The sequence below is a fragment of the Erwinia sp. Leaf53 genome (assembly GCF_001422605.1).
In the GTDB taxonomy this organism is placed as follows: Bacteria; Pseudomonadota; Gammaproteobacteria; order Enterobacterales; family Enterobacteriaceae; genus Erwinia.
The window spans coordinates 1-57,671 of sequence record NZ_LMLK01000012.1 but is presented as its reverse complement, the minus strand read 5'-3'; the positions used below and the strand labels follow the sequence as shown (position 1 = coordinate 57,671).

48 protein-coding genes, 2 rRNA genes and 1 riboswitch (1 of these 51 running past the window's edge) are annotated in these 57,671 nt (G+C 58.8%); of the genes, 17 read left to right on the top strand and 33 right to left on the bottom strand.

Translation table 11 applies throughout. The features are described 5' to 3' along the window. The 3 genes from uvrA to ASF13_RS09065 all read left to right on the top strand — a co-directional run. Positions 1-961, top strand: partial view of an excinuclease ABC subunit UvrA gene (gene uvrA, locus ASF13_RS09075; protein ID WP_056235104.1) — the end only. 1,868 nt of this gene lie to the left of the window's left edge; only the last 961 of its 2,829 coding nucleotides appear in the window; the start codon falls outside the window, past its left edge; the stop codon is at positions 959-961. A 404-nt stretch (positions 962-1,365) separates the two neighbouring features. Next, the gene (locus ASF13_RS09070) at positions 1,366-2,418 is read left to right on the top strand and encodes an NAD(P)-dependent alcohol dehydrogenase (protein ID WP_056235101.1); all 1,053 of its coding nucleotides are present in this window, start codon (positions 1,366-1,368) and stop codon (positions 2,416-2,418) included. Between the two features lie 144 nt (positions 2,419-2,562). Next, positions 2,563-3,561 (top strand): aldo/keto reductase, encoded by a 999-nt coding sequence (locus ASF13_RS09065; RefSeq protein ID WP_056235098.1) that lies wholly within the window; start codon positions 2,563-2,565, stop codon positions 3,559-3,561. Between the two features lie 73 nt (positions 3,562-3,634). On the opposite strand, the gene ASF13_RS09060 is transcribed toward ASF13_RS09065, so the two are convergent. From ASF13_RS09060 to ASF13_RS09030, 7 genes are all read right to left on the bottom strand, one after another. Further along, a complete protein-coding gene (locus ASF13_RS09060; RefSeq protein ID WP_056235094.1) occupies positions 3,635-4,813 on the bottom strand; it encodes an acetyl-CoA C-acetyltransferase in 1,179 nt (392 codons plus the stop codon). 112 nt (positions 4,814-4,925) lie between these two features. Beyond that, positions 4,926-6,134, bottom strand: a complete 1,209-nt coding sequence (locus tag ASF13_RS09055) for an MFS transporter (protein ID WP_056235090.1) — start codon at positions 6,132-6,134, stop codon at positions 4,926-4,928. Positions 6,135-6,158: 24 nt separating this feature from the next. After that, complete coding sequence (locus ASF13_RS09050; RefSeq protein ID WP_056236350.1) at positions 6,159-6,809, bottom strand: HAD family phosphatase; 651 nt, start codon at positions 6,807-6,809, stop codon at positions 6,159-6,161. A 2-nt stretch (positions 6,810-6,811) separates the two neighbouring features. Then, a complete protein-coding gene (locus tag ASF13_RS09045) occupies positions 6,812-7,036 on the bottom strand; it encodes a tautomerase family protein (protein ID WP_056235087.1) in 225 nt (74 codons plus the stop codon). Between the two features lie 9 nt (positions 7,037-7,045). Further along, on the bottom strand, positions 7,046-7,876 hold the full coding sequence (locus ASF13_RS09040) for a hypothetical protein (RefSeq protein ID WP_056235085.1): 831 nt from the start codon (positions 7,874-7,876) through the stop codon (positions 7,046-7,048). Beyond that, entirely contained in the window at positions 7,869-8,639 is a 771-nt protein-coding gene (locus ASF13_RS09035) for an AfsA-related hotdog domain-containing protein (protein WP_056235081.1), read from the bottom strand. Before ASF13_RS09035 ends, ASF13_RS09040 begins: the two co-directional genes overlap by 8 nt. A 15-nt stretch (positions 8,640-8,654) precedes the next feature. Beyond that, positions 8,655-9,263 carry a hypothetical protein gene (locus ASF13_RS09030; protein WP_056235078.1) on the bottom strand — a complete coding sequence of 203 codons (609 nt, stop codon included), beginning with the start codon at positions 9,261-9,263 and terminating at the stop codon, positions 8,655-8,657. A 210-nt stretch (positions 9,264-9,473) separates the two neighbouring features. On the opposite strand from ASF13_RS09030, the gene ASF13_RS09025 reads away from it, so the two are divergent. Beyond that, positions 9,474-10,418, top strand: a complete 945-nt coding sequence (locus ASF13_RS09025; protein WP_056235075.1) for a LysR family transcriptional regulator — start codon at positions 9,474-9,476, stop codon at positions 10,416-10,418. A gap of 83 nt (positions 10,419-10,501) precedes the next feature. Here ASF13_RS09025 and ASF13_RS09020 read toward each other — a convergent pair whose 3' ends face one another. The 4 genes from ASF13_RS09020 to dnaB form a co-directional block, all read right to left on the bottom strand. After that, complete coding sequence (locus ASF13_RS09020) at positions 10,502-11,695, bottom strand: amino acid aminotransferase (protein WP_199177689.1); 1,194 nt, start codon at positions 11,693-11,695, stop codon at positions 10,502-10,504. A 73-nt stretch (positions 11,696-11,768) separates the two neighbouring features. Continuing rightward, entirely contained in the window at positions 11,769-12,386 is a 618-nt protein-coding gene (locus ASF13_RS09015) for a YitT family protein (RefSeq protein ID WP_056235070.1), read from the bottom strand. 280 nt (positions 12,387-12,666) lie between these two features. Next, on the bottom strand, positions 12,667-13,131 hold the full coding sequence (locus ASF13_RS09010) for an Lrp/AsnC family transcriptional regulator (protein ID WP_056235068.1): 465 nt from the start codon (positions 13,129-13,131) through the stop codon (positions 12,667-12,669). Positions 13,132-13,274: 143 nt separating this feature from the next. Then, positions 13,275-14,690 (bottom strand): replicative DNA helicase, encoded by a 1,416-nt coding sequence (gene dnaB / locus ASF13_RS09005; protein WP_056235065.1) that lies wholly within the window; start codon positions 14,688-14,690, stop codon positions 13,275-13,277. A 100-nt stretch (positions 14,691-14,790) separates the two neighbouring features. On the opposite strand from dnaB, the gene ASF13_RS09000 reads away from it, so the two are divergent. After that, positions 14,791-15,771 (top strand): quinone oxidoreductase, encoded by a 981-nt coding sequence (locus ASF13_RS09000; RefSeq protein ID WP_056235062.1) that lies wholly within the window; start codon positions 14,791-14,793, stop codon positions 15,769-15,771. 237 nt (positions 15,772-16,008) lie between these two features. Here ASF13_RS09000 and pspG read toward each other — a convergent pair whose 3' ends face one another. Together pspG and dusA are read right to left on the bottom strand one after the other, a co-directional pair. Then, positions 16,009-16,242 (bottom strand): envelope stress response protein PspG, encoded by a 234-nt coding sequence (gene pspG, locus ASF13_RS08995; protein WP_056235060.1) that lies wholly within the window; start codon positions 16,240-16,242, stop codon positions 16,009-16,011. A 155-nt stretch (positions 16,243-16,397) separates the two neighbouring features. Next, positions 16,398-17,396, bottom strand: a complete 999-nt coding sequence (gene dusA, locus ASF13_RS08990) for a tRNA dihydrouridine(20/20a) synthase DusA (RefSeq protein WP_056235057.1) — start codon at positions 17,394-17,396, stop codon at positions 16,398-16,400. Positions 17,397-17,590: 194 nt separating this feature from the next. Between dusA and zur the strand changes: the two genes are divergently transcribed. Next, a complete protein-coding gene (gene zur, locus ASF13_RS08985) occupies positions 17,591-18,106 on the top strand; it encodes a zinc uptake transcriptional repressor Zur (RefSeq protein WP_056235055.1) in 516 nt (171 codons plus the stop codon). A gap of 237 nt (positions 18,107-18,343) precedes the next feature. On the opposite strand, the gene ASF13_RS08980 is transcribed toward zur, so the two are convergent. From ASF13_RS08980 to ASF13_RS08970, 3 genes are all read right to left on the bottom strand, one after another. Then, complete coding sequence (locus ASF13_RS08980) at positions 18,344-18,553, bottom strand: CsbD family protein (RefSeq protein ID WP_056235052.1); 210 nt, start codon at positions 18,551-18,553, stop codon at positions 18,344-18,346. A gap of 630 nt (positions 18,554-19,183) precedes the next feature. After that, on the bottom strand, positions 19,184-19,792 hold the full coding sequence (gene lexA, locus ASF13_RS08975) for a transcriptional repressor LexA (RefSeq protein WP_056235050.1): 609 nt from the start codon (positions 19,790-19,792) through the stop codon (positions 19,184-19,186). Positions 19,793-19,953: 161 nt separating this feature from the next. Then, positions 19,954-20,322 (bottom strand): diacylglycerol kinase, encoded by a 369-nt coding sequence (locus tag ASF13_RS08970; protein ID WP_056235047.1) that lies wholly within the window; start codon positions 20,320-20,322, stop codon positions 19,954-19,956. A gap of 127 nt (positions 20,323-20,449) precedes the next feature. On the opposite strand from ASF13_RS08970, the gene plsB reads away from it, so the two are divergent. Both plsB and ASF13_RS25170 read left to right on the top strand, forming a co-directional pair. After that, positions 20,450-22,915, top strand: a complete 2,466-nt coding sequence (gene plsB / locus ASF13_RS08965; protein WP_056235045.1) for a glycerol-3-phosphate 1-O-acyltransferase PlsB — start codon at positions 20,450-20,452, stop codon at positions 22,913-22,915. Positions 22,916-22,927: 12 nt separating this feature from the next. Beyond that, on the top strand, positions 22,928-23,059 hold the full coding sequence (locus ASF13_RS25170; protein ID WP_255354427.1) for a hypothetical protein: 132 nt from the start codon (positions 22,928-22,930) through the stop codon (positions 23,057-23,059). Positions 23,060-23,165: 106 nt separating this feature from the next. Here the strand turns inward: ASF13_RS25170 and ubiA are convergent, their stop codons facing one another. The 8 genes from ubiA to pgi form a co-directional block, all read right to left on the bottom strand. Then, a complete protein-coding gene (gene ubiA / locus ASF13_RS08960; protein WP_056235043.1) occupies positions 23,166-24,032 on the bottom strand; it encodes a 4-hydroxybenzoate octaprenyltransferase in 867 nt (288 codons plus the stop codon). A 1-nt stretch (position 24,033) separates the two neighbouring features. Further along, the gene (gene ubiC, locus ASF13_RS08955) at positions 24,034-24,561 is read right to left on the bottom strand and encodes a chorismate lyase (RefSeq protein WP_056235041.1); all 528 of its coding nucleotides are present in this window, start codon (positions 24,559-24,561) and stop codon (positions 24,034-24,036) included. A 45-nt stretch (positions 24,562-24,606) separates the two neighbouring features. Further along, entirely contained in the window at positions 24,607-25,023 is a 417-nt protein-coding gene (psiE, locus tag ASF13_RS08950) for a phosphate-starvation-inducible protein PsiE (RefSeq protein WP_056235038.1), read from the bottom strand. Positions 25,024-25,181: 158 nt separating this feature from the next. Then, positions 25,182-27,275, bottom strand: a complete 2,094-nt coding sequence (locus tag ASF13_RS08945) for a YjbH domain-containing protein (protein WP_056235036.1) — start codon at positions 27,273-27,275, stop codon at positions 25,182-25,184. Beyond that, complete coding sequence (locus ASF13_RS08940) at positions 27,275-28,030, bottom strand: capsule biosynthesis GfcC D2 domain-containing protein (protein ID WP_056235033.1); 756 nt, start codon at positions 28,028-28,030, stop codon at positions 27,275-27,277. The genes ASF13_RS08945 and ASF13_RS08940 overlap by 1 nt, the downstream gene beginning before the upstream one ends. Next, positions 28,027-28,674, bottom strand: coding sequence for a YjbF family lipoprotein (locus ASF13_RS08935; protein ID WP_056235031.1), 648 nt, complete (start codon positions 28,672-28,674; stop codon positions 28,027-28,029). The genes ASF13_RS08940 and ASF13_RS08935 overlap by 4 nt, the downstream gene beginning before the upstream one ends. A gap of 75 nt (positions 28,675-28,749) precedes the next feature. Continuing rightward, the gene (gene yjbE / locus ASF13_RS23430; RefSeq protein ID WP_072166337.1) at positions 28,750-28,989 is read right to left on the bottom strand and encodes an exopolysaccharide production protein YjbE; all 240 of its coding nucleotides are present in this window, start codon (positions 28,987-28,989) and stop codon (positions 28,750-28,752) included. A gap of 526 nt (positions 28,990-29,515) precedes the next feature. Next, on the bottom strand, positions 29,516-31,162 hold the full coding sequence (pgi, locus tag ASF13_RS08930; protein WP_056235028.1) for a glucose-6-phosphate isomerase: 1,647 nt from the start codon (positions 31,160-31,162) through the stop codon (positions 29,516-29,518). A 373-nt stretch (positions 31,163-31,535) separates the two neighbouring features. Then, positions 31,536-31,728: riboswitch (Lysine riboswitch) on the top strand. An 81-nt stretch (positions 31,729-31,809) separates the two neighbouring features. Here pgi and lysC point away from each other — a divergent pair. The 5 genes from lysC to ASF13_RS08910 all read left to right on the top strand — a co-directional run bounded on the left by lysC (position 31,810) and on the right by ASF13_RS08910 (position 36,149). Continuing rightward, positions 31,810-33,162 carry a lysine-sensitive aspartokinase 3 gene (gene lysC / locus ASF13_RS08925; protein ID WP_056235025.1) on the top strand — a complete coding sequence of 451 codons (1,353 nt, stop codon included), beginning with the start codon at positions 31,810-31,812 and terminating at the stop codon, positions 33,160-33,162. A gap of 304 nt (positions 33,163-33,466) precedes the next feature. Then, complete coding sequence (gene panS, locus ASF13_RS08920; RefSeq protein WP_056235022.1) at positions 33,467-34,390, top strand: ketopantoate/pantoate/pantothenate transporter PanS; 924 nt, start codon at positions 33,467-33,469, stop codon at positions 34,388-34,390. Positions 34,391-34,476: 86 nt separating this feature from the next. Continuing rightward, positions 34,477-34,602 carry a hypothetical protein gene (locus tag ASF13_RS25165; protein ID WP_255354426.1) on the top strand — a complete coding sequence of 42 codons (126 nt, stop codon included), beginning with the start codon at positions 34,477-34,479 and terminating at the stop codon, positions 34,600-34,602. A 723-nt stretch (positions 34,603-35,325) separates the two neighbouring features. Beyond that, positions 35,326-35,694: a hypothetical protein gene (locus ASF13_RS08915; protein ID WP_056235019.1), complete on the top strand. Its 369-nt coding sequence runs from the start codon at positions 35,326-35,328 to the stop codon at positions 35,692-35,694. Beyond that, entirely contained in the window at positions 35,694-36,149 is a 456-nt protein-coding gene (locus tag ASF13_RS08910) for a DUF3828 domain-containing protein (RefSeq protein WP_056235017.1), read from the top strand. The genes ASF13_RS08915 and ASF13_RS08910 overlap by 1 nt, the downstream gene beginning before the upstream one ends. 587 nt (positions 36,150-36,736) lie before the next feature. On the opposite strand, the gene ASF13_RS08905 is transcribed toward ASF13_RS08910, so the two are convergent. Both ASF13_RS08905 and metH read right to left on the bottom strand, forming a co-directional pair. After that, positions 36,737-38,371, bottom strand: a complete 1,635-nt coding sequence (locus ASF13_RS08905) for a Na/Pi cotransporter family protein (protein WP_056235014.1) — start codon at positions 38,369-38,371, stop codon at positions 36,737-36,739. A gap of 256 nt (positions 38,372-38,627) precedes the next feature. Further along, a complete protein-coding gene (gene metH / locus ASF13_RS08900) occupies positions 38,628-42,311 on the bottom strand; it encodes a methionine synthase (protein ID WP_056235011.1) in 3,684 nt (1,227 codons plus the stop codon). A gap of 199 nt (positions 42,312-42,510) precedes the next feature. Between metH and iclR the strand changes: the two genes are divergently transcribed. The 4 genes from iclR (at position 42,511) to ASF13_RS08880 (ending at position 45,664) form a co-directional block, all read left to right on the top strand. Continuing rightward, positions 42,511-43,344 (top strand): glyoxylate bypass operon transcriptional repressor IclR, encoded by an 834-nt coding sequence (iclR, locus tag ASF13_RS08895; protein WP_056235008.1) that lies wholly within the window; start codon positions 42,511-42,513, stop codon positions 43,342-43,344. An 82-nt stretch (positions 43,345-43,426) separates the two neighbouring features. Then, positions 43,427-44,092 (top strand): CDP-alcohol phosphatidyltransferase family protein, encoded by a 666-nt coding sequence (locus ASF13_RS08890; RefSeq protein WP_056235004.1) that lies wholly within the window; start codon positions 43,427-43,429, stop codon positions 44,090-44,092. Next, positions 44,085-44,735, top strand: a complete 651-nt coding sequence (locus tag ASF13_RS08885) for a 1-acyl-sn-glycerol-3-phosphate acyltransferase (protein ID WP_056235001.1) — start codon at positions 44,085-44,087, stop codon at positions 44,733-44,735. Before ASF13_RS08890 ends, ASF13_RS08885 begins: the two co-directional genes overlap by 8 nt. Further along, positions 44,732-45,664: a phosphatidate cytidylyltransferase gene (locus tag ASF13_RS08880; RefSeq protein ID WP_056234998.1), complete on the top strand. Its 933-nt coding sequence runs from the start codon at positions 44,732-44,734 to the stop codon at positions 45,662-45,664. The genes ASF13_RS08885 and ASF13_RS08880 overlap by 4 nt, the downstream gene beginning before the upstream one ends. Here the strand turns inward: ASF13_RS08880 and aceK are convergent. The 7 genes from aceK to ASF13_RS08845 form a co-directional block, all read right to left on the bottom strand. After that, positions 45,655-47,394, bottom strand: coding sequence for a bifunctional isocitrate dehydrogenase kinase/phosphatase (aceK, locus tag ASF13_RS08875; protein WP_056234995.1), 1,740 nt, complete (start codon positions 47,392-47,394; stop codon positions 45,655-45,657). The two genes, ASF13_RS08880 and aceK, sit on opposite strands and share 10 nt — an antisense overlap. 246 nt (positions 47,395-47,640) lie before the next feature. Beyond that, complete coding sequence (gene aceA / locus ASF13_RS08870; RefSeq protein ID WP_056234991.1) at positions 47,641-48,948, bottom strand: isocitrate lyase; 1,308 nt, start codon at positions 48,946-48,948, stop codon at positions 47,641-47,643. A gap of 155 nt (positions 48,949-49,103) precedes the next feature. Further along, positions 49,104-50,702 (bottom strand): malate synthase A, encoded by a 1,599-nt coding sequence (aceB, locus tag ASF13_RS08865; protein WP_056234988.1) that lies wholly within the window; start codon positions 50,700-50,702, stop codon positions 49,104-49,106. A 577-nt stretch (positions 50,703-51,279) separates the two neighbouring features. Beyond that, positions 51,280-52,209 carry a homoserine O-succinyltransferase gene (metA, locus tag ASF13_RS08860; protein ID WP_056234985.1) on the bottom strand — a complete coding sequence of 310 codons (930 nt, stop codon included), beginning with the start codon at positions 52,207-52,209 and terminating at the stop codon, positions 51,280-51,282. A gap of 106 nt (positions 52,210-52,315) precedes the next feature. Beyond that, positions 52,316-53,620, bottom strand: coding sequence for an MFS family transporter (locus tag ASF13_RS08855; RefSeq protein ID WP_056234984.1), 1,305 nt, complete (start codon positions 53,618-53,620; stop codon positions 52,316-52,318). 573 nt (positions 53,621-54,193) lie between these two features. Then, positions 54,194-54,288: ribosomal RNA gene (gene rrf, locus ASF13_RS08850) — 5S ribosomal RNA — on the bottom strand. 331 nt (positions 54,289-54,619) lie between these two features. Continuing rightward, positions 54,620-57,527, bottom strand: a 23S ribosomal RNA gene (locus tag ASF13_RS08845). Positions 57,528-57,671 lie beyond the last annotated feature (144 nt).

The following is a 57,671-nucleotide window of genomic DNA, read 5'->3' as shown; positions in this document are numbered from 1 at the left end:
GAAAGACGTCACCTTAACGCTGCCGGTCGGGCTGTTTACCTGCGTTACCGGGGTTTCCGGTTCGGGCAAATCGACGCTGATTAACGATACGCTGTTCCCGATCGCCCAGCGGCAGCTGAACGGTGCGACCATCGCCGAACCGGCCCCCTACCGCGAGGTCAGCGGCATGGAGCATTTCGATAAGGTGATCGACATCGATCAGAGCCCGATTGGCCGCACGCCGCGCTCTAACCCGGCCACCTATACCGGCATCTTTACCCCGGTGCGGGAGCTGTTTGCCGGGGTGCCGGAGTCGCGCACCCGTGGCTATACGCCGGGACGTTTCAGCTTTAACGTGCGCGGCGGCCGCTGTGAGGCCTGTCAGGGCGACGGGGTGATTAAGGTAGAGATGCACTTCCTGCCGGATATCTACGTGCCGTGCGACCAGTGTAAAGGCAAGCGCTATAACCGCGAGACGCTGGAAGTGAAGTACAAGGGCAAGAGCATCCACGAAGTGCTGGAGATGACCATCGAAGAAGCGCGCGAGTTCTTCGATGCCGTACCGGCGCTGGCGCGTAAGCTGCAGACGCTGATCGACGTTGGCCTCTCCTACATCCGCCTTGGCCAGTCGGCCACCACCCTGTCCGGCGGTGAGGCGCAGCGCGTTAAGCTGGCGCGCGAGCTGTCGAAGCGCGGTACCGGCCAGACGCTCTATATCCTCGATGAACCGACCACCGGCCTGCACTTCGCCGATATCCAGCAGCTGCTGGAAGTGCTGCACCAGCTGCGCGACCAGGGCAACACCATCGTGGTGATTGAGCACAACCTTGACGTGATCAAAACCGCCGACTGGATCGTGGACCTGGGGCCGGAAGGCGGCAGCGGCGGCGGAGAGATCCTCGTGTCCGGCACGCCGGAAACCGTGGCAGAGTGCGAGCGTTCGCACACCGCGCGCTTCCTCAAGCCGCTGCTGGCGAAGTAACTCTCTGGCCGGACCGGTTTGCTGACCGGCTGGCCACGGCGGGGCAGATTATTCTGCCCCGCTCACTTCTTATGCGTTCTCGGCCGTCGATTCTGCCCATTTTTCCGCGGGTTCGTCAGGGTTCAGCGACACGCCGGCCCCTTCTTTACCACGCTAACCGGCTTTACCAATGGCCCGCTTGCGCCGCTATCCGCTGGCTTGTTCCTCCTGCGTATTCGCCCACTGGCCGCAGACGAAAATTGCCGGGTTCAGCAGGATCAGGCAAGATTTAGCGACATACTGACATATCCCGGTCACTCTCCGCTGGCTATGCTTACTCCTCAGCTTTAACGGAACGGGTAACGCTTGCCTGCCCGCCTTCCTTCCCTGGCCTCAGCGCCATCTGTGATTAACCGGAGACACCGATGAATATTACGCACGCTTATGCCGCCCAGGACGCGACCTCTCCACTGGCGCCTTTCCAGTATCAGCCGCGTGAACTGCGCGAACATGATGTGCAGATTGACGTGCTGTATTGCGGCGTCTGCCACTCGGACCTGCATCAGGCGCGCAACGAGTGGCGCAACACCGTGTTCCCGGTGGTGCCGGGCCATGAGATCGTCGGCCGCGTCAGCGCGGTGGGCGCGCACGGCCATAAATATCAGGTCGGCGACCTGGTGGGCGTTGGCTGTATGGTCGACTCCTGTCGCACCTGCGACAGCTGTCAGGAAGATCTTGAGCAGTACTGCGAAGAGGGCTTTGTCGGCACCTATAACGGCCAGGATCGCCACAGCGGCGACATCACCTACGGCGGCTATGCCACTTCCGTTGTCGTTCACGAAGATTTCGTGCTGCGCGTGCCGGAGAACCTCGACCCGGCGGCCGCTGCACCGCTGCTGTGCGCCGGCATCACCACCTTCTCACCGCTTAACCACTGGAACGTGGGTCCCGGCAAAAAAGTGGGCATCGTCGGCCTCGGCGGACTCGGCCATATGGGCGTGAAGATTGCCCATGCGATGGGCGCGCACGTGGTGCTGTTTACCACTTCGCCGTCAAAGATTGAGGACGGTAAACGTCTCGGTGCCGATGAAGTGGTGATTTCGAAAGATGCCGACCAGATGGCGCAGCATGCCAACAGCTTCGACTTTATTCTCAATACGGTGGCGGCCCAGCACGATCTCAACCCGTTTATCTCGCTGCTGCGCCGCGACGGCACCCTGACGCTGGTCGGCGCGCCGGAGCACGACCACCCGTCACCGCAGGTGTTTAACCTGATTATGAAACGCCGCAGCGTGGCCGGTTCACTGATCGGCGGCATCAAAGAGACCCAGGAGATGCTGGATTTCTGCGGCAAACACAACATCACCTCAGATATTGAGCTGATTGATATCAAAGAAATTAACAACGCCTACGAGCGCATCCTGAAAAGCGATGTGAAATACCGCTTTGTGATCGATATCGATTCACTGCGCGGATAAGCCTCAAGGGTGGGCGTTAGCCCACCCTCCCTCTGCCCCCCCCCCTTTCCTTCCCTGAATTGATACTAAAAAAGTATCGCCATAATTGAAATTCAGCGCGGGATCCCGTTGTGAAACAATCACCTTCCACAATCAGGAGGGATTATGCAAACCAGACACTTATCTCAGGATCTTCACGTTGGCGCGATCGGCTTTGGCGCAATGGGGCTGAGCGAGTTTTACGGCGAGACTGACGATCGGCAGTCGCTGGCGCTGCTGAATCAGCTGGCGGAACAGGGCGTAAATTTTATCGACAGTGCCAATCTGTACGGGCGTGGTCATAATGAGCGACTGATCGGCCACTTTCTGGCGAAGCTGGATAATTCTGTCCGTCAGCAGTTTAAAATCGCCACCAAGTGCGGCATCGATCGCGACCCGAATGCGGCCTATGCCCGCAGAATCAATAACCGCCCGGACTACATCGTCCAGTGCTGCAACGAATCGCTGCAGCGGCTGGGTATGGAGCGCATCGATCTGTTTTATCTGCACCGCGTCGATAGCGCTGCCTGCATTGAAGAGAGCATGCACACGCTGGGCGAACTGGTGAAGGCGGGGAAAATTGGCCATATCGGCCTGTGTGAAGTGTCGGCCGCCACCCTGCAGAAAGCCCACGCCGTGTTTCCGGTCACCGCGCTGCAAACCGAATACTCGCTGTGGACGCGGGATATTGAAGAGAGCATTCTGCCAGTGGTGAAAGCGCTGGATATCGGGCTGGTGCCTTATTCCCCTCTGGGGCGCGGTTTTCTGACCGGCAAATATCTTAACCACGCCGATTTTGGTGACGGTGATTTCCGCAAGCACAATGCCCGTTTCCAGCAGGAAAGCATCGAGCACAACCGCCAGTTACTGGATGCGATTACCCCGCTGACCGCAAAATACCGCTGCACCTCCGGGCAGATCGCACTGGCGTGGCTGCTGGCACAGTATGAAAAAACGGTGCCGATTCCGGGCACCAAAAATCCGCGTTATCTGGCGGAAAACGCCGCGGCCGCCGATCTGGTGCTGGATGCAGAAGATGTGCTGACGCTGAATCAGATCCACCAGCGCATGTCGATCAAAGGTAACCGCTACAGCGAGGAAGGGATGAAAGGGGTTAATGCGTAACGCCTGTTTTCTGTGAGTCACAGAGGCCGCAACGTTCTGCGCTGCGGCCTGCGGGTTTAACCGGTCTTCCTCTTTAACGACGCACCAGGCTCAGCGCCACCCCTTCACCGCCGCCGATGCACAGCGCGGCCATGCCACGCTGACGGTTTTCGCGGATCATGGTATGAATCAGCGTCACCAGAATACGACAGCCGGAGGCACCAATGGCATGCCCCAGCGCAATGGCGCCGCCATGCGGGTTGATGCGTTCGGCCGGCACACCGCAGCCGTGCACCACCGCCAGCGCCTGGGCAGCAAATGCTTCATTCGACTCCAGAATATCAACCTGCTCCGGCGACCAGTTCATACGCTTCAGGTTCATCTCAATGGCTTCGAGCGGCGCGGCCCCCATCATTGCAGGTTCAATCCCGCTGTTAGTGAAAGCCCCCACCGAGGCAAGGATCTCCAGCCCCCGTTGTTCGGCCGTTTCGCGGCGGCACATCAGTACGGCGGCTGCGCCGTCATTCAGTGACGAGGCGTTGCCGGCGGTGACGGTCCCCTCCTGCTTAAACAGGGGTTTCAGCGCCGAGAGTTTCTCAATACTGCTATGGCGCGGGCATTCGTCCTGGCTGACGATTTTGCTTTCACCTTTAGTGGTGAGCCCGCTGACCGGCACGATCTCTTCCGAGAAGAAGCCATCGCCCTGCGCTTTCAGCGCCCGGCGATGGGAGAGCAGCGCGTACTCGTCCTGCATACTGCGCGTAATGTTGTAGCGCTGCGCGATATTTTCCGCCGTCACGCCCATATGATAGTGGTTGAAGGCATCGGTCAGGCCGTCAGCAATCACGCTGTCCTGCAGCATCCCCTCGCCAAGACGGATGCCCTGTCTGGAGTTCTGCAGAAGGTGTGGCGCACCGGACATGCTCTCCTGCCCACCGGCAATCACAAACTCCGCTTCCCCCAGCGCCAGAGCCTGCATGGCCAGATGAACGGCTTTCAGCCCGGAGCCGCAGACTTTGTTGATGGTCAGCGCATTAACGGCAACGGCCAGACCGGCACGTAATGCTGCCTGTCTGGCCGGATTCTGACCGCACCCGGCGGTCAGCACCTGCCCCATTACCACCTGGTCGATCGCTTCTGCCGCCACCCCGCTCTCTTTGAGCAGCGCTTTGATCACAATACTGCCCAGGCTGGCGGCCGAGTGCCCGGACAGTCCGCCAAGGAAGGCACCGGTGGCCGTCCTTTTGGCTGCAATAATAACGATATCATTCATGGTGTAACTCTCCGGGAGGTAGAAACGAAAACAGCCGCAGAGGCGGCGGCGCGAAAAACAGTGAATGGGTTAACGCAGGCCGGCAGGCCTGCGTACACCAATAGCGGAATTATCATGCAACGCTCTCCTTCAGGGCGGCCGCCGGTTGGTTACCCGGGATAAACGCCACCAGCAGGAAGGAGATCGCAATGGCGAGGCCGGCGACGATAAACAGTGTCGGCAGCGACAATGCGGCAACCATCCAGGCACCGACGGAAGCACCGATACCGATGGCAGCATTAAAGAAGGAGACATAGATGGCCGAAGCCGGAAACGCCTGCTCCCCCGCGGTGCGCAGTACCCAGGTCTGGAAACCGACAAAGATGCCTGATACCGCGACGCCCCAGACAGCCATAGCCGCCAGCAGCAGCGGACGGGAAAGCGCCTGGCCCTGGGTGCCCAGCAGCACCAGCACCGCACCGATCAGCAGTACCGACAGCGCAACGGTGGTTTTGAGATGGCGATCGATGATGGCACCGGTCAGGAAGTTCCCTGCCAGCCCGGCCACGCCATAAACAAATAACACCAGCGGAATAAACGCCGCTGAGAGGGCGGGCTGGGTCTGCAGCCAGGGTTCAATAAAGGTGAAAGCCGCAAAGTGCGCGGTGATGGCCAGCAGCGTGGCCGAATAGATTTTCCACAGCGTGGACGATCGCAGCACGCTTTTCAACGCAGCCACCCCAATCGCACTGCGGGCGGTGACGTTAGGCAGCGCCCAGATCATCCCCACCAGCGCGACCACGCTCAGGGCAGACATCAGCCAGAACGCCTGTCGCCAGCCAAGGTTCAGGCCAATGTAGTTAGCCAGCGGCACGCCAAACACGCTGGCGGCAGAAACGCCGCCGAAGACGATCGAGGTCGCGGTTCCCAGATACCGGGCCGGTACCATTGCCACGGCCGTGGCGCCGATCATCGCCCAGAACGCCCCGTGCGCCAGCGCCCCCACCACCCGTGCGGCCAGCAGCGCGCTGAACGTATCCACCGTAGCCGACCAGACGTTGGAGATAAACAGCACCAGCGTCAGCGCCAGCAGCAGCATTTTTTTCGGCAGATTGCCCAGAAAGACCGAGGCAAACAGCGCACTCAGGGCACCGACCCAGGCATAGAGCGACACGGTCAGGCCAATTTCCGCTTCCGATGCCTGCAGGCCGCAGGCGATAGGCGTCAGCAGGCCCACCGGTGCCAGCTCGGTGGTGACAATGGTGAAGGTGGAGAGCGCCAGAATAAACAATGCCACCCAGATACGTAGCGTCATGGCCGACTCTTTAATAACAGCAGACATAATAACAACCTTTGTTTTCAGACTTTAAATGGTGCGCCAGCCCCTGAGCTGCGCATAATTCAGCAGCGCGGGATTTTCACCCACGCAAACCGGGTGACCGGTGGCTTCCAGCATCGGCACATCCGAGATGTCATCGCCGTAGGCATAGCAGTGCGCCGGCTGCAGACCCTGCCGCTGACAGAACGCCAGCAGCGCCTCTTTTTTGCCGTTGCCGATGGTCTGGGGGGTGCCAATTCCCCCGGTCAGGTACCCCCGTTCATTAATAATCAGCGGCGCGCAGAGCAGGTGTTCCACCGCTAAGCAGTCGGCGATCGGCTGCAGGATCGGTTGCATGGAACCCGATACAAACACCACCGTATCGCCCCGCTGCTGGTGCTGACGCAGCGCGCTGAGCCCGCTTTCAATAAAATGGCTCTCGTTCAGGCAGGTCAGGAACCAGCGCTGACCGAAGGTCACCAGCTCAGCGAGCGAAACGTTGATAAACTGCTGGTAATACTCCTGATTCAGCAGTTCCCGCCGCTTGCCCTCTTGCACATCCTGCTTAAAGCGGCGGGTGTATTCCTCGCGCTGTGGATTCAGCCCCTTCTCGTTGCACCAGTAGTCGTAGAAATGGAACATGCTTTTCAGGTTGATCAGGGTTTCATCGACATCAAAAAACGCCGCGACTGTGTTCACGCTCACTCCCCGTAACCCTTTCTGCGGCTTTTGACCGGGAATTCCGGGTCACTGCCCAGCACGCCGGCGTCGCACCAGCGCGAGGGTTCCACCTCGCTTATCACCACCGAGATTTTGTCCAGCGGCGCACCGCTGGTGGTGTGCACCGCCAGCGTTACCGCCTCCACCATCGCTTTCACCTGGCTCTCATCACTCATTTTCCAGGTTGTGATTTGTACAAAGGGCATCGTTTTTCCTTAATCCTGCGTAGTGAACTCATCAAATGAGCGGGTTTTCAGTTTGAGCTGGGCGTGAATATCGCCGCCCAGGCCATAAAGTCCGATTGCGCCGCCATAGCTCTGGCGGGCGCTCATATACAGCACCACCACGTTGATAACGCGATTGCTCTCCTCACTGGCGGCGGGGAAAGGGTTGGGTAATTCAGCCCAGAAGCGGGCGCTGCCGCTGGCATCGGTGATAAAGACGTTAGGGATCCCCAGCGGCCCCGGCCGGGTCGGGTTCTCCGGGTGCAGGTCGCGCTCACGCAGGCTCATCACCGTATACAGGCTGTCCGGCACCAGATGGCTGAAGGTGAAGTCAAAGCGGGCGCTTTTCCGATCGGCCGCCACGCTGACCTGCAGCTCACCCTGCGCCTGTAACCAGTTGCCGAGGGTGATCGGCGCGGTGTGGCGCAGCCCGTCGCCGACGCGGTAATCCGCAATCCACCCCTGGTGCAACGGCAGGCTGTCGCGGCGATCGGCATGCGCATCCGGCCGCTGCTCCGGTGCAAACAGCATCGGATAGTTGTTCAGCGGGATCGGCAGCGGCAGCGTATACAGCACCGTGTCCTGCAACGCGGCGGGTGCTATGCCGTCCAGATGACGCACGATCTGATAGGGTGCAACCTGGCCGAATGCCGGCAGCGGGCTGTGTGCAGAGACCACCGCCGCCCCCCAGGACACTCCCTGCTCACCGGCGATCATCCCGACCACCACAAAGTTACCTTCGCTGTCCATCACCTCCGCAGGGGGGTACAGCGGCCCCTGCGTGGTGGCCGCCAGCTGATAGTGGCGGCGCTGTTCAGACACGGGTGGCCTCCTGCAGCGGGCTGTGTACGGCAGCAAGTGCGCTGAATGCGGCCTGGATCGCCAGCTCATGCTCTTTGTTGCTGATCACCTCGGACGGATAGACGGTAAACGACACCTCCATGGTGGCGCACAGGGTCTGCTGCTGCGTGACCCGGATTTGTGCTTTAAACCGCGCGCGGCGTTGGCGAACATCCTGGTCGACAATGTCGTAGTGGATCTGCGCCGGCAGCGGGAACAGGAAATTGCTGAAGTCGACCGCCATGCCGTTAATCACGTAGTACTTGTTGCTGTCACCGTTAAAGAAAAATTCTTCGGTCACGGCAATAAAGGTCTGTCGGCAGGCTTCCACCAGCAGCATGCCCTGGATGTGCTGCCCGGTCTGATGGTCTGCCATCAGCTCACAGCGCTCATCAATCAGCAGCGGCAGGGTATAGAGGGTATCGCCGACCTTCTCCGCGCTGCCAATCAGCACGTTATGTTTTAATTTTTTATGCGTGTGTGCGTTCTTACTGGTCGAGGCCAGTTTGTCTAATGACGCAAGATCTAACTTATTATTATGAATCTGATTACGCTTATGATTATTCAGCACTTTTCTGGCGTAATCGTCCCGGACACCCTGGCCTACGATAAATTCATGTTCATTATCGATAATTTTCGCCGGGATCTGAGTCAGTAATTCCAGCTGAGAAATAGTCAGTACATCTTTCTCATTACTGAATTCGCTAAATTTATCACCGACAATAAAAACTTTTTTATTGGACATATTCTTCTACTCTCATCAGGATAAAGCACGATAAATACGGGTATACAGACCTTCATTGCCGCCGGTGATGTAGTTATCACCGGCCTGCTGAATGATGTGCTGGTAGCGCGCGTTGGTGAATGCTTCTTTATAGGCCGCTTTATCACCGTTAAAGGCGGAGATAAACATCACGCCCGGTTGCCCGCTAATCAGCGAGTGGAACGCCTCAAAGCTGGTGATCTTATCCTGATGGTCGCGCACCACATTAAAAATGGTCTGGTCGCGCCACTGGCGGTACTGTGCGTAGTTTTCTGCCGGAACTTCAACGTGACGCAGCTGGATATATTGCGTCTGCGGCAGCGGCAGATCCGTCTCAATCGGTGCTTCTACATATTTCAGCAGCTCGCGACGAATATCACCGGACAGGTGGGCCGCCAGGTGATGAAACTCGGCTTCGAGTTCTCCCTCAACCCAGGCAATCTCTTTAATATCGTTAAAAGCGCGCAGCTCCAGTAGCTCATGAATATTGTCTTCTTCACAGATGAAAAGTTTTTTTTCAGCTGAAGATTTAAGCGTCCTGAGCTCGGAAACATTAGCGTTGCTTTTTAATGGGAAACGTGAAACCAGAATATATTTCGCTGACATGATTGTTGTTCTCTTAATTAGTGGTCTTCGGGAATGAATTTATCACCCCGGTATTATTTGAGAATTGTTAATTTTGTAATACCTTTAAGGTATCACCGAACAGGGTATTACCAGCCTTGCGGCTGAATGTACAAAGCAGGTGGTGATAGGATAAAGTAGGATTGATCAGGAAAAGGCTGACAGATTCCCCCCCCCAGCCACGGAGATGTTGTGGATAACCTCAATCGTAAATTGCCCAGTATTAAACAGTTGCAGTGCTTCCTGGTGGTTGCCCAGGAGCTGAACTTCAGGAAAGCGGCAGACCGCCTGCGTATGACGCAGCCGCCGTTAACCCGGCAAATAAAATCGCTGGAAGAGACGCTGGGCTACGATCTTTTTATCCGTAATACCCATGATGTCCGGCTGACGGAAAGTGGCGTGCAGCTGACTGGCCGGGCGGCAAAGCTGCTGGACGATCTGGGTAGTTTTATTGGCGATGCGCATCACGAGAAGGATCAGCTGCGTATTGGTCTGACCCGCACCCTCAATTTCAATAATATTCCGCAGGTCAGTGAGAAAATAAAACAGCTGATCAGCGAAGAGGAAATTGAAATACAGAACCAGACGTCTGCCCAGCTGCTGCAGTCGTTGTCTAAGGGCCAGATGGATATGGTGATAACCGGTGAGCGCAGCCTGCCCGGCGAAGAGGAGTTCAGCTTTTACTGGATTTACCAGGAACCACTGCTGGTGGCAATGCCCTCTGCCCACCCGGCCAGTCTGCAGGAGGAGGTTTCACTCGCGGATGTGGCAGACCTGCCGCTGTTCTGGTTTGCCCGCAATGCCAATCCGGCGTTCTACGATAAGTGCGAGCGTTACCTGCGCCAGCTGCCGTTTGTACTGAAACGGATTAAGGAACCGGATGACTCGCTGGTATTACTGGCAGGGGTGGCAAGAAGCAAAGGTTTTGCCCTGCTACCCCAATCGATGTGTACGTTTAATCAACAGGGGCTGTGTTACCGCAGGCTGAACACCACCGAGTCACAGTTGCTGAATATTGATGTCTATATCGCTATCCGCAAGCGGGAAAACCGGGAACGGGTGATTCATGGCATTGGAAATCTGACGGCAGAAGAGTGGGAAGAGCCGCAAGGCAGGCAGGCGCGTCGATCGTACTGAAATAACGGACGGGAATATCGCGGCGAGCAACCGGCGGGGTAAAAATGGCGAAAAACTGGCCGGGCTGCCCCGGCCAGTCAACATCAGACAACGGCCGCGATAGCTTCCGCCACCTGACGCACGTTACTGTGGTTCAGGCCGGACATGCAGATACGGCCGCTGGCGATCAGGTAGACGCCGAACTCGTTACGCAGGCGATCCACCTGTGCCGCGCTCAGGCCGGTGTAGCTGAACATGCCGCGTTGCTGCAGCAGATAGCTGAAGTCTTTACCCGGCAGCGCTTCCGCCAGCACGTTAACCAGCGTCTGGCGCATCTCAAGGATGCGGGTGCGCATGCCTTCCACTTCCGCCAGCCAGTTGGCTTTCAGATCCGCGTCGTTCAGCACGCATGAGACCACCTGCGCACCAAAGTTTGGCGGGCTGGAGTAGTTGCGGCGCACGGTGGCTTTCAGCTGGCCAAGCACGCGTGCGGCTTCATCGGCGTCGTCACAGACGATCGACAGGCCGCCGACGCGCTCGCCGTACAGCGAGAAGATTTTTGAGAAGGAGTTGCTAACCAGCGCCGGCAGGCCGGCCGCGGCGATAGCGCGGATCGCATAAGCGTCCTCTTCCATGCCCGCGCCAAAGCCCTGGTAGGCGATGTCGAGGAACGGGATCAGCTCGCGCGCCTTCAGCACCTCAGTGACGGCATCCCACTGATCGTTAGTCAGATCGGCACCGGTCGGGTTGTGGCAGCACGGGTGCAGCAGCACGATGCTCTGCGCCGGCAGGCCGTTGAGTTTTTCCAGCAGCGCGTCAAACTTCACGCCGTTAGTCTCCGGGTCATACCACGGATAGGTGTTAACGGTGAAGCCGGCACCGGCAAAAATCGCCTTGTGGTTATCCCACGTCGGGTCACTGACCCACACCTGCGAATTCGGGAAGTAGAACTTGAGGAAGTCCGCACCGACCTTCAGCGCGCCTGAGCCGCCCAGCGTCTGGATGGTCGCCACGCGGCCCGCTTTCAGCACCGGATGATCGGCACCGAACAGCAGCGGCGCCACCGCACCACGGTAAGCAGCAAGGCCTTCCATCGGCAGATAGAGCGAGGCGCTCTGCGGGCGGGCATTCAGTTCCGCTTCCGCTTTACCGACCGCATCCATCTGCGGAATTGCACCCTGTGCGTCGTAATACAGGCCAATGCTCAGGTTTACCTTATGCGCGCGGTCGTCCTGTTTGAAGGTCTCCATCAGGGAGAGAATTGGATCGCCGGCATAGGCATCAACGTTTTGAAACACGGTGCAGATCTCCATTGTATGTTCGGTGGTTCTGGCGATGCCGGTCGGGCACCGCCGCTATTTTTCAGCGGGGTTACACGTAGTAACGACCCGGACGGTGGTTCATGGCGATAATCAGATTGAGGATCACCGCACCGGCAATTGAGGCCACCAGCATCTCGCGCGACACCACAAACAGCGACGCCAGCACCACGCAGGTGTCGACGCCCATCTGCAGCTTACCGGCGCGGATGCCGTAACGGTCCTGCAGCCACAGCGCCAGAATATTGATCCCGCCCAGGCTGGCCTTGTGGCGGAACAACACTATAAACCCAATTCCGGTCACCACGTTACCGAACAGTGTCGCATAAAACGGATCCAGCGCCGCAAAATGAATAAACAGCGGGTGCAGCTGGGTAAACAGCGAGACCAGCGCCACCGCGCAGAAGGTCTTGATGGTAAACGCCCAGCCCATACGCTTCACCGCCAGCCAGTAAAACGGCAGGTTGATGGCGAAGAACGCCAGGCCAAACGAGCTTTTGGTCAGGTAGCTGATCAGGAAGGCGATGCCGGCGGTGCTGCCGGTTAACGCGCCGGCCTGCTTCATCAGCGTGACGCCGAAAGAGACCATCAGCGTGCCGAGCACGATAGCCATAACATCTTCGACCAGGCTGTGGGGGACTTTTGCGGGTTGTTCTACTACGTTATCCATCGATCGTGATTTCCGGTGATTAATGCCAGATGCTGGCTGACTCTACGCCAGACACTTTGCAAGAATCGCACCAGAAGCGGGCCCGCAGAGGGTTCTCTGAAAGATATAAGAATTAACTGATTGAATGCAGAACGCTTTAAATCGTGATTCTGTGCATGTATTTATTCATAAGCGCCAGAATCACGCATTAAAGCGGCAAATCACGCACAGAAAACGCACCATCCGCAGAGCAGGTGCACCATGATGGTGCGCCATTTGCGCTATCATGGTGCATAGCCGGTCAGGTGCGGGTCAGCACGCCGTTCTCTTTCAGCCGGTTCAGCACCACCGAGGTTTTAACATGGGCGATGCTCTGCTGCCCGGCCACCAGCTGGCTGATCAGCGCGCTCAGCCCGGCCAGATCCCCTACCGCCACCTTCAGCAGGTAGTCAGCGTCACCGGTAGTTTTATAGGCGTCCACGATAGCGGATTGCCCCGCCACCATGCGGTGGAAGCTGTCGACGTAGTCGGCGGTGTGGTTAATCAGGCGCACTTCAATCAGGCCAATCACCCCCAGCCCCACCGCATCCGGCGACAGGCGGGCGTGATAGCCGAGGATCATCCCCGACTGCTCAAGGCTGATGCGGCGGCGCGAGCACTGCGAGGCAGAGAGCCCCACCAGATCGCTCAGCTCCTGATTGGTCAGGCGGCCGTTGGTTTCCAGCAGGGTGAGAATTTTAAGGTCGAAATCATCAATCTGGGTCATCGTATTTCCGGCCGGTGTGAGGAACAAACGGCTGACAGATAACCGCATTTTTCCTGCGGATGTCCAACGTTATTTCAGGCAGCGTGCTGAAATGCACGGTGGATCCGCCCGTTTCAGCGGCTGAAACGGGCGGCAAAGGTGGGTTACTCGTCGTCGTACTGCGGGCCGGCATAGTTATCAAAGCGTGACCACTGGCCGTTAAAGGTCAGGCGCACAGTGCCGATCGGGCCGTTACGCTGTTTGCCGAGGATAATTTCCGCCACCCCTTTCTGGTCGCTGTTTTCGTGATAGACCTCATCACGGTAGATAAACATGATTAAGTCGGCATCCTGCTCGATAGAGCCGGACTCACGCAGGTCGGAGTTGACCGGGCGTTTGTCGGCACGCTGCTCCAGTGAGCGGTTCAGCTGCGACAGCGCCACTACCGGCACCTGCAGCTCTTTCGCCAGCGCTTTGAGCGAGCGGGAGATCTCGGCGATCTCCAGCGTACGGTTATCCGACAGCGCCGGTACGCGCATCAGCTGCAGGTAGTCGATCATAATCAGGCTCAGGCCGCCGTGCTCGCGGAAGATGCGGCGGGCGCGGGAGCGCACCTCGGTCGGGGTCAGGCCGGAAGAGTCATCGATAAACATGTTCTTCTTCTCCAGCAGGATGCCCATGGTGCTGGAGATACGCGCCCAGTCCTCGTCATCAAGCTGGCCGGTACGGATTTTGGTCTGATCGACGCGCGACAGCGAGGCCAGCATACGCATCATGATCTGCTCGCCGGGCATCTCGAGGCTGAAGATCAGCACCGGTTTCTCCTGCAGCATCGCCGCGTTTTCACACAGGTTCATGGCGAAGGTGGTTTTCCCCATCGACGGACGGGCGGCGACGATAATCAGATCCGAACGCTGCAGGCCGGCGGTCTTTTTATTCAGATCCTGGTAGCCGGTATCCACCCCGGTGACGCCGTCGTGCGGCGTCTGGTACAGCGACTCGATGCGCGAGATGGTAGCTTCGAGGATCTGATCGACGCTTTTCGGCCCTTCATCCTTGTTGGCGCGGTTTTCGGCGATCTGGAACACCCGCGACTCGGCCAGATCCAGCAGATCTTCGCTGCTGCGCCCCTGCGGATCGTAACCGGCATCGGCGATTTCGTTAGCCACGGCGATCATTTCACGCACCACCGCGCGCTCGCGCACGATATCGGCGTAGGCACCGATGTTGGCGGCGCTCGGGGTGTTTTTCGACAGTTCGGCCAGATAGGCAAAGCCGCCCACCAGGCTCAGCTCACCTTTGGTTTCCAGCGACTCAGAGAGAGTGATCAGGTCGATCGGTTTGCCCAGTTCCAGCAGGCGCTGCATTTCGCCGAAGATCGTGCGGTGCGGACGGCTGAAGAAATCTTTCGCCACCACGCGCTCCGAGACGTTATCCCAGCGTTCGTTATCCAGCATTAAACCGCCCAACACCGATTGCTCGGCTTCCAGCGAGTGCGGCGGCAGCTTGAGGCCTTCCATCTGTCGGTCGCGGGGCTCGCGGTTTTCCCAGGATTTGTTGGTGGGTTTATTTCCTGCCATAGTGATGCAATTACCGAAAATCGTGTGAGGGGACGGGCAAGTATACCCGTTTGCACCCTTTCCGTCCTCCTCCATTCAGACGCAATCCACAGGAGCTATGATGGCAAAACGTATAGAGTTTCATCAGCACGGCGGTCCGGACGTGCTGCAGCTGGTGAACGTCGATCCACGCGATCCCGCCGCCGGCGAAGTGCAGGTTGAGAACAAGGCGATCGGCATTAACTACATCGATACCTACATGCGCAGCGGGCTCTATCCGTCATCGCTGCCGGCGGCGCTGGGCAGCGAAGCGGCGGGTATTGTTACCCGCGTCGGGCCGGGGGTGGAGGTGCTGAAGGTCGGCGACCGCGTGGTTTACGCCCAGTCCGCGCCGGGTGCCTACAGCGAGGTGCATAACGTGCCGGTGGATAAGCTGGCGCTGCTGCCGGACGCCATCTCCTTCGAACAGGCAGCTGCCTCATTCCTCAAGGGGCTGACGGTTCACTACCTGCTGCGCCAGACCTATGTGATTCAGCCGGACGAAGCCTTTCTGTTCCACGCCGCTGCCGGCGGCGTAGGGCTGATCGCCTGCCAGTGGGCGAAGGCGCTCGGCGCACGGCTGATCGGCACGGTGGGTTCCGCTGAAAAGGCCGAACGGGCGCTGCAGGCCGGTGCCTGGCAGACCATCAACTACCGCGAAGAGGACATTGCCGCGCGCGTCAGCGAGCTGACCGGTGGCAAGAAACTGCGCGTGGTGTATGACTCGGTAGGGAAAGATACCTGGGAAGCCTCGCTGGACTGCCTGCAGCGCCGCGGCCTGATGGTCAGCTTTGGCAACGCCTCCGGCCCGGTGACCGGCGTTAACCTGGCGATCCTCAACCAGAAAGGCTCGCTGTACGTGACCCGCCCGTCGCTGAACGGCTATATCACCACCCGCGAAGCGCTGGCGCAGGCCAGCAACGAGCTGTTCTCGCTGATCGCCAGCGGCGCGATCAATGTTGACGTGCCCGAGTCGCAGAAGTTTGCCCTCGCCGATGCGCAGCAGGCGCACCGCGCGCTGGAGAGCCGCAGCACCCAGGGCTCCAGCCTGCTGATCCCCTGAGCCACAGGCATAAAAAAAAGAGCCTCCTTGCGGAGGCTCTTTTTTGTTTCTTATTTTATTTTTTGTTTTCGCACTGGTTGTAGGGTCAGCGGCGATGAAGTCGTTTTGATTCAGTGCAGGCATCCTGACAGAAACAGGATGTAAAAAATATGTTTTATTGCCGATCGCGTCCGCCAATGTGCCACGATGTGATCCACTCCGCATTAGCTCAGCCCGCACCGCCATGCCGGGTTGATTTCAGCGTAAGAAACGGTCATGCCGCGCCGAATCGGGTTTAAAAAAGGTGCGGTACAGCCAGACGGCGGCCAGCGCCAGCAGCAGCCACGGCAGCAGTTTGATCACCATGGCAAACAGCCCGCCGACAAACATCACCAGCGTCGCCACCGCCAGCGCCGCCAGGATGCCCAGCAGCGAAATGCCGGTCAGCAACAGCATCATAAAAAAGCCAATGACAAACAGGATCTCCAGCATGTTGCTCTCCACAGAAACAGGGGGTATAGCAGGATATTACAAGAAGCGTGCCAGGTTGGGGGAATGCGTAACTAACTGAATTATCTGGGCAGGGATGACCAGGACAGCGGTTGCCCTGGTCAATTTAACGAAGGTGTGGTCAAAAAATCAGGCGATTACTCAACGTCCGCCGGCACGCGGTCAGCCACCAGCGCGAGGGCTTTCTCCACCACGTCGACGCCGGTGCCGGGCTTGTGCGCGTTCTCACTCAGGTAACGACGCCACTGGCGCGCGCCGGGAATGCCCTGGAACAGGCCAAGCATATGCCGCGTTACGTGGCCGAGGTAAGTGCCCTGCGACAGCTCCTGTTCGATGTAAGGGTACATGGCGCGCACCACGGCGATCGGATCCGCCGCCGGCCCGTCGCAGCCAAACAGTTCGCGATCCACCTGCGCCAGCAGGATCGGGTTCTGGTAGGCTTCGCGCCCCATCATCACCCCGTCCAGATGCTGCAGATGGGTTTTCGCTTCTTCCAGCGTCTTCACGCCGCCGTTAATCGCCAGCGTCAGCTGCGGGAAGTCGCGCTTCAGCTGATACACGCGCGGGTAGTCCAGCGGCGGGATCTCACGGTTCTCTTTCGGGCTGAGGCCAGAGAGCCAGGCCTTGCGGGCGTGGATGATAAAGGTGTCGCAGCCGCCCTGCTCCGCCACCGTGCGGATAAAGTCACAGAGGAATTCGTAGCTGTCCTGCTCGTCGATGCCAATACGGGTTTTCACCGTCACCGGGATCGACACCACGTCGCGCATCGCCCTGATGCCGTCGGCCACCAGCTGCGCTTCGCCCATCAGGCAGGCACCAAAGCGACCGTTCTGCACGCGATCGGACGGGCAACCGACGTTGAGGTTGACCTCGTTGTAGCCGCGCTGTTCGGCCAACTTCGCACACTGGGCCAGCGCCGCCGGATCGCTGCCGCCGAGCTGCAGCGCGATCGGCTGCTCTTCCGGGCTGAAGGCCAGATAGTCGCCCTTGCCGTGAATAATCGCACCGGTGGTAACCATCTCGGTGTAGAGCAGCGTCTGGCGGGTCAGCTGGCGGTGGAAGTAACGGCAGTGACGGTCGGTCCAGTCAAGCATCGGGGCAATCGAAAAGCGGTGTGCAGGGAATTTTTCAGTCATGAAACGCGCAAACTCTGTAGCAAAAGGGGTGACGATATTGTGCGCAATGATAGCACGCTGGTGGACAAGGATATAGCGTTCAGGCGCGGTTTGCCCGCCACGCCAGGCGGACGGTGGCAGCAGCGGTATGCAAACTCGGCGTTTTAGCACAGACGTGATAAAATAACGTTTCAGTCTGGCCTGAGGAGGGAATAATGAACACCACGACTACAGAAAATATCCTGACGCAGGCGGAAGTCATTTGTCAGCAGCGCAGCGTGCGCCTGACGCCACAGCGGCTGGAAGTGCTGCGCCTGATGAGCGTGCAGAACGGCGCGATCAGCGCCTACGATCTGCTGGACCTGCTGCGCGAGTCCGAGCCGCAGGCCAAGCCACCGACCGTCTATCGCGCGCTGGATTTCCTGCTGGAACAGGGCTTTATTCACCGCGTAGAGTCAACCAACAGTTACGTAGTCTGCCACCATTTCGAAGAGCACTCCCACACGTCGGCGATGCTGATTTGCGATCGCTGTGGGTCGGTGAGCGAACAACATGCCGACGGCGTTGAGGCGATCCTGACATCGCTGGCGCTGAAAACCGGCTTCACCCTGGGCCACAGCGTGATTGAAGCGCATGGCTTCTGCTCGGGCTGCGCGGAGATTGAAACCTGCTCTCACCATGAGGCCTGCGATCACGATCACAGCGCACCGGCGAAAAAACGCGGACGTTGAGTTCAGTTCCCCTGTATGCCGGGTGCGGATGCGATCGCTGGCAGGGTTACCTGTTGGATAAACGGGATATTTCTGCAGGCAGGTCTGTTAAAGAGAAAACGGGGTTAGTGACGACAGAGCTGTAGCCAGTACAGTAACGGGTCAGTACTCAGTGAGTCAGGGGATCTGTTACGGGGTTGGTGAGAGTTGGCACGATCCTTGTGCCTGGGGTAGGAGCCCAATTCTCAGAGGCAGAGATTACCAGCGGTGATCGTTGCGGGTTTCCCAGTCCTTCAGTTCTTTTTCGGCCTGATCTTTCTGGTAGCCGTAACGTTCCTGAATTTTTCCGACCAGCTGATCGCGTTTACCTTCCACGACCGTCAGGTCGTCGTCGGTCAGCTTGCCCCACTGTTCTTTCACTTTACCTTTGAACTGCTTCCAGTTACCGCTCGCTTCGTCTTTATTCATCATATAACTCCTTCAGCTTAGGTTTAGAACAGCCTTTAGCGTATTCGTCTTGTAAGTGCGCCTGATTACCAGATAAAAATCTGGATTAGCGCTGAACACAGAGTTAATTATAGTAGAAACGCGCGGATATGCGCTGAATGGACGATTTAAAGATAAAATCGGCTCTCCCGCAGGCAGAAAACCGATAAAAGTGAATGTAAATCAGAGACTAAGACTGGGCATCATGTAAGTAACTAAATATTTCCATTATCGTTCAGCGCTGAACCAGGTGCCCCGCCGCCAGTGACGCCGCCAGATCGCCCACAGCGCCAGCCGCCAGAGCTGCTTATCGGCAACGGAAAGTAGTTTCATATTGGAGCGGTATCCTTGCCTGTGCGGAACCTGTATCTGGAACTTCACCTGTCACTGCCTGTCGACCCCTGACGGGCTGGACGCGTTCGCCGGGTCACAGGCATCGATCGGTCAGGGCTATATGTCAGCACGTCAGCACGTCAGCACAAAGGATATGATCGGTAAGATTGCTGATTCAGGCAGGCTGTCATGCAGCAGGAAAGCGTGCGCAGGAATTCAAAGGGGAAACGCGCAGCGGCGGGGAGGAGGCCGCTGCGTGATGAGCCGTGGTGGGTCGCGCTACTGCCAGTTGCCGTTGCGGATCACGCCCACGGCCAGGCCTTCGATGGTGAGCGTCTGCTCGCGCAGGTCGACCACGATCGGCTGGAAGTCCGGGTTTTCCGGCAGCAGCTGCACGGTGTTGCCCTGCTTCTTCAGACGTTTTACCGTCACTTCATCGTCGATACGCGCCACGACCACCTGGCCATTGCGCACGTCTTCGGTCTTGTGCACCGCCAGCAGGTCACCGTCGAGAATACCGATGTCGCGCATCGACATACCGCTGACGCGCAGCAGGAAGTCCGCGCTCGGTTTGAACATTTCCGGGTCCACCTGATAGTGCCCTTCAATATGCTCTTCCGCCAGCAGCGGTTCACCGGCTGCCACGCGGCCGATCAGCGGCAGGCCGTTGACCTCTTCCATCATCAGGCGAATGCCGCGCGAGGCGCCGGAGACGATCTCAATCACGCCTTTACGCGCCAGCGCTTTCAGGTGCTCTTCGGCGGCATTGGGGGAACGGAAGCCGAGCTGCGAGGCAATTTCTGCCCGCGTCGGTGGCATACCGGTCTGGTTAATATGGTCGCGAATCAGGTCATAGACCTGCTGCTGCCGTGCCGTTAATGCTTTCATCCCGCCCCCTGGTTGTTTATACAGTCGACTGTGAGTATATACAGCTATTTCGCCCTTGGGAACCCAAACCCGCCCCGCTGGCGATCAATTTTGCATCAGAGGGGCGTTGCAGAGGTCGGCTGGCGCACTTTCGCCGCATGAAAGTGCCTTTTTTGGATAACTCATCGCAGATTCGGCAGTAACAACATGGCCCAGACAGCGATTGCCAGTAAGATGCTCAGCAGGACGGCGGCGGAGCCCATATCTTTTGCGCGCCCGGCCAGCGGATGCATTTCACTGCCGATGCGGTCCACCACCGCCTCAATCGCGCTGTTGAGAACTTCGACGATAATCACCAGCACCACCGAACCGATCAGCAGTACGCGCGTGACGGCATCAACATCCAGCCAGCAGGCCACCGCCACCGCGATAATCGCCGCGATCGCTTCCTGGCGAAAGGCCGCTTCATGCTGCCAGGCGGCGCGTAATCCTTGCCACGAATAACCGGCTGCTTTTACGATTCGTGTCAGGCCGGTGGCGTTATTTGCCATAATCAGGGAACCCTTTGAGAAGTTTGACGTCGGAGACGGGTGTAGCACAATTTGCAACACCACAGATTCTGTTGGCGCTTTCTGGTATGCTTGCGGCGCTTTGCTAACAAGAGGCTTCATGTTGTCTATGTCAGGTTGGCGTAATTTATATTATAACCTTTTGAATCTGCCAGTTAAATTTCTGGTAAAGAGTAAGGCAATTCCGGCCGAGCCGGTTGCTGAGCTCGGGCTCGATACGTCGCGCCCTATTATGTATGTGCTGCCTTATGATTCAAAGGCCGATCTCCTGGCGCTGCGTGAGCAGTGTCGCAAACAGGAGCTGCCGGATCCGCTGCAGCCGCTGGAGATCGATGGCACCCTGTTGCCGCGTTATGTGTTTATCCATGACGGCCCGCGCCTGTTCCCTTACTACGTGCCAAACCCGGATTCGGTCAAGCTGTTCCATGACTATCTGGACCTGCACCGCAGCCATCCTGACCTTGATGTGCAGATGGTGCCGGTGTCGGTGATGTTTGGCCGTGCGCCGGGACGCGAGGTGCAGGGCGAAAGCCAGCCGCATCTGCGGGTGCTGAACGGCATTCAAAAATTCTTTGCGGTGCTGTGGCTGGGGCGCGACAGCTTCGTGCGCTTCTCGCCGATGGTCTCGCTGCGCCATATGGCCACCGAGCACGGCACGGATAAAACCATCGCTCAGAAGCTGGCCCGCGTGGCGCGTATGCATTTCGCCCGCCAGCGCCTGGCGGCGATCGGCCCGCGTCTGCCGGTGCGTCAGGACCTGTTTAACAAGCTGCTGCAGTCGAAAGCCATCGCCAAGGCGGTGGAAGACGAGGCGCGCAGCAAGAAAATCTCCCATGAGAAGGCCCAGCAGAACGCCATCGAACTGATGGAAGAGGTGGCGGCCGACTTCTCCTATGAGGCGATCCGCCTGACCGACCGCATCATGGGCTGGACCTGGAGCAAGCTTTACCAGGGGATCAACGTCAACGGCGGTGAACGCGTACGCCAGCTGGCGCAGGACGGCCACGAGATCGTCTACGTGCCGTGCCACCGCAGCCATATGGATTACCTGCTGCTCTCCTACGTGCTCTATCACCAGGGGCTGGTGCCCCCGCATATCGCGGCCGGAATTAACCTGAACTTCTGGCCGGCCGGGCCGATTTTCCGCCGGCTGGGGGCGTTCTTTATCCGTCGCACCTTTAAGGGCAATAAACTCTACTCGACGGTATTCCGCGAATACCTCGGCGAGCTGTTTACCCGCGGCTATTCGGTGGAGTACTTCGTGGAGGGCGGACGCTCACGCACCGGCCGCCTGCTCGATCCGAAAACCGGCACGCTGTCGATGACCATTCAGGCGATGCTGCGCGGCGGCAACCGGCCAATCACCCTGGTGCCGATCTATATCGGCTACGAGCACGTGATGGAAGTAGGTACCTACGCTAAAGAGCTGCGCGGCGCGACCAAAGAGAAAGAGGGCTTCCTGTCGATGGTGCGCGGGCTGCGTAAGCTGCGGAATCTCGGCCAGGGCTACGTCAACTTTGGCGAACCGCTGCCGCTGGTCGCGTATCTTAACCAGCAGGTGCCGGAGTGGCGCGAGGCGATTGACCCGATTGAGGCCCAGCGCCCGGCGTGGTTAACCCCGGCGGTGAACGATATCGCCCAGAAAGTGATGGTGCGCATCAACAACGCCGGGGCGGCGAACGCCATGAACCTGTGCGTGACCGCGCTGCTGGCTTCGCGCCAGCGCTCGATGACCCGTGACCAGCTGACCGAACAGCTCGGCTGCTACGTCGAACTGCTGCGCAATGTGCCCTATTCGCCGGATGCCACCGTGCCGGATATGACGCCGGAAGCGCTGCTGGAACACGCGCTGAGCATGAATAAGTTTGAGCTGGAGCAGGACAGCATCGGTGAGATCGTGATTCTGCCGCGCGAGCAGGCGGTGCTGATGACCTACTACCGCAACAACATTCATCATATGCTGGTGCTGCCGTCGCTGATTGCCGCGATCCTGATGCAGCACCGCGAGCTGAGCCGTGATGAGCTGCTGCGCCAGGTCAGCGTGATCTACCCGATGCTGAAAAGCGAGCTGTTCCTGCGCTGGGATGCCGCAGAACTGCCGCAGGTGATTGAGCCGCTGGTGGCCGAGATGGCGCGTCAGGGCCTGCTGCTGGTGGAAGACCAGCATCTGCGCCTGAACCCGCCGCGTTTCCGCACCCTGCAGCTGCTGGCCGCCGGCGTACGCGAAACCCTGCAGCGTTATGCCATTACCTTCTCGATCCTCAGCGCGAACCCGGCGATTAACCGCGGCACGCTGGAGAAAGAGAGCCGCACCATGGCCCAGCGCCTGTCGGTGCTGCACGGCATTAACGCGCCGGAGTTCTTCGACAAGGCGGTGTTCACCTCGCTGGTGCTGACGCTGCGTGATGAAGGCTACATCAGCGATTCCGGTGATGCCCAGGTTGAACGGACCCAGCGCGTTTACCAGCTGCTGGCGGAGCTGATCACCCAGGACGTGCGGATGACGATTGAAAGTGCTGTGGCACCGGAGCCCTCCGCCGCTGCCGTGACGGAGAGCGCGATCGCGCCGGAGTAATACGGTGACGCGGTGACGGAGAGTGCGGTTGCCCCGGAGTCATGGGGCAACGCCCTGACCACCAGCCACGCCCGCGGTAAAAATCAGTTAAACGGCAACCCGGTGTTGCCTGCAACGAAAAGGCCGGTCGCACTGGCGCAGTAAATCATGGGGTTTCCCCTCTTTACTGGCTCAGCGCGACCGGCCTTTTTTTCGCCTGTCCCGGCGGGAGCCTGATGATGCTAAGGCTCGCCACCGGCGCAGAACACGGCTACCAGAGGCTGATAGCGATGCCGGCAAACAGCACCATACCGACGTAGTTGTTGTTAAGGAACGCTTTAAAACAGGCGTCCCGATCGCGCCCCGCCACCTGCTGCTGCTGATACACGAATAGCCCGACCGCCAGCAGCATGGACCACCAGAACGCCCCGCCCAGCCCGCTCAGCCAGCCGACCAGCGCCATCAGCGCCAGCGTTGCCAGCTGCAGCAGTCCGACGATCAGCTTATCGAAGCGGCCAAACAGGATCGCCGTCGACTTGACGCCAATCTTCAGGTCGTCGTCGCGATCGACCATCGCGTACAGGGTGTCGTAAGCCACCGTCCAGCAGACGTTAGCAAAAAACAGCAGCCAGCAGACCAGCGGCACGCTCTCGCTGACCGCCGCCCAGCCCATCGGGATCGCCCAGCCAAACGCCGCGCCCAGCACCACCTGCGGCAGGTGGGTGTGACGCTTCATAAACGGGTACATCCACGCCAGCGCCAGGCCGCCGAACGACAGCAGGATAGTCATGCGGTTCATGGTCAGCACCAGCGCGAAGGAGACCAGCACCAGCCCGGCAAACAGCAGTTTGGCCTCACGGCTGGTGACCGCCCCGCTCGGCAGCGGGCGCAGCCGGGTGCGTTTGACGTGGCCGTCGATTTTGCGGTCGGCGAAGTCGTTAATCACGCAGCCGGCAGCGCGCATGGTAATTACCCCCAGCGTAAACACCAGCAGCACGTTCAGCGGCGGCACGCCGTCCGCCGCCAGCCACAGCGCCCACAGCGTCGGCCACAGCAGTAGCACCGTGCCGATCGGCTTATCGATGCGCATCAGGCGGCAGTACGCCGCTAATTTACTCATTGGCAGACTTCTCTCCACGTCAGGATCTCTGCTCTGGCGCCAGGCTGGCATACAGCGGCGAAGCGGGTAAAAACAGTTCGGTCAGCAGCAGCGGCTTGCCCGTGAGGCGCAGGCGCGAGCGCCGTGCCCACAGCGCGCCGTGGTGGCCGACGTCAATAAAATCGCGGGTCAGGGTTGAGCTGGCAAACAGATAGCGCCCCAGCGGCACGCTGCCCAGCTGCTGCAGCTTCTGCTCCGGCCCGACCAGCGTTGACTCCGGCACCAGCGTGCGCGCCACCAGCCAGGGTACGCCGTCGCCGCACAGCTCAATTTCACGCAGCCAGTAGCGCGGCTCGTCAGGCAACAGCGCTGACTCTTCCGGCCAGGCGTCTCCGCCGACAAAGCCTTCGCGCAGCACGTTGACCGTCACCTCACCGCAGTAGCGTTCAAAACGCCGGGTCATTGAGTCAACTTCCATCAGCCAGTCAAGCAGGGGGGCGGTCAGCAGGGGTGAGGATTCGGGCAGCCAGTCGATCGCGCGCAATGGCGACAGCGCGTTCTCAGCCATAACACTTCTCCGTAAAAATGGGGTACCCGAGTGTACCCCATTTTCTTACTCGCGTTTCAGGCGGTTACTGTTCGCCAGCCACAGAGTGCACACCAGGATAAGAATGGCGAAGGTGTAGGCCAGCGTATCCAGCGGATTTTTATGGTCGACGATAATCAGGCGGATAATCGCCGTGATGCCGATATAGACGAAGTAGCGTAGCGGGAAGTGGTAGCCCGACTGGAAGTATTTGACGATCAACGCGATAAATTCAAAGTAGAGAAAATAGATCACGATGCCTTCAATCAGCAGGTAAGACGAGGTCTGCTCGCCGGTGTTCAGCAGCACGTTGGCCAGGTGGATGGTCTCTTTACCGAGAAAAATCACCAGGATCACGGCCAGCGCAATCAGGCCGGCGTTCAGCACCATCTGCAGGGCAAAAGCCAGCCGGGTGGCCGGGGTGTTATGGGCGGGGGGAGTCATGGGTCATACCTCAACGTCATTGTTATCTGGCGGGAAAACCGCTGCTGATACTATGCTTGAGTGTGACACAGATCACAAGACACCCCGCCGGATGCGGGGCAATAGCGGGGTCAGCGCCGGCCCGTACGGCTAACCGTGGCGGGCCGGCGCTGGCAGGATCAGCGGTAGTTAATATCGCGATCGCTGGTCAGGTCATAGAGGTTGTACTTACGACCCAGCTGCTGGCCACCGTCACGCGTCAGCGGTGTCCAGTTGATCTGGGCGCGGCCGCGGATCGGGTCGAGGCTGAACAGATCCATCGGGATGGAGACGTAGAACCCTTTGGTGAAGTCCCCTTCGCCATACTCTTCCGACGAGACGTTGGTTTTGGTGGCGTAGACGCCGACGGCCACGCCGCTGTCGAAGCGTTTGGAGACGTCAACGGTCACGCCCTTATCCTCCGCCAGATACTGCCCGACGCTGGCCTTGACCAGCACGCCCTCGAAGAACCACGGCTGCCAGTAACCGGTCAGATTGCCCACCTTGGCCTTGTAGTTGGTGAACTTCATCATGTTGTCCCAGTCACGCTGCTTAACGTAGTTGGCATCGACGCCAATCGCCCAGCTGGCGTCCAGCGGACGATAGAGCAGTTCACCGCCGACGCCGCCGTACATGGTCTCCAGATAACCACCGTACACCTGGCCGTAGAAATCACCGCCGAGGTGGCGCATGTAGTTGGCCTGCAGGTTGTTGACGTAGGCGTCGTTTTCCACGTACTCGCGGATGTGGGTACGCACCCGCGGCAGGCTCGAGTCGCCCGGCGCGCCGTCGTAGTTAAAGCGGTTGTAGTTGTTGGCCACGTTGACGAACACGCTGCCGTCAATCAGCAGGTGGTTGGTCAGCCAGTAGCTGGCGTTAGCCGACACGCCCACCTGGTACATGTAGAAGCTTTCCGGGCCGCCAACCGACTGGTTGAGCACCGGCGACAGGCTGTAGTCGAGGCGATCGCCGTCGATGTAGAAGCCCTGCTCGGCGTTCTCCGGCAGGTGCGGGTTGATACGCACCTGACGCAGCGTCTCTTCATGCCCCAGCGGATAGCCTTCCAGCTGGCGCTTCAGGCTGACAACGTCGGTTTCGGTGGTCACCTGCGGCATATTATTGCGGATCTCGGTGACGCGGATCTTCTCTACGCCTTCCGGCAGATGGTTGGCGAGAATCACGTTTGCGCGCTCCACGCCGCGAGCGGTGTCGCGGTATTTGGTCTGCTCACCACTTGCGTACAACGTGTCGCCTTTCACCTGAATGCGCGGCGCGTCGAAGCCGGCGTTGTATTTCAGGTCGGTCAGCTGCGCGGCGGTGGTGGTCGGCTCGAGGAACCGCTCCTGCGGCTGCGGGTTGTAAGCCGGTACCGGCTTATCACGCTGCACCTGGGTATTGTCGTTAAAGTTGGTGCGCAGGGTGAAGCCCGCCATAAAGGTGTTGCCACGCTCGTAGCTGACGTTGACGTCCGCCCAGTCGGTGACGCGGTAAATGGCTCCGACGTTGAACTTACTTTTCTGCTCCAGCTTGCCGGCAAAGTCACCCTGGTAATCGTTGCCTTCGTATTCGGCCTTCAGGCGCAGCGGCTGCCACGGCGTCTGGTATTCGATACCGCCGAAGATCGCAGCCGGACCGTGGAAGGCGTTGCTGATGCTGACCGACCCCGGCGTGCCGTTGCTGCCGTCACGGTAGCAGTATTTATCGCTGGCCCGGCAGAACGGGTTAGTCACGTTGCCGCTGTTGCCCAGGTAGCCAAAGCCCATGCCGAGGGTGAAGTCAAACGGCCCCCAGGCCTTGGTCGCCACCAGGTATTCACTGTCAAACAGGCCGGTACCGCCCAGATCGCGGGTGCCGACCGCCACTTCCGGCAGCCAGAAGCCCTCTTCCCACAGGCGCAGCTTGAGGTCAAACGCCTTGTCTTTGTAGCTCTGATTGCCGCTGAACTCTTCCGAGCCGCTGTATTGACGGGTACGGACGTCAGTGTAGCGCACGGTCGCTTCCAGCCACGGGAACAGCGCTACCGAAGCCGAGTAGAAGCGATACTGATCGTTGTTACGGTAGTTGAGGCTGAACTCGCCCTCTTTCGCCATCCGCGCGGTCGGCACCTGCATCAGGCCGACGCCGCCGAAGTCAGACTGTGACGGACCGACAGGTTCCGGGTAAGAAGCCGCCTGTGCCTGCAACGCGCAGGTGACAGAGAATGAGAGCAGGCTGAGAAGGTAACGTTTTTTCATCAGTCAGGGATCCGGTGCGTCAGAACAGATACGATCTGCTGGTTAAGATCGGCCAGGTCGCGCGGCAGCGTCCAGGAGGAGAAGCCTACAAAGATAATGCTGCCCGCGGCGGGCTCAACGTGGCGGCGGTTCCAGTAGGCGACCGGCACCTCGCTCACCTGCCCGTCCGGCGTTATCAGCTGCGCCGTATTGCGCTCCGCGCCGCGCACATGGTCACGCGGCTGCAGGTAGTCAGCCACGCTGCGCCCGGCCGCCCACGGCGTTGTTCCGGCACCGTCTACCGCACCGAACAGGGTCACGGAGGTCGGTTCGGCCAGGGTGTAGACGCTGTAGTCACCCACCAGCCGGCGGTTGGCGGAGGACGAGAGGCGAACCCGATCCGGATCGAGGGAGACCATCTGACGGCCGGTAACCTTCAGCGCGGCAACCTGCTGACGCACGTTCTCGACCACCGCGGCCTGGGCGGCATCATCATCGCCGCGCAGCGCATCACGCCAGCCCGCCAGGCGTGCCAGCAGCTGCTGCTGTTGCTGCAGCGCCACCGCAGTGGCCTGTTTTTCAGCAATGACCGTGCCGGGCCACCAGGTTTTCCCCTGTAGCGCCGGGCTGGCCACCAGCTGGGCGAGGTTAGCGGCGTGGCTGACCTGTGCGGTCTGCTGCTGGCCGGGATAAAACACCGTAACCTGGCTGTCGGCCAGGGCCTGCAGCGACAGCGAGGCCGCTATCCCTGCGCATAAAGCGATCAGTTTTTTCATGATTTTGCCGGCTTCAGGATAGTGGTGGTCACGGGAAGATAGTCTGCGCCAAGGTCTTGCTCAGTTTTACGCACCTGGCCGCTGGTGGTATCGATCCAGAAGGTATTGCGCCAGGACTTACCGTTGCTGGCCATAGAGACCTCTTCCTGCCAGACGCGGCAGGCGACCGGCTTCCCGGCTAACTGCAGCACCTCATCCTTCAGACGGGTAAAGCGCGAGACGGCTTCGCCGGCGCGCAGCTGGCCCTGTTCGGTCCAGCTCAGCGTTCGGGTCCAGCCGGCCCCCTCGGTCAGCTGCAGCGGGTTACGCAGCGGATCCTGCTGCAGGTTGCTGACCTGGTTCAGGTTGTCGCTCAGGCCCAGGGTTTTGATTACGCGGCCGTTCTGCGTCACCACCATCGCTTTATCGCTGGTGATCCACTTCTGCTGGCCGTTTTCATTGAAGCCCAGTACCACGAAAATTTGCTGACCGTCAGCGACACGCAAATACATGCTGGCATAAGGCAGCGCGTTAATGCGTTCAGCGGTCACCTGAATATCATCGGGGCCAAGGAAAGCCTGGGTCGCGGCGTCACTCAAGCCTTTTTGAGTGGCGGTACAGGCCTGTAACAGCAGGCAGATTAGCAGCAGAGGTAGGTTTCGCACCGGTTAGGATCCCTGAGCAAATAGGTGACGTAAAAAATAACCACACGGACGTGTGGTTATGTTTAAAAGTGATACTTAGCGGGTGGTGCTGGTGGTGGTAGTAGTGGTGGTTCCGGTATTAGAACCGTTACTGCCACCTGCTGCACCGACTGCAACGCCAGCAACAACGGCAACAACGCCGACGCCGATTGCGGTTGCAGCACCAGAAGACAGCGCGCCAGCTTCAACGCCAGCAGCGTCACCAGGTGCAGCAAACGCAGCAGAAGCACCCACTAAATACACAGAGGCTGCAGCAGCCCATAACAGTTTTTTCATTGCACTTTCCTTCATGAAATGAATGAACACCGGGGCCAGAATGGAACCCGGCACTCATAGTATGGGGAATAAAACTCCAGAAATCAGCGGACTAATAATAGTCGCTTTAGCCGGTCAGTTTCACTAATCCATGCTCAACAAACCGCTTTTTTGCACATTAAATTATGCAAAATAGCCATTTTACGAAACTTAATGCCAATTAAAGGCGGCAATAACACCCTGTTATGGTAAAAGCGCCTTAAATCAGATTAAGCACGACATGATGGTAATAATTAGTCATTTTTGCAAATAAAAGTTTATAAAATCATCCAGTTAAACTTTACATTAGCGGACATAACTAGAGATAAACGCGGGATATTTTCAAAAAAATCGGCGTAAAATGCGAGGAAAAAAAACGCATTTTAAGATTAATCCTAGAGAGGGGGCGCACAGTTTCCACACGCCGATGCTGGAAAAAACGAAAAAAGACGACTGTTAAAAAACCCCGGTTGCCCGGGGTGGTGATGCGGTTCTGCGATAAGCCCGATTAACGCCAGGACTTATAACGGTTAATCAGGCCGTTAGTTGAGCTGTCGTGGCTGGTTACCTCTGTACCATCGGCCAGTTCAGGCAGAATACGGTTCGCCAGCTGTTTGCCCAGCTCCACGCCCCACTGATCGAAGGTGAAGATGTTCAGAATCGCACCCTGAGTGAAAATCTTGTGCTCATACAGAGCAATTAACGCGCCGAGGCTGAACGGCGTCACGTCGCGCAGCAGGATCGAGTTGGTCGGACGGTTGCCTTCAAACACCTTGAACGGCGCCACGTGCTCAACGGCGCTGGCGGCCAGACCGGCATCGGCAAACTCTTTCTCCACCACGTCACGGCTCTTACCAAAGGCCAGCGCCTCGGTCTGCGCGAAGAAGTTGGACAGCAGCTTATTGTGATGGTCGCCCAGCTTGTTGTGGGTGATCGCCGGCGCGATAAAGTCGCACGGGATGAGCTTGGTGCCCTGGTGGATCAGCTGGTAGAACGCGTGCTGGCCGTTGGTGCCCGGCTCGCCCCAGATGATCGGGCCGGTCTGGTAATCCACCGGGTTGCCGTTACGGTCAACGTACTTGCCGTTAGACTCCATATTGCCCTGCTGGAAGTAGGCGGCAAAACGGTGCAGATACTGATCGTACGGCAGGATCGCTTCGGTTTCAGCACCGAAGAAGTTGTTGTACCAGATGCCGATCAGCGCCAGCAGCACCGGCAGGTTCTGCTCAGCCGGGGTATTGGCGAAGTGCTGATCCATCGCGTGTGCGCCGCTCAGCAGCTGCTCAAAGTTGTCATAACCGATGGAGAGCACGATCGACAGGCCAATCGCCGACCACAGCGAGTAGCGGCCGCCAACCCAGTCCCAGAACTCGAACATGTTGTCGGTATCGATACCGAACTCCGCCACCGCTTTGCCGTTGGTGGACAGCGCGGCGAAATGCTTCGCGACGTGCTGCTGGTCGCCGGCCGCTTTGAGGAACCAGTCGCGCGCGCTCAGGGCGTTGGTCATGGTCTCCTGGGTGGTGAAGGTTTTGGAGGCCACGAGGAACAGCGTGGTTTCCGGGCTTAGGTCCTTCAGCGTTTCGGCGATATGGGTGCCGTCCACGTTGGAGACGAAATGCATATTCAGGTGGTTTTTGTACGGGCGCAGCGCTTCGGTGGCCATAAACGGACCGAGATCCGAGCCGCCGATGCCGATATTCACCACATCGGTGATCGCTTTACCGGTATAGCCTTTCCAGTCACCGCTGATGATGCGCTCAGAGAAGCCCTTCATCTTTTCCAGCACCGCGTTGACTTCCGGCATCACGTCTTTGCCATCGACCAGGATTGGCGTGTTGCTGCGGTTACGCAGCGCAACGTGCAGTACCGCGCGATCTTCAGTGCGGTTGATCTTCTCACCGGAAAACATTGATTTGATTGCCGACTGCAGGTCAGTCTCTTTTGCCAGCGCCTGCAGCTTATCGAGGGTCTCGCGGGTGATACGGTTCTTGGAGTAGTCCACCAGGATCTGATCGTCGAAGGTGGCGGAGAACGCGGTGAAACGGGCGCTATCCTTAGCAAACAGGTCAGCAATTTGCACATCTTTCATCTGTTCAAAATGCTGCTGCAGATCCTGCCAGGCAGCGGTTTGTGTCGGATTGATATTTTTCATAGCAACACACTCTTTTTATTTAAGAATCGTAAATCAGCCGGACGACAGTGTACGCGTTCGTCGCGCGACGCTGACCTTTTCCTGTAACAGGCACGAGCTATCATTGCGGCGTCGTCCGGGCGGTATCGTTATGCTAACTGCGGATGATTCGCACTAATCGTTTCAGTATGACGGCATCAGGCTGAAAATTATAGTCCGTGATGTGCGCAGAAAAATTGATGTTTTCGCCCAGACGGGCGTTTTTTTTGCCGCTGGCGATTAGCAGCGGTAATACCGCCAGCCCCTTCAGGAATATCAGTAATCATCGGCCGACTGTCGTTGACAGCGGGGGGATAAACCGATATTTCTATGCGCCTGTTTGCGCACCCGTGCGCAACCTGGAAGAGGCGCGTCGCCCAGGCAGTGTGTTGGAGGAACCGTATCCAGCGAAGGCATATGATGGGGTGCGACGCCGAGGTATTACCCACGCGGAGTGGGACGTATCGACCACAGGGGCTGAATCCTCTGGGTTGTCACCGGAACGTCTGATGAACAGACGTTTTGCAAGGTGGGGCGCTTCCGGGTGACTCGTAGTTTCTACGTCTGACCCGTTCCTGCTCTCCCCCTTGTGCCAAGGCTGATGGAAAATATCCTGACACGAGGTAGTCATGTCTCAAAATCTGATCGTAGCGAAGTTTGGCGGCACCAGCGTGGCCGATTTTACCGCTATGAATCGCAGCGCCGATGTGGTGCTGTCCAACCCGGACGTGCGTCTGGTCGTTCTCTCCGCCTCTGCGGGTGTAACCAATCTTTTAGTGACGCTGGCTGAAGGTAAACAGCTGGAGGAACGCGCGTACCTGCTGGACGATATCCGCCGCATTCAGTACGCCATTATCGACTGCCTGCAAGAGCCCGGCGTAATCAGCGATGAGATCGACCGCATGCTGGAGAATATCGCCATGCTGGCCGAGGCCACCGCGCTGGCGACCTCCACCGCGCTGACCGACGAGCTGGTCAGCCACGGCGAATTGATGTCGACCCTGCTGTTCGTTGAAATCCTGCGCGAGCGCCAGGTTAACGCCGAGTGGTTTGACGTGCGTAAAGTGATGCGCACCAACGATCGTTTTGGCCGTGCCGAGCCGGAGATCGCTACCCTGTCGACGCTGGCGTCGACCCAGCTGCAGCCACGTATTGCCGAAGCGCTGGTGGTAACCCAGGGCTTTATCGGTAGCGAAGATAAAGGCCGCACCACCACCCTTGGCCGCGGCGGCAGCGACTACACCGCTGCCCTGCTCGGCGAAGCGCTGGGTGCCAGCCGTATTGATATCTGGACCGACGTACCGGGCATCTACACCACCGATCCGCGCGTGGTGTCTGCCGCCAAGCGTATCGATGAGATTACCTTTGAAGAAGCCGCTGAGATGGCCACCTTCGGAGCCAAAGTGCTGCACCCGGCGACCATTCTGCCGGCCGTGCGCAGCGATATTCCGGTGTTTGTCGGTTCGAGCAAAGACCCGTCCGCCGGCGGCACGCTGGTGTGCAATAAGGGCCAGAACCCGCCGCTGTTCCGCGCGCTGGCGCTGCGTCGTCGCCAGACGCTGCTGACCCTGCACAGCATGAACATGCTGCACGCGCGCGGGTTCCTTGCCGAGGTGTTCAATATCCTCGCGCGCCACAGTATCTCTGTGGACCTGATCACCACCTCAGAAGTGAGCGTGGCGCTGACGCTGGATACCACCGGGTCGACCTCGACCGGCGACAGTCTGCTGACTCAGGCGCTGCTGACCGAGCTGTCATCGCTGTGCCGGGTGGAAGTGGAAGAGAACCTGGCGCTGATCGCGCTGATCGGCAACAAACTCTCCCAGGCCTGCGGCGTAGGCAAAGAGGTGTTTGGCGTGCTGGAAGGGTTCAATCTGCGGATGATCTGCTACGGTGCCAGCAGCTATAACCTGTGCTTCCTGGTCCCAGGCCAGGACGCGGAGCAGGTGGTTCAGCGGCTGCACCGCAACCTGTTCGAGTAATCGGGTCACTGAGTCATCGCGAAACCGGGCCTGGCCCGGTTTTTTTACGCCCGGAATAAACAGGCGGTCTCTGGCCCGCGCCTCGCCCCGCGTTAGCCGATCGCACTGCTTTCACCGCACTGACTTAGCTTTTTCTGCTGATATTCACCGCAGGTTTGCTGCTTTTTCACCCCACTTTTAATGCTATGATCTGTTCCCGCCGTTTCTGGTAACGGCGCCGTCTGCTATGGCAAATTGGGTTTACCGTCTTACCTGCGGAGTTTACACGCGGGATACATACAACATGATAAAAGGAAGTCTGGCTATGCTCGCCACCGTAACGCGACTGTTCCCCCTGTGGGCGGTCCTGCTCTCTGCTGCCGCCTACTATACGCCGGATACCTTTACCGGCTTTGGTCCGTACGTCACTTATCTGCTGATGCTGATTATGTTCGGCATGGGCGTGACGCTGAATATTGATGATTTTAAGCGGGTGCTGACCCGTCCGGCACCGGTGATTGCCGGGACGTTTCTGCACTATCTGGTGATGCCGCTGGCCGCGTGGGCGCTGGCGAAGCTGTTTAATATGCCGCCGGATCTGTCGGCGGGGATGATTCTGGTCGGCAGCGTGGCCAGCGGTACCGCGTCGAACGTGATGATCTATCTGTCGAAGGGCGACGTGGCGCTGTCGGTGACCATCTCGTCCGTGTCGGCGCTGGTCGGCGTGTTTGCCACGCCGCTGTTAACCAAGTTCTACGTTGATACCCATATTCAGGTGGACGTGGTGGGGATGCTGTTGAGCATCGTGAAGATCGTGGTGGTGCCGATTAGCCTCGGGCTGGTGATCCACCATACGCTGAACGGCGTGGTGAAGCGCGTGGAGCCGTATCTGCCGGCGTTTTCAATGGTGTGTATTCTGCTGATTATCAGCGCGGTGGTGGCGGGCAGTCAGAGCCATATTGCCTCGGTGGGCCTGGTGGTGATTATTGCGGTGATGCTGCATAACGCGATTGGTCTGTTGGGCGGGTACTGGGGCGGTAAGCTGTTCGGTTTTGATGAGTCAACCTGCCGCACGCTGGCGCTGGAGGTGGGGATGCAGAACTCCGGTCTGGCGGCGACGCTGGGCAAGCTGTACTTTTCACCGCTGGCGGCGTTGCCGGGCGCACTGTTCTCGGTGTGGCACAATCTGTCCGGGTCGCTGCTGGCGGGGTACTGGTCGGGTAAAGAGATTAAGGACGAGAAGAAGTAGCTTTCTCTCTTCAGGAAGAAGCCGGGGCGGGATGCTCCGGCTTTTTTTTGGGCGTTGCTGCTAAACCGGAGCCTCTGGTTAGGGGCATGGCTGCTAAACCGGCGCCTGGCTTATCGGGGCTGGGGCTGGGGCTGGGGCTGGGGCTGGGGCTGGGGCTGGGGCTGGGGCTGGGGCTGGGCGCAGATGATGGGTTGAGTTGGGTGCTTTTCTGATGCTTTCGTGCTTCTGGTTAGGGGCGTTGCTGCTAAACCGGCGCCTGGCTTATCGGGGGATGATGCGGAACGCGGACACGCCGTAAACCCGTCCCTGGGGGCTTGGCATCGCCCATCCATGGGCGCTGACAGTCCGCTTATCCGCATCACCCCCCGATTGCCTTTTTGCGATTGAATCGCCTGCCTGACAATCTCATCATCATCTTTGCCATCATCTCTGAGTTCATCNTGCTTTCGTGCTTCTGGTTAGGGGCGTTGCTGCTAAACCGGMGCCTGGCTTATCGGGGGGTGATGCGGAACGCGGACACGCCGTAAACCCGTCCCTGGGGGCTTGGCATCGCCCATCCATGGGCGCTGACAGTCCGCTTATCCGCATCACCCCCCGATTGCCTTTTTGCTGATGTGTTGCTGTCAGCAGCGATCTGCTTTACCGCATCACCCCCCGATTGCCTTTTTGCTGATGTGTTGCTGCCAGCAGCGATCTGCTTTACCACATCACCCTCAGATTGCCTTTATGCTGATGTGTTGCTGTCAGAAGCGATCTGCTTATCCGCATCACCATCAGATTGCCTTTATGCTGATGTGTTGCTGCCAGCAGAGATCTGCATTACCGCATCATCCCCCGACAGCTTTTAGGCTGATTTATCACTGTATTACCAATAGCAAATACCCCCCTGCATGCAGTAATACTCTCTGTTCACAAACAGGGTTCAAGGAAGAGTTATGGGTTGGGATACGCTGGCAGCGTTACAGTTTATTCGTTCACACGCGAGTAGCACTTCTCACAATCGATGTGCTGAATATACCCGGCGTGCTGTAGAAGCCGGAGGGGTAAGGCTGGAACATCACGCGGATGCTAAAGACTATGGCCGCTCTCTGAAGCAGGCAGGTTTCATCGAAATTCAGCCAGGCATGAACCTTATCGCGGGGGATGTCGTGGTCATTCAGCCTTATTCTGGGGGCAATCCCAGCGGTCATATGGCGATGTTTGACGGACAACGCTGGTATTCTGATTTTCTTCAGCGAACGATGTATCCAGGGCCGGGATACCGTCAGCATCAACCTCCTTACCAGATATACAGGATGAACTAATGGTGCGTGTTTCTTTGTTAATTATCTCATTGCTGACGTCCACCTGTTACGCGGCCAGTCAGACTGCTGCACAGCAGGTGCAGGCGTTTTATACGATGTATCTGAATGCGTGGGTAGCAGATGAGACGCCCGACCTGCATTCATCTGAGATGCAGCAGTATGTGGCAGAGCAGACGCTGGATCGGCTGGCAGAGCTGCAAAGCAACCCGAACGATAATAATCTGGCATCGGATTATTTCACTTATACACAGGATTACGATCCGAGCTGGGTTGCCGCGTTGAAGGTTGGTAAAGCCGCTTTATCGCCGCCCTTTACGACCGTTGATGTCTGGTTAGGGATCGAGGGTGGCAGGCATCGGCACCTGCGTACCTGGCTGCAACAGGAGCAAGGGAGCTGGAAGATTGTGCGGGTGAAGGATATTGATAACAACTATCAGCAGCAGTTGGGCGAATAACGTTGTTTTATAATCAACTTTGGCAAAAATTCGTGTGAAGCTCAGGTGTGAAAAATGCAGTCAGGGAAGTAGCTGTAAGGGCGGTGCTTATGGTTATGGACTTTGCTGCTGGGGCTGGGGCTGGGGCTGGGGCTGGGCGCAGATGATGGGTTGAGTTGGGTACTTTTCTGGTGCTTTCGTGCTTCTGGCGGACACGCCGTAAACCCGTCCCTGGGGGCTTGGCATCGCCCATCCATGGGCGCTGACAGTCCGCTTATCCGCATCACCCCCCGATTGCCTTTTTGCGATTGAATCGCTTTATCGGCATTCAAGCTTTGGGGATCATATCGTTCCCGACGAGCTGAACACTGGAATTAGCAGCGAAGCCCTTAACAGCAACAATGCAGCCTAAAAGGGAGTCCGTTGGGGGACAGGTTAGCCGGGCGTACGGCGCACGGATGCGCCGTCCGAGCCCCCAGGGAAGGGTTCACGGCGACCCGATCGCCGGAATCAGCAGCGATGCCCTGGCAGCAAATAGGCCGCCGAACCAGGCACCTGAGTACAAAGCCACAGCCAGACAGGAAGTCCGTTGGGAGGCAGGTGACGATTTATCCCCGATCGTCATCGTTCTTGTCATCGTCCGGCTGCTCCAGCACGCTGTAGGCCACCGCGCAGAACAGCGAGTTCAGGCGTTTCATATCCCCCAGCAGGCCGAGATGCAGCGAGCTGGTCTCAATGCTCTGCACGTTCTGCTGGTGCAGCCTGTCCACGTGGGCGTGGGAGAAACGCCGGTTGGTGATGCGGAAACGGTGCTTGGCGCGGCGCAGCCGCCGGGCGCTGGTGATATCACGGGATAAAAATACCGACAGGCTGAGGCGCAGGTTACTGCCCAGCAGCTCCAGCTGCTCGTCCAGCTCCTGCAGCCCTTCCACGGAGAATGCCCGCCGCGCGGTCAGCGATTTACTCGCCACGTCGCCGCCCATACGTTCAAGAATATCGCCGGCCATCTCCAGGTTCAGCGCCATCTCGATAATCTCCGCCCAGCGGCGGGAATCCTCCTCGGCCAGATCCTCCTTCGGCATCTGCGCCAGATAGAGCTTGATGGCGGTATACAGCACGTCGACGTCATCATCCAGCTTGCGGATCTCGCGTTCCTGGCGTACTTCGCCGTGGATTACCTTACTGAACGACGCCAGCATCTGCTCCATAACGTCGCCCATCCGCAGCGTCTCGCGGGAGGCATTCGCCAGCGCCAGCGTCGGCGTATCCAGCGCGGAGGCATCGAGATGGCGCGGTTTCAGCCGCAGGTCGTTTTCCGGTTCTTCACGGATCAGCCGTTCGCACAGCGCCGCCATCGCGCCGGCAAACGGCACCATCGCCAGGCAGCGGATCAGGTTGTAGAACACGTGGAAGAAGATCACCAGCTCTTCATCATCCACCGGCAGCCGGTCCAGCCACGCCGCCAGCGGCTCAACGAACGGCAGCACGATCAGCAGGCCGATAAATTTAAACAGCAGGCTGCCCAGCGCCACCCGCTTGCCGGCGGCGTTGGCGGTACTGTTGTTAAGCATCGCCAGCAGCCCGCTGCCGAGGTTGGCCCCGATCACCAGGCACAGCGCCACCTTAAACGAGATCACCCCGGTGGCGGTCAGCGTGGCGGTGATCAGCACCGCCGCGAGGCTGGAGTAGCTGATAATGGCAAACACCGCGCCGATCAGCGCATCGAGCATCACGTCACCGGTCAGCGACGAGAAGATCACCTTCACCCCGGAGGCCTGGGTGATCGGCGTGGCGGCGGCGACGATCAGCTGCAGGGCCAGCAGGATCAGCCCCAGCCCGATAAACACCCGCCCCACCTGCCCGGCGCGGCTCTGTTTGCGCCCGAGGAAGAACACCACGCCGAAGAAGATAAACAGCGGCGACAGCCACGAAAGATCGAAAGTCAGGATGCGCGCCATCACCGCGGTACCGACGTCGGCACCGAGAATGATCACCAGCGCCGGGGTCAGCCCCACAAGGTTCTGGGCGACAAACGAAGTGACCAGCAGCGTGGTGGCGTTGCTGCTCTGCACCAGCGCGGTCACGCCGATACCGGCCATAAAGGCCATCGGTTTTTTGGCCACGCTGTGGCTCAGCACCCGGCGCAGGTCGGCGCCGTAGACGCGCATAATGCCGGTACGCACGATATGGGTACCCCACACCAGCAGCGCCACGGCGGATAATAAGTTCAACAGGGTTAACACCGTTCTTTTACCTCACTTCTGTGCTGCCGTCCGACCGACGGCACGTTTTCAATCATAAACCTTCAGGTGAAAGTTTAGCTGCTAAATCAAAAATCAGGTTTTTAATCAGCATGATATGTGTGAGTAAGGGGCAAATGCAGTAAGGATTTTGCTGAAAATGTGAGGGTTATCATAGCGGGCCAGGTGCAGCTCAGACGCGCGGTCGGCAGCCGTTTACGCAGGCTGCCGACCGAACTAGTGGAGTGCCGATGGTGGGTTAGTCAGCGTCATACCCGAGGTTCGGTGCCAGCCAGCGCTCGACCTCGCTGACCGGCATGCCTTTACGGCGGGCGTAATCTTCTACCTGATCGCGCTGCAGCTGGGCGACGGCGAAATATTTACTGTCAGGGTGGCTGAAGTACCAGCCGGAGACCGCCGCGCCGGGCCACATGGCGAAGGACTCGGTCAGCTTCATCCCTGTGCGGGCTTCCACGTCCAGCAACTGCCAGATGGTGGCCTTTTCGGTGTGTTCCGGGCAGGCCGGGTAGCCGGGTGCCGAGCGGATGCCCCGGTAGTTTTCGCGGATCAGCTCCTCGTTGCTCAGGCTCTCGTCCGGTGCGAAGCCCCAGATCGTCTTACGCACCTGCTCGTGCAGGTATTCGGCAAAGCCCTCCGCCAGGCGGTCTGCCAGCGCCTTAAGCATGATTTTGTTGTAGTCGTCGTGCTGCGCGTCGTACGCCGCGGCCAGCGCATCCTCTTCCAGGCCGCCGGTGACCGCAAAAGCCCCCAGGTAATCGGCTTTGCCGCTCGACTTCGGCGCAACAAAATCGGCCAGGCAGTAGTTCGGGAAGTCCGTTTTCTCTGTCTGCTGGCGTAAGTGATGACTCACTTGCAAAATTTCCGTGCGCGACTCGTCGGTGTAGATTTCGATATCGTCATCCACCCGGTTAGCCGGGAAAAGACCAACCACCCCACGCGGATTGAGCGTGCCGTCGCGGCTCAGCTGGTCGAGCATTGCGTTGGCATCGGCAAACAGCCGCTGCGCCTCTTCGCCCACCACCTCATCCTGCAGAATGCGCGGATACTTGCCGGCCAGCGACCAGGTCATAAAGAACGGCGTCCAGTCGATGTAGTGGCGCAGGGTTTCGATGTTAGCGCTCACTTCGCTGACGCCCTGCTGCCGGACAGGGGGTGGCGTGTAGTTTTCCCAGTCAATTTTCGTGTCGTTGGCGCGCGCCACAGCCAGGCTGACCGGCGGCGTGCGCGGCTTTTTGCGCGCGTGCTGGATGCGCACGGTGTCATACTCTTTGCGGGTGCGGGCAACAAACTCGTCGTGCTGGCCGGCAGAAAGCAGCGCGGAGACCACGCCCACCGTGCGCGAGGCGTTCTGCACGTAGACCGTCGGCCCGCTGTAGTTCTGCTCAATTTTTACCGCCGTATGCGCCTTCGAGGTGGTGGCTCCGCCGATCAGCAGCGGCAGGGTAAAGCCCTGGCGCTCCATCTCCTTCGCCACGTTGACCATCTCATCCAGCGACGGGGTGATCAGCCCGGAGAGGCCGATAATGTCGGCGTTGTGCTCGCGGGCGGTTTTGAGGATTTTCTCCCCCGGCACCATCACGCCGAGGTCGATAATTTCGTAGTTGTTACACTGCAGCACCACGCCAACGATGTTTTTACCGATGTCGTGTACGTCACCCTTCACCGTGGCGAGGACGATTTTACCGTTGGTGCTGCCCTTCTCTTTGCTGGCTTCAATATAGGGCTGCAGCCAGGCCACCGCCTGCTTCATCACGCGGGCCGATTTCACCACCTGCGGCAGGAACATTTTACCCTCACCGAACAGGTCACCGACCACGTTCATACCGGCCATCAGCGGGCCTTCGATCACTTCAATCGGCCGCGCAGCCTGCTGGCGGGCGGCTTCGGTGTCTTCTTCAATAAATTCGGTGATGCCCTTCACCAGCGAATACTCCAGCCGCTTCGCCACCTCCCAGCCGCGCCATTCGGCCTGCGGCCTGGTGCTGTCGTCGTCGCCCTTGCTGCCGCGGTATTTTTCCGCCAGCGCCAGCAGCCGTTCGGTGCCGTCGTCGCGGCGGTTCTGCACCACGTCCTCCACCGCTTCGCGCAGGTCGGCCGGCAGGTCGTCGTAGATCGCCAGCTGGCCGGCGTTAACGATGCCCATATCCATGCCGTTGCGGATGGCGTGATAGAGGAATACCGCGTGGATCGCCTCGCGCACCGGCTCGTTGCCGCGGAACGAGAACGAGACGTTGGAGACGCCGCCGGAGATCATCGCGTGCGGCAGTTCGCGTTTGATGTCCTCACAGGCGCCGATAAAGTCCACCGCGTAGTTGTTGTGCTCTTCAATGCCGGTGGCGACCGCGAAGATATTCGGGTCAAAGATGATGTCTTCCGGCGGGAAGCCCACCTGTTCGGTGAGAATGTTGTAGGCGCGGCGGCAGATCTCGATTTTGCGTTCGCGGGTGTCGGCCTGGCCGACCTCGTCAAAGGCCATCACCACCATCGCCGCGCCGTAGCGGCGCACCAGCCGCGCGTGGTGCAGGAACGGCTCAATGCCCTCTTTCATCGAGATCGAGTTGACGATGCCCTTGCCCTGGATGCACTGCAGGCCCTTCTCGATCACCTCCCACTTTGAGGAGTCGATCATAATCGGCACGCGGGCGATATCCGGCTCGCCGGCAATCAGGTTAAGAAAGCGCACCATCGCCGCTTCGGCGTCGAGCATCCCCTCATCCATGTTGATGTCGATGATCTGCGCGCCGCTCTGCACCTGCTGCAGCGCCACGTCCAGCGCTTCGTTGTACTTCTCTTCTTTGATCAGCCGCTTAAATCTGGCGGAGCCGGTGACGTTTGTGCGCTCGCCGACGTTAACGAACAGCGTTTCCGGGCTGATGGTCAGCGCTTCCAGCCCCGCCAGGCGGCAGGCGACCGGGATGGCCGGCAGCGGGCGCGGTGCCACGCCTTCCACCGCTCTGGCCATCGCCGCAATATGTTCCGGCGTGGTACCGCAGCAGCCGCCGACGATATTCAGGAAGCCCGCCCGCGCCCATTCGCCAATCTGCTCCGCCATGATGGCCGCGTCGAGATCGTATTCGCCAAAGGCGTTGGGCAGCCCGGCATTGGGGTGCGCGCTGACGTAACCTTCGGCAATACGCGACAGCTCGGCGACGTACTGGCGCAGTTCGTCCGGGCCCAGCGCACAGTTCAGGCCAAACGACAGCGGTTCAGCATGGCGCAGCGAGTTATAGAAGGCTTCGGTGGTCTGACCGGAGAGGGTACGGCCGGAGGCATCGGTAATGGTACCGGAGATCATCAGCGGCAGCGTCACGCCCAGCGCCTCAAACTCGCTCTGCACGGCGAAGATCGCCGCCTTGGCGTTGAGGGTGTCGAACACCGTTTCAATCATGATGATATCGCAACCGCCCTCGATCAGCGCCCGCGTTGATTCACGGTAGGCCTCCACCAGCTGGTTAAAGGTGACGTTACGGAAGGCGGGGTCGTTGACGTCCGGCGAGATCGAGCAGGTTCTGTTAGTGGGCCCTAACACACCGGCAACGTAGCGCGGGCGCTCGGGCGTTTTCGCCGTCCACGCATCGGCGCAGGCGCGGGCCAGCTGTGCGGCTACCCGGTTAATCTCCGCCGACAGCGATGCCATCTCATAGTCGGCCATGGCGATGGTGGTGGCGTTAAAGGTGTTGGTTTCGAGGATATCGGCACCCGCCGCGAGGTAGCCGTTATGGATATCGCGGATAATGTCGGGTTGGGTCAGCACCAGCAGATCGTTGTTGCCCTGCAGATCGCAGGGCCAGCCGGCGAAACGCGTACCGCGAAAATCGTCCTCCTGCAGCCTGTAGCTCTGGATCATGGTGCCCATACCGCCGTCCAGCAGCATAATGCGTTTTGCCAGCTGCTGATGCAGCGCTTCCGTCCTGTTGCTCACCGTTCCTGCCTCTTCGCCATCGCCTGCTGGCCCCAGCGCCAGTAAGCCATACTGGCACAACTTTTGTACGGGTAACAGCAATCGCAGTTGAGAGTTGTTCAGCTTGTGCCCTGCTGGTCAGACCTGATTCGTAGCCGTTGCATTATTAGCCAATAAAACGAAAATGATTTCCACAGGATGAAACGTTAAGGAGTTCGTTATGGCTACCCCCGTCGTGGCTAAACGCGGCAAAAAACCGCGCCAGACCACCGCGCAAGGACCTAATGCTACCGGTCAGGTGCAGTCGCTGACCCGTGGTCTGACGCTGCTGGAACTGATCGCCGAGTCCCACGGCAGCGTGGCGCTGACCGAACTGGCCCAGCAGGCCGGGCTGCCCAACTCCACCACCCACCGGCTGCTAAGCACCATGCAGCAGCAGGGCTTTGTGCGTCAGGTGGGCGATCTCGGGCTGTGGACCATCGGCGCGCACGCCTTTGTGGTCGGCAGCAGCTTCCTGCAGAGCCGCAACCTGCTGGCGCTGGTGCACCCGATGCTGCGCACGCTGATGGAGCAGTCGGGCGAAACCGTTAATCTGGCGGTGCTGGATCTCAGCGACCATCAGGCGGTGATCATCGATCAGGTGCAGTGTACCCAGCTGATGCGCATGTCGGCACCGATCGGCGGCAAGCTGCCGATGCACGCCTCCGGGGCCGGCAAGGCGTTTCTGGCCAACCTGAGCGAGCAGCAGGTGACCGGGCTGCTGCACCGCCAGGGGCTGCATCACTACACGCCAAAAACGCTGATGTCGCCGCACAGCCTGAAAGAAGATCTGGCGCGGGTGCGCAAAAGCGGCTACGCCTTTGATGATGAAGAGCACGCGCTCGGCCTGCGCTGCGTGGCGGCCTGCATCTACGACGAACACCATGAGCCCTTTGCCGCGCTGTCGATCTCCGGGCCGATCTCGCGCATCACCGATGACCGCGTCACCGAGATCGGCGCTCTGGTGATCAAGGCAGCGAAAGAGATCACCCGCGAATACGGCGGCGTGCGCTGATAAAAAAAATCGTCCCGGGCCGCGCCGTCACGGCGGCACCGGGAGCCTGCCCCACCTTACTTTCATCCTCTGGAGGATAAATATGGATAAGGACGTTCAGGACCGCCGTCCGGTCAAAACGCGCGACGCGCGCTGGGCCACCGCCGCCGCGCGTTGGCTGCAGCGCGCCGGCGCCACCCCTAACGGAATCTCCGTCGCCAGTATCGTCTTTGCGCTGCTGGCCGCCGTCTGCTTTGCCGTTGCCTTCCGTGGCGACGGCGACGGGCTGACCCGGCTGGCGATGGCCGGTGCCATTATCGGCATTCAGGGCCGGCTGCTGTGTAACCTGTTTGACGGCATGGTCGCCGTTGAGGGCGGGCTGAAGAGCGCGGTGGGCGCAATCTATAACGATATGCCCGACCGCATCTCTGACTCGCTGATTCTGCTTGGCGTCGGCTACGGCCTGACCAGCCTGCCGCTCGGCCCGACGCTGGGCTGGGCCGCCGCGCTGCTGGCGATGATGACCGCCTATATCCGCCTGCTGGGCGGCAGCTGCGGCCTGGCGCAGCGCTTCGCCGGGCCGATGGCCAAGCAGCACCGAATGGCGCTGCTGACCCTGGCGGCGGTGATAACCCTGCTGCTGCCCGGCTGGGGCCAGACGCTGTTGAGCATCGCGCTGTGGCTGATTATCGCCGGTACGCTGGTGACCTGCGTGCGGCGTACCCGGCTGGTGGCCGCCGCGCTGCGTAAGGAGGTGCCACATGAGTAAGCGCCGTTTATCCGCACGGTTGGTCAGCAGGCTGCTGGTGACGGCGTGCCGCCTGCTGACCGGTATCCGCTCGCGCTGGCACAGCGAGCCGGACGCCGGTAAAACCCGCATCTACTTCGCCAACCACAGCAGCCACCTCGACGGGCTGGTGATCTGGGCCAGCCTGCCGAAGCCGCTGCGCGATACGGTGCATCCGGTGGCCGCCGCCGACTACTGGCTGGGCTCCCGCCTGCGCCGCTATCTGGCGCTGCAGGTGTTCCGCGCGGTGCTGGTGGAGCGCCGCAGCGCCGCCACGGCGCAGGCCGGTGCTGCGGTGCGCCCGGATCCGCTGGAACCGCTGAAACAGGCGCTGGCGCAGCAGCACTCGCTGATCCTGTTCCCGGAAGGGACCCGCGGCGACGGCGAACAGCTGAACCGTTTTAAAAGCGGGCTTTATCATCTGTCCAAAGCCTGGCCGGAGGTGGAGCTGGTGCCGGTGTGGCTGGATAACCTTAACCGCGTGCTGCCGAAAGGCTCGCGGCTGGTGGTGCCGATCATCTGCAGCGCCACCTTCGGCAGCCCGCTGCCGGGCGTGCAGGACGGTGAAGATAAGCAGGCATTTCTGGACCGAACCCAATCCGCGCTGGAGGCGCTGGCACCATGACCCAATGGGATGATTCTCTGATCTGGCTGCTCAGCGGCCTGTTTGGCCTGCTGCTGTTCGCCAGCATCACCGGCGGCATCATCGCCCACTTTAAGCAGAACGCCACCGTCAGCAACCTTAACGCGCGCATCCGCGCCTGGTGGGTGATGTGTATTATTTCGGTGCTGGCGATGCTGATCGGCCCGATCGGCTCGGTGGTGCTGTTTATGCTGATGTCGTTCTTCGCCCTGCGCGAGTGCATTACGCTGTTGCCCACCCGCCGCAGCGATCATGAGACGCTGTTCTGGTGCTTCTTTATCATTCTGCCGCTGCAGTATCTGCTGGTCGGCGTGCAGTGGTACGGCGTGTTTGTCATTCTGATCCCGGTGTACGCCTGGCTGTTTATTCCGGCGCGGCTGGCGGTGGCCGGTGATACGCAGCACTTCCTGGAGCGGGCGGCCAAGATCCAGTGGAGCATGATGATCGCCGTCTACTGCATCAGCCACGCCCCGGCGCTGCTGATGCTGCAGATCCCCGGCTTTGAGCAGCAGAACATCAAGCTGCTGCTGTTCCTGATGATTGTGGTGCAGATCTCCGACGTGCTGCAGTACGTGTTCGGCAAGCTGTTCGGTAAGCGGCCGATCGTGCCGAAGCTCAGCCCGAACAAAACCGTTGAGGGCTTTGTCGGCGGCATCCTTTCTGCCAGCCTGGTGGGAATGGGTTTATGGTGGATCACGCCGTTTGCCCCGTGGCAGGCGTTTCTGATCTCGCTGCTGATCACCCTGCTCGGCTTCCTCGGTGGGCTGTGCATGTCCGCCATCAAACGCGATCGCGGGGTGAAAGACTTCGGCGCGATGATCGAGGGGCACGGCGGCATGATGGATCGCATTGATTCCCTGTGCTTCGCCGCGCCGGTATTCTTCCACGTGGTGCGCTACTTCTACACCTGAGCCGTCACGCCGCTGCCGTAGCGCTGAGCAAAGCGCTGGCGGCGGCGGTAGGCAAACACGTCCTCAATATGCCCGTCGCGGATGCGCTGCTGCAGTCCGCGCCAGTACGCCGCGCTGAACAGTTCGCCGTGCATCTCGTCAAACAGCGCGGCAATCGCCGGATCGGCGCAGAGCCAGTGGCGGAATTCGGCGGGGAACACGTCTTCCGGCGCCACGCTGTACCAGGGTTCGGCGCTCAGCTCATCTTCCGGATAACGCGGCGGCGGCACATCGCGGAAGTTCACCTCGGTCATATAGCTGATTTCGTCGTAGTCATAGAACACCACCCGACCGTGGCGGGTGACGCCAAAGTTTTTATACAGCATATCGCCGGGAAAGATGTTGGCGGCGGCCAGCTGTTTCACCGCGTTGCCGTACTCTTCGATCGCCTCACGGCGCTGCAGCGGGCTGGCCTGCTCCAGCCACAGGTTGAGCGGCGTCATCCGCCGTTCCATATACAGGTGGCCTATCACCAGCATTTCACCCTCCTCACGCAGGATCGACGGCACGTCGCGCTGCAGCGCCGCCAGCAGCGGCGGGCTGATGCGGCCGCGTTCGATGGCAAAGTGCTCAAACTCCTGGGTGTCCGCCATGCGGCCAACGCGATCGTGCTCTTTGACCAGCTGATAGCACTGGCGCACGCGGGCCGGCGTGACCTCTTTCTGCGGCGCAAACTGGTCCTTAATCACCTTAAACACCCGATCGAACCCCGGCAGGGTAAACACCAGCATCACCAGCCCCGGCACGCCGGGCGCGATAACAAAAGCCTCCTCGCTGCCCGCCATATAGTTGAGGTACTCGCGGTAGCTTTCGGTTTTACCGTGCTTCTGGCAGCCAATCGCCATATACAGCTCGGCGGTGGTTTTGCCCGGTAAGATCTCGCGTAGCCACTCTACCAGCGCGGCGGGCAGCGGCGCGTAAACCATAAAGTAGGAACGGGCAAAGCCGAACACGATGCTGGCTTCGCGCGGCTGGGTCAGGCAGGTATCGATCCACAGCTCGCCCTCGTCGCTGCGATGGATCGGCAGCAGAAAGGGGAAAACGCCGTCCGGCGTGCGCAGTTTGCCCACCAGCCAGGCGGCCTTGTTACGGTAAAACAATTCGTTAGCCACCTGCAGCGTGGCCTGCTGCAGCGCCGCCGCCGGGAAATGCTCCTGCAGATGCGCGAGGATAAAACCGACGTCGCGCGGCAGATCCTGCCACGTCAGGCGCAGCGGCAGGTCGGCCAGCAGCGCCGCCAGCAGCGGCCGCCAGCCCTGCGCGGCGTTAAAGGATTTCGCCAGCGGCCGTGGGATAGTACGGAAACGACGTTCAGGCTGTGAGCTGAAGATAAACAGCCGCTCCTCGGTCAGCGACTGATGGCTGAACAGGCGGCAGTAAACCGAGTTAAAAAAGCTTTCGGCAATTTCAAAGCGTGGATAGTCCGGCAGCAGGCCGGTGTAGACGGCTTTGACCTGCTGCAGAAAATGCTGGTCCGCCACCTCCGGCCCGGCCATGCAGCGCAGCTGCTCGGTCACCAGCCCGACGTGATGGTCGTAGAGGTGGATACGCGCCTTCATCGCCGCCTGTACTGCCGGCCAGTCGGCCTGCTCAAAGCGCTGCTGCGCCCCGGCGGTCACCTCCAGAAAACGCCCGTACTGGGCGTCAAATCCCTGCAGAATCGTCTGTGCAATCAATGTTTCTGAAGCCATCGGCTACCTCCACCCGCTATGACATCAATGATTCAGAGCATCCTGCTGGCGCGATCGCTCCAATACGTTAGCCCGTACACCCTCCGTTCCCCTGCGTTCAATAAGGCATCAGATGAGCGCCGTTAGTCTCTCTGCTGGCACGACCGCCCCACTGCGTGAGTCCGTGCGCCCTCCAATCCCCAACGCTTAATAAGGCATCGGAGGAACGCCGTAAGCCTCTCTGGCGCGGTCTGCCGACGGTGCGACTCAGAACTGCTGCTCTTCGGTGGAGCCGGTCAGTGCGGTGACCGACGAAGCGCCGCCCTGGATAGTGTTGGTGACCCGGTCAAAATAGCCGGTGCCGACCTCCTGCTGGTGGGAGGAGAAGGTGTAGCCGCGCTCGATGGCGGCAAACTCCGGCTGCTGAACCTTTTCCACGTAGTGGCGCATCCCTTCCCCCTGCGCGTAGGCTTTTGCCAGGTCAAACATGTTGAACCACATGCTGTGGATGCCGGCCAGGGTGATGAACTGGTATTTGTAGCCCATCTCCGCCAGCGCCTGCTGGAAGCGGGCGATGGTGGCGTCATCGAGGTTCTTTTTCCAGTTGAACGACGGCGAGCAGTTATAGGCCAGCAGCTTGCCGGGGAAACGGGCGTGGATCGCCCCGGCGAAGCGCTGCGCCAGCGCCAGGTCCGGGGTCGAGGTTTCGCACCACACCACGTCGGCGTAAGGGGCGTAGGCCAGCCCACGGGCGATCGCCTGCTCCACCCCGGCGTGGGTGCGGAAGAAACCCTCGGCGGTGCGTTCGCCACTGATGAATTCGCGGTCATACGGGTCGCAGTCCGAGGTGATCAGGTCGGCGGCTTCAGCATCGGTGCGGGCAATCAGCACCGTCGGCACGCCCATCACGTCGGCGGCCAGCCGGGCGGCGACCAGCTTCTGAATCGCCTCCTGGGTTGGCACCAGCACCTTACCGCCCATATGGCCGCACTTCTTCACCGACGCCAGCTGATCTTCGAAATGCACCCCGCCCGCCCCCGCCTGAATCATCCCTTTCATCAGCTCAAAGGCGTTGAGTACGCCGCCAAAGCCCGCTTCGGCATCGGCGACGATCGGCAGGAAGTAGTCGGTATAGCGCGGGTCGCCCGGCTCAATGCCGGCGGCCCACTGGATCTGATCGGCGCGCAGGAAGCTGTTGTTGATGCGCTCCACCACCGACGGCACCGAGTTCGCCGGGTAGAGCGACTGATCCGGATACATGCTGCCCGCCAGGTTGGCATCCGCCGCCACCTGCCAGCCGGAGAGGTAGATCGCTTCAATGCCGGCCTTCGCCTGCTGCAACGCCTGGCCGCCGGTCAGCGCGCCGAGGCAGTTAACGTAGCCTTTGCCGGCACCGCCGTTAAGCAGCGCCCACAGCTTTTCCGCCCCCTGCTGCGCCAGCGTACAGGCCGGATTAACCGATCCGCGCAGCTGCACCACCTCTGCCGCGCTGTAGGGGCGCAGGATGCCGTTCCAGCGGCTGTCGCGCCAGGTCTGTTCGGTCTGCTGAATCTGTTCGGTACGAGAAGTCATCATGGTGCTCCTTGTCAGGGTTCAGGGTTCAGGGTTCAGGGTTCAGGGTTCAGGGTTCAGGGTTCAGGGTTCAGGGTTCAGGGTTCAGGGTTCAGGGTTCAGGTTCAGGTTCAGGTTCAGGTTCAGGTTCAGGTTCAGGTTCAGGTTCAGGTTCAGGTTCAGGTAAGCAGCTCGTAACCGGGCAGGGTCAGAAACTCAACCAGTTCGCGGTCGGTGGTGATCCGTGCCATCAGCGCGGCGGCTTCGGTGAAACGCCCTGCGTTAAAGCGCGCCTCGCCCAGCTCCGCACGGATCACCTGCATCTCCTCCGCCAGCATCTGGCGGAACAGCGTTTCGGTGACCACCTCGCCGCTTTGCAGCGTTTTGCCGTGGCGGATCCACTGCCAGATCGAGGTACGGGAAATTTCCGCGGTGGCGGCGTCCTCCATCAGGCCGTAGATCGGCACGCAGCCGTTACCGCCGATCCAGGCCTCCAGATACTGCACCGCCACGCGAATGTTGGCGCGCATCCCTGCGGCGGTGCGTTCACCGGCGCAGGGGGTCAGCAGCTCGGCGGCGGCGATCTCAGCGTCCTGTTCACGGAGCACGCTGAGCTGGTTGGGCCGATCGCCCAGCCGCTGGTCAAACACCGCCATCGCCGTGTCGGCCAGCCCCGGATGGGCGATCCAGGTGCCGTCATGGCCGTTGGCCGCTTCGCGCTGCTTGTCGGCGCGGACCTTGTTCAGCACCTGCTCATTTTTCTGCGGATCTTTATCCGGGATCAGCGCGGCCATTCCCCCCATTGCCAGCGCACCGCGCCGGTGACAGGTCTTGATCAGCAGGCGGGAGTAGGCATCAAGGAAGCCCTGATCCATCGTCACCGCCTGGCGATCCGGCAGTACCCGATCCGGGTGTGCTTTGAGCGTTTTGATATAGCTGAAGATGTAATCCCAGCGCCCGCAGTTCAGCCCGACGATATGATCGCGCAGGTGCCAGAGGATCTCGTCCATCTGGAATACCGCCGGCAACGTTTCGATCAGCAGCGTTGCCTTTATCGTGCCGCGCTGCAGATCGAAACGATCTTCCGCAAAGCTGAACACCTGGCTCCACCAGGCGGCTTCCTGGTAAGACTGAGTTTTCGGCAGGTAGAAGTACGGGCCGCTGCCTTTGGCCAGCAGCGCGCGGTGGTTGTGGTAAAAATAGAGCGCGAAGTCAAACAGGCTGCCGGCGATCGCCTCACCCTGCCAGCTGACGTGTTTTTCCGGCAGGTGCAGGCCGCGCACCCGGCAGATCAGCACCGCGGGATCGGGCTTCAGCTGGTAGATCTTGCCCTGCTCGTTGCGGTAACTGATGGTGCCGTTAACCGCATCGCGCAGGTTGATCTGACCGTCGATCACTTTTTCCCATCCCGGCGCCAGCGAATCCTCAAAGTCGGCCATAAACACCTTCACCCGGGCGTTCAGCGCGTTAATCACCATCTTGCGCTCGACCGGGCCGGTGATCTCTACGCGACGGTCCTGCAGATCCTGCGGAATACCGCGGATCTGCCACTTTTTATTTTTAATGGAAACTGTTTCCATATTAAAATCCGGCAGTTCTCCCCCATCGATCCGCTGCTGAACGCGCGCCCGCTCCTCCAGTAACGCCTGCCGCTGCGGCATAAATCGCGTAACCAGCTCCGTCAGGAACCCGACGGCATCTTCGGTCAGAATTTGCTGTTCCTGCACGCCTCTCCGGGTCTGAAAATGCAGTTTTTCGCCTGTTGCCTGCTCTGTCATAAGCCCGCTCCCCTGTCAGAATCTGCCCGATCGTCGCTATCGCAGACGATCCATATGGATGCACAAACTTTAATCTTCCCGATCAAAATAGCATCAGCTTAAATTTAAAATCAAAAACAATTTCCATTTTTTATAGTTAATCTATGCAAGATAATGATTTTTTTAGATAAAAAACAACCAACGGAATGATTGGCATTTCAAAAATTAAAGAGAGACAGGGCTTAGCGCCGTGAGATCGGCGGATACGGGGTGAGCATCGATTAGCAGGTGGCGGAGTAAACCTACCTGCACTGGCAGGGGGTTCAGGCTTCATTAAGGGTAGGTGCTATGGCACGACCCTCTTCGGATTAACGTAAAAGTCTCCAGGGTAGAGTCTGAAGATTTGTATTCTGTTTGAGGGATAAAGGGCATAAACAGCAGACAGGAGCATGCCAGCGGGGAGAGAGGCTAAATATGGCATTCCGTCGAATGCCATTAGCGTTCGGTCAGGGTGAGCAGGGTACGAAAATTCAGCACGAACTTACCGTCCTGACGGGGCAACGTGTCGCTAACTTCGGCGAAAAATGGCCCGATAAAGTTATTCCAGCGTTGGGTTCATATTACGCAGATCAAACGGCGTGATCTGATAAACGTAGTAGTTTAGCCAGTTTGAAAACAGCAGGTTGCCGTGGCTGCGCCAGCTGGCACGCGGTGGAAGGGCCGGGTTGTCCTGCGGGAAGTAGTTAAAGGGTACTTCCGGGTTGAGCCCGGCGTCAAAATCGCGATGATATTCACCGGAGAGCGTCAGCGCATCGTACTCGGGGTGACCGGTGACGAAGGCCAGCCGCTTGTCTTTGCTGGCAAACAGGTAAGCACCGGTTTGTTCTGATTCGGCAAAGATTTCAAGGTCGGTATAGTCACGCAGTAGCTGTGTCGGGAAGTCAGCGTAACGCGAGTGCGGCGCGAGGAAACTATCGTCAAAGCCGCGGGTCAGCAGCGCGTGCGGATGCAGGATCTGGTGCTCGAAGACGCCAGACAGTTTGTTATCCCGCGTCTGCTTAGGGATGCCGTAAAGAATATTCAGCGCAGCCTGCACCGCCCAACAGACAAACAGCGTGGAGGTGACGTGCTCTTTCGCCCAGTGCAGCACCCGCTGGATCTGTGGCCAGTAGGCAACGTCGCAAAAGTCGACCAGCCCTAACGGGGCACCGGTGACGATCAGGCCGTCAAAATTCTCATGCTGAATATCATCAAAGTTACAGTAGAAGTTGTTCAGGTGCTCGTTGGGAGTATTACGTGACTCGCGGCTGTCGATGCGCAGCAGCTGGATGTCGATCTGCAGCGGTGAGTTAGAAAGCAGGCGCAGAAACTGGTTTTCCGTTTCGATCTTTTTCGGCATCAGATTCAGTACCAGCACCTTTAACGGGCGGATCTCCTGCGTGCTCGCACGGCTGGACGTCATAACAAAGACGTTCTCGTTACGCAGAAAACTCGCGGCTGGTAATTCGTCGGGTACCCTGATCGGCATAACCTGCTTCCTCAATACATACGTTTATACGTTTAGACATCCAGATGCCTGAAGATACCCTGGACACCTGATAATGTCGAGGCTTCATCGGATTGTTGAAAATGTTTCAACTGCCGGGCGGCCTCTGCAGCAGTGCTTCGTGCTCTTTCGACGGGATCATAAAGGCCGTCACCAGCACCAGCACACTCATTGCAGTGACATACCAGTAAAACCAGGCTTCATGGCCGGCGACTTTGAGCGACAACGCCACATATTCGGCCGAGCCGCCAAAAAGCGCATTCGCCACTGCGTAAGAAAGGCCAACACCCAGGGCACGTACTTCGGTCGGAAACATTTCCGCCTTCAATACACCACTGATTGAGGTATAGAAGCTGATAATGGTCAGTGCCAGCATTACCAGAAAAAACGCGTACCACGGACTGTCCGCACTGCGCAACAGCGTCAGGATCGGAACCGTACATAATGTTGCCAGCACCCCGAAAATCATCATCGATCGCCGCCGGCCAATCCTGTCCGACAACGCACCAACCAGCGGATGCAGCAGCATATAGATAATCAACGCGCCAATCATGATCCTGCTGGCCAGTTCTGGGGCCATCCCGACCGTATTCACCAGATATTTCTGCATATAGACGGTAAACACGTAATAACTCAGCGTCCCGCCGGCGGTGAATACCAGTACCAGCGCGACCGATTTTTTATGTTGCCATAATGCGGAAATCCGCCCCGCGTCACGGTGATGGCGGATGGTACTGTCGGTGGTTTCACTCAGTGAGCGCCGCAGCCATAGCGCCACCACGGCCAGCAACGCCCCGACTACAAACGGAATACGCCAGCCCCACTCATAAAGTGCTTCCCGCGTCATGATGGCCTGCAGTATCACCAGTACCAGCAGCGACAGCATCTGACCACCAATGATGGTGACATACTGAAAGGAGGCATAGAACCCGCGCCGGCCAGTGTGCGCCACTTCACTCATATAGGTCGCAGTGGTGCCGTATTCGCCGCCAATCGAAATTCCCTGAAATATGCGCGCCAGCAGCAGCAGCGTCGGTGCCCAGACGCCAATGACGGCGTATCCCGGCAGGCAGGCGATCACCAGTGAACCAATACACATCATGCATACGGAGATCAGCATGGCGTTTTTGCGCCCATGCCGGTCTCCAAATCGGCCAAAGATCCAACCGCCCAGTGGACGCACCAGGAAACCAACGGCGAAAATAGCCGCCGACTTCAGCAGTTGCGTAGTGGGATCGCTGTCGGGGAAAAACAGGTGGGAAAAATAGAGCGAACAGAATGAATAGATATAGAAATCAAACCACTCCACCAGATTACCCGATGAGGCAACAACAATTGTTCGGATAAGAGGGTTCGGAGTGCTGTCGTCCAGCTGCTGAAACTGCTCTTTCATGGGTCACTCCTTTGCGGATAATTCTCCGTTTTGCGCCCGGTCTGCCGGGCAGAAAGGCCAGCGTAAAACACCTGTTTCCAGGTACCAGGCGAGTGCAGTATCTCATTTTAAACATATCCTCCATGCCCGGTGGCGGTCAGAAAAGATTCTATCCTGAAGTGAGGCACGCAACCTGTTGAGGGATTTAGTGCGGGTCTGCGTTAAAAAAGGAAATTAAGAAGAGAAAATGTGACAGCTGTAGCGAATACAAACATGGGAATATGGGAATGGAAGCAAAACAGGTAACAGATGCGGTTATAAATACGACAAAAGTAAGCGTAATAACGACTGAAACAGAGATCTCTGGCTTTTCTGGCGGTCAGTCGCCTGAAATTCCCATTGGGTCTTACCGTTTTTGGGGTTCTTTACGCCATTTTTTATATCACACGCACAAAAAAGCCCCATGCTTTCGCATGAGGCTTGTCTGTTTATTTGATGCCTGGCAGTTCCCTACTCTCGCATGGGGAGGCCCCACACTACCATCGGCGCTACGGCGTTTCACTTCTGAGTTCGGCATGGGGTCAGGTGACTCTCGCATGGGGAGGCCCCACACTACCATCGGCGCTACGGCGTTTCACTTCTGAGTTCGGCATGGGGTCAGGTGGGACCACCGCGCTAAAGCCGCCAGGCAAATCTTTTGTGCCGTCCTGTGTCTTTTGCACTGATGCCGCGTTGGCTGCGCTCGTCACCTCAGTCACATACTGGTGTATGCTCCTTCACTGCCTTCGCTTGCCGCCTTGCCTCAGTACAAAATCCTTCGGACTATAGTCCGCAGAACAACTGAATTCTTTATCCGGTAAAACAAGCTGAAAATCTTTGCGTCTCTCGAACGCCACCAGAACGCTTCTGGCGTTGTAAGGTTAAGCCTCACGGGTCATTAGTACCGGTTAGCTCAACGCATCGCTGCGCTTACACACCCGGCCTATCAACGTCGTAGNACCAGAACGCTTCTGGCGTTGTAAGGTTAAGCCTCACGGGTCATTAGTACCGGTTAGCTCAACGCATCGCTGCGCTTACACACCCGGCCTATCAACGTCGTAGTCTTCAACGTCCCTTCAGGGGTCTCAAGGAMCCAGGGAGAACTCATCTCGAGGCAAGTTTCGCGCTTAGATGCTTTCAGCGCTTATCTTTTCCGCACTTAGCTACCGGGCAATGCCATTGGCATGACAACCCGAACACCAGTGGTGCGTTCACTCCGGTCCTCTCGTACTAGGAGCAACCCCTCTCAATTCTCCAGCGCCCACGGCAGATAGGGACCGAACTGTCTCACGACGTTCTAAACCCAGCTCGCGTACCACTTTAAACGGCGAACAGCCGTACCCTTGGGACCTACTTCAGCCCCAGGATGTGATGAGCCGACATCGAGGTGCCAAACACCGCCGTCGATATGAACTCTTGGGCGGTATCAGCCTGTTATCCCCGGAGTACCTTTTATCCGTTGAGCGATGGCCCTTCCATTCAGAACCACCGGATCACTATGACCTGCTTTCGCACCTGCTCGAGCCGTCACTCTCGCAGTCAAGCTAGCTTATGCCATTGCACTAACCTCACGATGTCCGACCGTGATTAGCTAACCTTCGTGCTCCTCCGTTACTCTTTGGGAGGAGACCGCCCCAGTCAAACTACCCACCAGACACTGTCCCCACGCCGGATTACGGCGCCAGGTTAGAACATCAAACGTTAAAGGGTGGTATTTCAAGGATGGCTCCACGCAGACTGGCGTCCACGCTTCAAAGCCTCCCACCTATCCTACACATCAAGGCTCAATGTTCAGTGTCAAGCTATAGTAAAGGTTCACGGGGTCTTTCCGTCTTGCCGCGGGTACACTGCATCTTCACAGCGAGTTCAATTTCACTGAGTCTCGGGTGGAGACAGCCTGGCCATCATTACGCCATTCGTGCAGGTCGGAACTTACCCGACAAGGAATTTCGCTACCTTAGGACCGTTATAGTTACGGCCGCCGTTTACCGGGGCTTCGATCAAGAGCTTCTCGCAGCGCGATAACCCCATCAATTAACCTTCCGGCACCGGGCAGGCGTCACACCGTATACGTCCACTTTCGTGTTTGCACAGTGCTGTGTTTTTAATAAACAGTTGCAGCCAGCTGGTATCTTCGACTGCCTTCGGCTCCAGGAGCAAGTCCCTTCACCTACCGACAGCGTGCCTTCTCCCGAAGTTACGGCACCATTTTGCCTAGTTCCTTCACCCGAGTTCTCTCAAGCGCCTTGGTATTCTCTACCTGACCACCTGTGTCGGTTTGGGGTACGATTCRATGTTACCTGATGCTTAGAGGCTTTTCCTGGAAGCAGGGCATTTGTTACTTCAGCACCGTAGTGCCTCGTCRTCACACCTCAGCGTTGATAAGGTCCCGGATTTACCTAAGACCTCCGCCTACATGCTTAAACCGGGACAACCGTCGCCCGGCTAACATAGCCTTCTCCGTCCCCCCTTCGCAGTAACACCGAGTACGGGAATATTAACCCGTTTCCCATCGACTACGCCTTTCGGCCTCGCCTTAGGGGTCGACTCACCCTGCCCCGATTAACGTTGGACAGGAACCCTTGGTCTTCCGGCGAGCGGGCTTTTCACCCGCTTTATCGTTACTTATGTCAGCATTCGCACTTCTGATACCTCCAGCAGACCTCACAGTCCACCTTCGACGGCTTACAGAACGCTCCCCTACCCAACAACATTTACATGTCGCTGCCGCAGCTTCGGTGCATGGTTTAGCCCCGTTACATCTTCCGCGCAGGCCGACTCGACCAGTGAGCTATTACGCTTTCTTTAAATGATGGCTGCTTCTAAGCCAACATCCTGGCTGTCTGTGCCTTCCCACATCGTTTCCCACTTAACCATGACTTTGGGACCTTAGCTGGCGGTCTGGGTTGTTTCCCTCTTCACGACGGACGTTAGCACCCGCCGTGTGTCTCCCGTGATAACATTCTTCGGTATTCGCAGTTTGCATCGGGTTGGTAAGCCGGGATGGCCCCCTAGCCGAAACAGTGCTCTACCCCCGAAGATGAGTTCACGAGGCGCTACCTAAATAGCTTTCGGGGAGAACCAGCTATCTCCCGGTTTGATTGGCCTTTCACCCCCAGCCACAAGTCATCCGCTAATTTTTCAACATTAGTCGGTTCGGTCCTCCAGTTAGTGTTACCCAACCTTCAACCTGCCCATGGCTAGATCACCGGGTTTCGGGTCTATACCCTGCAACTTAACGCCCAGTTAAGACTCGGTTTCCCTTCGGCTCCCCTATACGGTTAACCTTGCTACAGAATATAAGTCGCTGACCCATTATACAAAAGGTACGCAGTCACACCACGAAGGTGCTCCCACTGCTTGTACGTACACGGTTTCAGGTTCTGTTTCACTCCCCTCGCCGGGGTTCTTTTCGCCTTTCCCTCACGGTACTGGTTCACTATCGGTCAGTCAGGAGTATTTAGCCTTGGAGGATGGTCCCCCCATATTCAGACAGGATGTCACGTGTCCCGCCCTACTCATCGAACTCACAGAATRTGCGCTTTTGTGTACGGGAGTATCACCCTGTACCCTGCGACTTTCCAGACGCTTCCACTAACGCACAAACTGATTCAGGTTCTGGGCTGTTCCCCGTTCGCTCGCCGCTACTGGGGGAATCTCGGTTGATTTCTTTTCCTCGGGGTACTTAGATGTTTCAGTTCCCCCGGTTCGCCTCATGCCACTATGTATTCATGACATGATAGTGTGTCGAAACACACTGGGTTTCCCCATTCGGGTATCGTCGGTTRTAACGGTTCATATCACCTTACCGACGCTTATCGCAGATTAGCACGCCCTTCATCGCCTCTGACTGCCTAGGCATCCACCGTGTACGCTTAGTCGCTTAACCTCACAACCCACAAGCGTCCCGWRGGACAACTTTGAGCTGCAAGCATTTGAGAGACTCGAACATATCGTTAACTTCATTCTTATTACGGAGAATGAAAACGATACGTCGTTTCAATTTTCAGCTTGTTCCGGATTTTTAAAGAGC

Bases quoted from the DNA above. Each gene is read 5' to 3' on its own strand.
- pspG (WP_056235060.1), bottom strand. From the start codon at position 16,242: ATGCTGGAGATCCTGTTTGTCATTGGCTTTTTTATGATGCTGTTGCTG.
- ASF13_RS08915 (WP_056235019.1), top strand. From the start codon at position 35,326: ATGGGTTGGGATACGCTGGCAGCGTTACAGTTTATTCGTTCACACGCG.
- ASF13_RS08910 (WP_056235017.1), top strand. From the start codon at position 35,694: ATGGTGCGTGTTTCTTTGTTAATTATCTCATTGCTGACGTCCACCTGT.
- ASF13_RS09060 (WP_056235094.1), bottom strand. From the start codon at position 4,813: ATGAATGATATCGTTATTATTGCAGCCAAAAGGACGGCCACCGGTGCC.
- psiE (WP_056235038.1), bottom strand. From the start codon at position 25,023: ATGACTCCCCCCGCCCATAACACCCCGGCCACCCGGCTGGCTTTTGCC.
- aceA (WP_056234991.1), bottom strand. From the start codon at position 48,948: ATGATGACTTCTCGTACCGAACAGATTCAGCAGACCGAACAGACCTGG.
- lexA (WP_056235050.1), bottom strand. From the start codon at position 19,792: ATGAAAGCATTAACGGCACGGCAGCAGCAGGTCTATGACCTGATTCGC.
- ASF13_RS08980 (WP_056235052.1), bottom strand. From the start codon at position 18,553: ATGAATAAAGACGAAGCGAGCGGTAACTGGAAGCAGTTCAAAGGTAAA.
- ASF13_RS08855 (WP_056234984.1), bottom strand. From the start codon at position 53,620: ATGAAAGAGCAGTTTCAGCAGCTGGACGACAGCACTCCGAACCCTCTT.
- iclR (WP_056235008.1), top strand. From the start codon at position 42,511: ATGGCTACCCCCGTCGTGGCTAAACGCGGCAAAAAACCGCGCCAGACC.
- lysC (WP_056235025.1), top strand. From the start codon at position 31,810: ATGTCTCAAAATCTGATCGTAGCGAAGTTTGGCGGCACCAGCGTGGCC.
- ASF13_RS09035 (WP_056235081.1), bottom strand. From the start codon at position 8,639: ATGTCCAATAAAAAAGTTTTTATTGTCGGTGATAAATTTAGCGAATTC.
- ASF13_RS08880 (WP_056234998.1), top strand. From the start codon at position 44,732: ATGACCCAATGGGATGATTCTCTGATCTGGCTGCTCAGCGGCCTGTTT.
- metA (WP_056234985.1), bottom strand. From the start codon at position 52,209: ATGCCGATCAGGGTACCCGACGAATTACCAGCCGCGAGTTTTCTGCGT.
- aceK (WP_056234995.1), bottom strand. From the start codon at position 47,394: ATGGCTTCAGAAACATTGATTGCACAGACGATTCTGCAGGGATTTGAC.
- dnaB (WP_056235065.1), bottom strand. From the start codon at position 14,690: ATGGCAGGAAATAAACCCACCAACAAATCCTGGGAAAACCGCGAGCCC.
- ASF13_RS09015 (WP_056235070.1), bottom strand. From the start codon at position 12,386: ATGGATAACGTAGTAGAACAACCCGCAAAAGTCCCCCACAGCCTGGTC.
- ASF13_RS09010 (WP_056235068.1), bottom strand. From the start codon at position 13,131: ATGACCCAGATTGATGATTTCGACCTTAAAATTCTCACCCTGCTGGAA.
- ASF13_RS25165 (WP_255354426.1), top strand. From the start codon at position 34,477: ATGGCTGCTAAACCGGCGCCTGGCTTATCGGGGCTGGGGCTGGGGCTG.
- ASF13_RS09065 (WP_056235098.1), top strand. From the start codon at position 2,563: ATGCAAACCAGACACTTATCTCAGGATCTTCACGTTGGCGCGATCGGC.
- ASF13_RS08970 (WP_056235047.1), bottom strand. From the start codon at position 20,322: ATGGCAAATAACGCCACCGGCCTGACACGAATCGTAAAAGCAGCCGGT.
- ASF13_RS08890 (WP_056235004.1), top strand. From the start codon at position 43,427: ATGGATAAGGACGTTCAGGACCGCCGTCCGGTCAAAACGCGCGACGCG.
- ubiC (WP_056235041.1), bottom strand. From the start codon at position 24,561: ATGGCTGAGAACGCGCTGTCGCCATTGCGCGCGATCGACTGGCTGCCC.
- panS (WP_056235022.1), top strand. From the start codon at position 33,467: ATGCTCGCCACCGTAACGCGACTGTTCCCCCTGTGGGCGGTCCTGCTC.
- dusA (WP_056235057.1), bottom strand. From the start codon at position 17,396: ATGACTGAAAAATTCCCTGCACACCGCTTTTCGATTGCCCCGATGCTT.
- ASF13_RS09030 (WP_056235078.1), bottom strand. From the start codon at position 9,263: ATGTCAGCGAAATATATTCTGGTTTCACGTTTCCCATTAAAAAGCAAC.
- ASF13_RS09000 (WP_056235062.1), top strand. From the start codon at position 14,791: ATGGCAAAACGTATAGAGTTTCATCAGCACGGCGGTCCGGACGTGCTG.
- ASF13_RS09045 (WP_056235087.1), bottom strand. From the start codon at position 7,036: ATGCCCTTTGTACAAATCACAACCTGGAAAATGAGTGATGAGAGCCAG.
- ASF13_RS09070 (WP_056235101.1), top strand. From the start codon at position 1,366: ATGAATATTACGCACGCTTATGCCGCCCAGGACGCGACCTCTCCACTG.
- aceB (WP_056234988.1), bottom strand. From the start codon at position 50,702: ATGACAGAGCAGGCAACAGGCGAAAAACTGCATTTTCAGACCCGGAGA.
- ASF13_RS08940 (WP_056235033.1), bottom strand. From the start codon at position 28,030: ATGAAAAAACTGATCGCTTTATGCGCAGGGATAGCGGCCTCGCTGTCG.
- ASF13_RS09055 (WP_056235090.1), bottom strand. From the start codon at position 6,134: ATGTCTGCTGTTATTAAAGAGTCGGCCATGACGCTACGTATCTGGGTG.
- yjbE (WP_072166337.1), bottom strand. From the start codon at position 28,989: ATGAAAAAACTGTTATGGGCTGCTGCAGCCTCTGTGTATTTAGTGGGT.
- plsB (WP_056235045.1), top strand. From the start codon at position 20,450: ATGTCAGGTTGGCGTAATTTATATTATAACCTTTTGAATCTGCCAGTT.
- zur (WP_056235055.1), top strand. From the start codon at position 17,591: ATGAACACCACGACTACAGAAAATATCCTGACGCAGGCGGAAGTCATT.
- pgi (WP_056235028.1), bottom strand. From the start codon at position 31,162: ATGAAAAATATCAATCCGACACAAACCGCTGCCTGGCAGGATCTGCAG.
- ASF13_RS08885 (WP_056235001.1), top strand. From the start codon at position 44,085: ATGAGTAAGCGCCGTTTATCCGCACGGTTGGTCAGCAGGCTGCTGGTG.
- ASF13_RS08945 (WP_056235036.1), bottom strand. From the start codon at position 27,275: ATGAAAAAACGTTACCTTCTCAGCCTGCTCTCATTCTCTGTCACCTGC.